Here is a 57,671-nt window from a genome sequence, read left to right as displayed (position 1 = left end):
GGCATTCGGGCAGGGCATCTATTCGGTGACCAAGGCCGGCATCGTCAATATGACCGAAGCCTTCGCCAAGGAACTGGCGAGCGCCGGCATCCGTGTCAATGCGGTGCTGCCCGGCCTGACCGAAACAAAATTCGCATCCGCCGTCACCGGTAACCCGAAACTCATGGCAATGATGACGCAGCTGATTCCGCTCGGCCGCGCCGCGCAGCCCGACGAAATCGCGCCGGCGGTGTTGTTCCTCGCCAGCCCGGCCGCGAGTTACGTCACCGGCACGACGCTGACCGTCGATGGCGGCTACCTCGCGTGATGCGCAAAACCGTAGGAGCGGCTTCAGCCGCGACTCGCCATTGCCGACAGAAATTTCGCGGCTGAAGCCGCTCCTGCAAAAACCGCGATTTCCGCAAGCAAATTGGTTCAACAAAAAGCCGCGATTTCCGCAAGCTGATCGCTTCGACGGTCACTGCGATTTCCGCAAGCTGGTAAGCGTCGAGATAGCCACCGCTGAGGTTAGACATGATCACTCTCCACTACTGGCCCACGCCCAACGGTCACAAGATCACGCTCTTCCTCGAAGAAACCGGCATGCCGTATCGCATCGCGCCGGTCGACATCGGTGTTGGCGAGCAATTCAAGCCCGACTATCTCGCGATCGCGCCGAACGGCCGCATGCCGGCGATCGTCGATGACGCGCCTGCCGATGGCGGCGCACCGCTGTCGCTGTTCGAATCCGGCGCGATCCTGCTTTATCTCGCCGAGAAAACCGGCCAGCTGCTGCCTGCCGATCTGCGCGGGCGGAAGACGGTGCTGGAATGGTTGTTCTGGCAGATGGCCGGCTTCGGACCGATGCTCGGGCAGAACCATCATTTCACGCGTTATGCGCCGGAACAGATCCCGTATGCGATCGAACGCTACACGCGCGAGACCGCGCGTTTGTACGCGGTGCTCGACGCGCATCTGGCCGGTCGCGATTTCATTGCCGGCGCCGCGCTGAGCATCGCCGACCTTGCCTGTTATCCCTGGGCCGCAGCGCACGACTGGCATCACGTCGATCTCGCCGTGTATCCGAATGTGCTGCGCTGGTACGAGGCGATAAAGTTGCGCCCGGCAACGCAACGCGCCTATGCGCTGGGCGAACAATACAGGCGCAAGACTGAAATGACCGACGAGATGAAAAAAGTCCTGTTCGGCGCAGCGGCGGTTCCGACGAAACAGGATCAGCGCTGAGCTGCTGTACCGAATCAAAGTCTGGATGGATTTCGAGCATCGGCTTACCCCGTAGGAGCGATGGCAATCGCTACTGCGCGGCATGCGAGGGATATGTCGATGGCAGTGGCCTCATCCTGACGTTCACCTCGCCAGCCTTGGTTGCGATGACCGGCTTCGCCGTTGAAAACGCCATCGCTCCTACGGGGCAGCCGCAAACATGACCAATGCCCCATTTCGCCTTCCTGCAGCGCAGCGCAAGCTGCCTCACCTTCCCGAGGACATGCCGATGTCGACACGATTGATCCTGAGTCTGGGCCTGCTGGTCAGCGTGGCCGCGCAAGCGGCGCCACCGGTTGAAAAGCCCTGGGTTACGGCCAGCAACGCCAATACCCGTCTGTTGCTGGAAGCGCAGGCGCGGTTCGGGCCCGAGGATGCCTCGTCCAGCGGTCTGAGCGAATACGACGGCCTCGCCACCGATCTCGGTCCCAAGCTCAGCGAGCGCTACATCGCGGCGATGACCGCGACGCGCGACGAATTGCAGCAGCGTCTCGCTGGTGAGAAAGATGCCAACGTCCGCCAGGACCTGCAGATCCTGATCGGCTCGATCAACGACGAGATCGTCGGCACCCGCCTCGGCGACAAGTACAACCTCGACTGGAACGACGTGCCGCAGATGGAGTTCGGCGGATTGCAGGGCCTGCTCGACAAACAGTTGCCGGCGAGTCGGCGGGCGAAATCGTTGGAGTTGTTGCAACGCTACACCGGCCTGTTTCCCGGCAGCACGCCGATGGTCGACCTGGCCAAGGCGCGCTTCAACGAAAGCCGCGCGAAGTCCGGCCTGATCGGGCCGTTCAAGGCGCGCGTCGAGCAATCGATCGCGAACGTGCCGACCTATCTCAAGGGCATCCACGACCTGTTCGCCGAATTCAAGATCGAGGGCGCTGGGCCGGCACTCGCGGCGCTGGACAAACAGCTAAGCGACTACGCGGCCTGGGAAAAGGCGCAGGTCTTGCCGCTGGCGCGCAGCGATTTCCGCCTGCCGCCGGAGCTGTACGCGTATCGCCTCAAGCGCGTCGGCATCGACATCGATCCGCGTGTACTGATCGAGCGCGCGCAGCTCGAATTCATGGAGACGCGTGCGAACATGCAGGCACTGGCGCCGCTGGTCGCTGCGCAGAAGAACATCAAGGCCAGCGACTATCGCGAAGTGATCCGCGCGCTCAAGCGCGACACCATCGCCAACGACAAGCTCGAAGCGCATTACCACGACGTCAACCAAGCGCTGGAAACGGCGATCAAGCGTGAGCGCGTCGCCGATCTGCCGGCGCGTCCGATGATCATGCGTCTGGCCTCGGCAGCGGAATCGGCCGCGCAGCCGGCGCCGCACATGCAGCCGCCGCCGCTGATCGGCAACACCGGTGAGCAGGGCCAGTTTGTGTTGCCGGTCGGCAACCCCGGCGCCACCGGCAAGGACGATGCCTACGACGATTTCAACAATCCGTCGGCGGGCTGGACGTTGAGCGCGCACGAAGGCCGCCCCGGCCACGAGTTGCAGTTCAGCGCGATGATCGAACGCGGCGTGTCGCAGGCGCGCAGCCTGTACGCGTTCAACAGCGTCAATGTCGAAGGCTGGGCGCTGTATGCCGAAGCCGAGATGCTGCCCAGCGAGCCGCTGGATGGCCAGATGATCGCGCTGCAGTTTCGTCTGCTGCGTGCCGCACGCGCGATGCTCGATCCGATGTTGAACCTCGGCCTGATTTCTCGCGAGGACGCCGGCAAGGTGCTGACCGAAGACGTGATGCTGTCGCCAGCGATGGCCCGTCAGGAACTCGACCGCTACACCTTCCGCTCGCCCGGCCAGGCCGGCAGCTATTACTACGGCTACGCACGGATCATGCAGTTGCGCGCGGAAACCGAACTCGCGCTGGGCGACAAGTTCGATCGCCTCACCTTCAACAACTTCCTGCTCGACCAGGGCCTGCTGCCGCCAGACTTGCTGGCGAAAGCCGTGCGCGAAGAGTTCGTGCCGGCGCAGCGCGCGAAGAAATAAGCGATTGGTTTTTGCGGCGGCGAAAAACCCGGCCTCGCGCCGGGTTTTTTGTGCGGCTATTGGTAGGAGCGACGCAAGTCGCGACTATTCGGTGTGCGGCCGTTCCGACAACGCCAGCAGCCCGCTAGAACGCTCACCTTGCCAGCCTTGGTCGCGACTTGCGTCGCTCCTACAGCGTCCTTGTCTGTCCGCCATCGACATCCAGGATCGCGCCCTGGCAGTAGCCGGCCTGCGGCGACAACAGAAAGGCGACGGCATTGGCGATTTCCTCCGGCCGGCCGAAACGGGCGACGCGGAACTCCTGCGCGAGGCGCTGCCCGGCGCTCGCGGCATCGATGCCGTGCTCGCTCGCGAAAGCGACGACGCGCGCCTGCAAACGCTCGCTGGCGATCGAACCGGGATTGATCGCGTTCACGCGCACGCCATCGCGCACGCCGCGATCGGCCAGCGCCTTGGTCAGGTTCAACACCGCGGCATTGACCGCGCCGCCGATAGTGAATTCGGCGCTGCCAGTGCGGCCGCCGACGCCGCTGATGTTGACGATCGCACCGGTGCTGGCTTGCAGCGCCGGCCACGCCGCGCGACACAGGCGCATCGCACCGAAGAATTTCAGCGCGAAGCCGTCGTCCCAGTCGGTATCGGGAAGCGCAAGAAAATCGCCGCGTTTGGTTGCACCGGCGTTGTTGACCAAGGCATCAAGTCGACCAAAGCGCGCGACTGCCGCCGCGATCAGAGCCGCTGGCGTGTCGGCGTCACGCAGGTCGGTGACGACGATCAGGCTTTCGCCAGGCAGAGAAGCTGCGGTCTGCTCCAGCCCATCGCGCGAACGCGCCGCCAGCACTACGCGCATGCCTTCAGCGGAAAGCATCTGCGCAATCGCGCGGCCGATGCCGCGGCTGGCGCCGGTGACGATGGCGACTTTGTCTTGCAGTTGCAGGTCCATGCGATGTTCCGTGTTGTAGGAGCGACGCGAGTCGCGACTTGCGTCGCTCCTACGGGTGTCGTTATTTCAACGTGCGTTCGAACAACTGGTCGATGCGACGATATTCGTCGAACCAGCTTTCCGGCTGCACGAAGCCATGGCGTTCCATCGGGTAGGGCGCGAGCTGCCAGTGGTCCTTGCGCAGTTCGATCAGGCGCTGCGACAGACGCACCGAATCCTGGAAGAACACGTTGTCGTCGATCATCCCGTGCGCGATCAGCAGGTCGCCGCGCAGGCCTTCGGCGAATTCGATCGGCGAGGAAACCTTGTAGGCCTCGGGATCGACATCGGGCGTGTTGAGGATGTTCGAGGTGTATTCGTGGTTGTAGGTGCTCCAGTCGCTGACCGGGCGCAGCGCGGCGCCGGAACGGAACACGTCGGGTGCCCGAAACAGCGCCATGAAGGTCATGAAGCCGCCGTAGCTGCCGCCGTAGATGCCGACCTTGGTGGCATCGCCCTGCTGGTTGGCGACCAGCCAATGCACGCCGTCGATGTAATCGTCGAGTTCCGGATGCCCCATCTGCCGGTAAATCGCCGTGCGCCAGCTGCGGCCGTAACCTTCCGAAGCGCGGTAGTCCATGTCGAGCACGATGTAGCCCTGCTGCACCAGCAGGTTGTTGAACATCTGTTCGCGGAAATACGCCGGATAACGCGCGGAAACATTCTGCAGATAGCCGGCGCCATGCACGAACATCACCAGCGGATATTTTTTTCCGGCTTCGAGTTGCGCCGGGCGGTAGAGCTTGGCCCAGATCATGCCGGCGCCGTGCGTGGACGGCACCTGCACGTACTGCGGTTCGATCCAGCTGCGCGCCTTGAAGTCGGCCGTGCGCGTGTCGGTGAGTTTGGTCGCCGCGCCGCCGCTGCTGGCGACAATCGCGAGCTGGCTGGGCAGGTAGCTGGCCGAGTACTGCACCAGCAGCTTGCTGCCATCGGGCGAGAGCGTGAAACCTTCGACGCCATCGAGTGCGGTCACTTCCCGCACGGCGCCGCCGCTGCGCGAAACCGCGCAGACTTCGTAGTCACCCGGCCACTTCTGGTTGCAGACAAAATACGCGGTGGCGGCATCGGGCGACCATTGCACCGACGAGGTTTCGAAATTGCCGCCGGTCAGTGCAGTCGCTTTTCCGCCCGGAGCGAGCGTGTACAGATGCGAGTAGCCGCTCTCTTCCGACAGGTACCAGAGCGTGCGGCCGTCGGGCAGCCAGCCGAAATCGTTGAAGTTCCAGTTGATCCAGGCCGGATCGGTCAGGCGATGCACGGGCTTGAGCTTCGCGCCCGGCAGATCGACGGTGACGATCCAGCGATCCTTGTTGTCGATCGCACGCAGCATGACCGCGACGTTGTTGCCGTCCGCGGACCAGTGGATGGTGGCGCCGGCGCCGTTGTCGCCTTCGTTGATCACGCGCACGTCGCGTTCGCCCTTGAGCGCATCGAGCTTCTGCGCCTGGCGCATCGCCGCCAGCGGGTCGGTGCTGATGCCGGGCAGGGAGGCATAGGAAAGATCGTGCACGCTGCCGTTGGCGAGATCGACCAGCTTGAGGTTCTGCGCGATCGGCAGGTTGTGGCCGACGCGCGTGTGCACGTCCTCGACTTCCTCGTAACCCGACTCGGTGACGTACTTGGGCATCTTGCCGACGCGGCCGGTGTCGGCACCTTTTGCTGAGGTCACGACCAGCAGCCAGCGCCGGTTCGGCGACAGTGCAGTCGCGTCGATCTGGATGTCCGCACCCAGATACACCGGCGCCACGGCGCGCGACAGGTCGCCCCTGCGCAGCGTTTCGGATTGCTGGCGCAGTGCGTCGCGATCGTCCTTCTGGCGCTTGAGCGTGGCGATCAGCCGCAGCTGCATGTCGCGTTGCGCGTCCTTGGCCGGCGCGGCGGCCGGGTCCTTTTCCGCGCGCGGCAAGGCCACCGGACTGATCAGGCGATCATCGGAATTCCAGGCGAACCAGTCGGTGCCGATGCGAAACAGCACGGCGCGGCCATCGGACGAAAACTGCGGATCTTCTTCGTCGTCGGCACTGCGGGTGACCTGCACGAAACCGCCGGTATGCAGCTGGCGCTGGAAGATGTCGCCGTTGCGGACGAACACCGCGCCGGAGTGATCAAGGTTGAACACCGGCGCTTCGGCATCGAGACGCTCGCGTTCCGACTCGCCGACGCGTTCCGGCGCAGAGCCATTGCTGCCCTGCTGGTAGGTGTCGCGGATCGGCGAACCTTCGCGCTTGCGCGTGTACAGCACGTGCTCGCCATCCCAGGCCCACCAGGCCGATTCCACCGGCGGACCGATCCAGTCCGGATGCGCCATCGCCTGGTCCAGCGTGATGGGGGTCTGCGCCAGCGCCGGAGCGGAAACCAGCAGGGCGAGGGCGATCAGGCGAAAGCGCATGGACGGCTCCGTGTTCAGGAAAACGCCAAGACTAGCAAACGCCGCTGCGGCCTTCCCGTGCGCAAAGTCCCTTGCCGGATGCGCCTGAAAGGGGTCGCGGCGCTTTCCCGGGCCGGTGTTTGCGGCGACAATTCGCCACCTCCTGCGCCCGGGCACCATGCAAGCCTTCGTCTACAAATCCCTGCGCAAACCCGATGCCTACCTCTATCTGCGCGAGAAGGACGCTTTCGCGCTCGTTCCGGACGCGGTGCGGCTGCCGCTGGGAGCGCTGGAATTCGTGCTCGTTGTCGAGCTGATCGAAGGTCGCAAACTCGCGCGCGCCGACGTCGCGGTGGTGCGTAGCAATCTGATCGAGCGCGGCTTTTATCTGCAGGCACCGCAGACCGTGCTCGACCCCCTCGTGGAAGGCGGCGTCGGCGATGGCTGAGTCGCGCTCGCGCTGGCGGCCCTGGGCCGTGTTGCTGCTCGGCCTCGCCCTGGCCTGGTCGGCGCTGCTGCTGGCTATGCCGGTGCTGATCGCGTTGCTGTTGCTGCTTGCGCAACCGCTGCTGGTGTTCGGCTGGAGTCTGCTGCGCGAAAGCCGCGATCTGGCGCGGCCGAAATTTCCCCTGTTCGCCGATCTCGCCAGCATCGCGCTGTTGTGGCTGCTCGCGGGCGGCCTGCTCGCGGCAGTCGCGGCCTGGCCGCTGGAAAGTCTGCGCGAGAGCGGCGAGTTGATGCCGGCGCTGGGCTTGAGTCTGTCGGCTGGCTGCGTGTTGCTGGTGCTGTGGCGGATGTGGCCGTCGTTCGTGCAGGCGGCGCGCCAGCCGCAGTCGTTCGCTGCGTTGCTGTCGGCTTCGGGTCGCGGCGGTGAAGGCGAATCCACGCGCGGCCTCGGCATCGCACTGGCGGTTTTCGCGCTGCTCGCACTAGGCCTGTGCCTGGCCTGGCCCGGGGTGGTGCCGGTGATCGCGCGCCTGCCGCTGCTGATCGCTTACCCCTTGTTGTCGCTGGCCGTGCATGCGTTCGTGCATCGTCCGGTGGCGCTGGCGCCCTTGCCGTCGCGTCTGCCGATCAAGGAAGACAGCGTCGTGCGCGCGACCGAAAACAAGTCCGCGCCCGATCCCGCCGACGCGGATCTGCCCGTCGATGCGCGTCTTTACGCTGCCTTGCGCGCCGGTCGCGCCGATGCTGCGCTCGCTGCACTTTCCGAAGGTGGCAATGCGCATGCGCTGCCCGGCGAAGGCGATCGCGACCAGCGCAGCCTGCCGATGCTCGCGGCCTTGCAGGGCGATTTGAAACTGCTGCGCGAATTGATCAAGCGCGGCGTCGATCTCAACCTCGCCCACGGCGGCCTCACGCCGTTGCTCGCGGCTACGCGCGACAGCTGGCATGGTCGTCCGGAGGCGGTGATGACCTTGCTCGCGAACGGTGCCGATCCGCGCGCGGCCGATCACGAAGGCAACACGCCGCTGCATCACGCGGCGCGCAGCACCGATCCCGCGGTCGCGGCCCTGTTGCTCGATGCCGGCGCGCAGGTCGACACGCTCAATGGCGAAGGTTTCAGCGCGCTGGGCATCGCCTGCAACGCCGGCAACTGGCGGCTCGCGCGCTATCTGATCGAACACGGCGCGAAGCCCGAACCGGCCGGCGGCCAGCCTGCGTTGCTCGCGGCGGTGTCGGGTGAGGACGATCCCGCCGGCGTGCAACTGCTGCTGCGGCACAAGGCGCGCGTCGATGCGCGCGGGCTCGAGCAGCGCACCGCGCTGATGCAGGCCTGCGCCTGCGGCAATGCCGACATCGTCGGCGTGCTGCTCGATGCCGGCGCCGACCGCAATGCGCACGACGCGCAGGGCTTGACGCCCTTGCTGGAGGCGGCGCGACACGGACAACTCGAGGCCGTGCAGCGGCTCGCGCAGGCGCGGCCCGACGCGCAGGCGCGCGATGCGCAGCAACGCAACGCGCTGGTGTTGGCGAGCATCGCTGGCGCCGCACCGGATGTGCTGCGGCAGTTGCTCGCGCTGGGCGTGGATCCGTTGCAGGTCGATGCCGATGGTCGCCGCGCGATGGACTATGCGATCGAAGGCGGACGCTGGCCGCAGGTATCGGTGCTCGATCCCGATTATGCGTTGCCGGCGAATGTCGCCGAAGGCCTGGCCGAGGGTCATTTCGACAAGACACCGCGTGAACTGCTGCGCGAGGCGCTGCGCGCGCAACGTTTCGAATCGGCCGAGGCGATGCTGCGTCTCGGTGCGGGCCCGTCGCCGGAAGCGTTGTCGGCGCTGCTGCTGGAATTTTCCGAAGACGAAGGCCTCGCCTGTTTCGATTGGCTGTGCCGGCATGGCGCCTCCGCCGATCTGGCCTCGGACGAACACGACAGCGTGTTGTTTCATCTGCTCGATCGCGGCGGTCCGGCGCAGGCGGCGCTCTGGCGTCTGCTCGAACGCGGCCAGCCGGTCGGCGGCCTCGGTGGTCTCGCGCGTTTTCTCGATGCCTGCCTCACCGGCGAATATGTTTCGCGCGGCAACGAACAATTGGCGACCGCCTTGCTCGAACGCGGCGCCGATGCGTTCGGCGCGCGCGCCACGCTCGATCCGCCGCTGATCGCGGCGGTGCGTCTGGGCTGGTCGCGGCTCGCGGAATTGCTGCTGCTCACGGGCGTCGATCCCAACGTCCGCGATGCCCGCGGCCAGACCGCGATGCATGTCGCGGCGGCGCTGGGCCGCGAAAACGCGCTGCGCCTGCTACTGCGTTTCGGCGGCCTGCCACAAGCGCGCACACCCGGCGGGCAGACCGCGCTCGGCATCGCGCTCGCGGCCGGCCGCAGCGATCTGAGTCATTGGCTGGAATGGCGTGGCTGGGTGTTGCCGGGTCGCGCGCTGCAGCCGCAGGATTTGCCGGCAGCGGCGATCGGCGGCGATGTCGATGCCGTCGCGCGCCTGCTCGATCTCGGCCTATCGGTCGATGCCGTCGATCACCAGGGTTGCACCGCGCTGCTGCGCGCGGCTGGCGGTGGTCATGAAAGCATTGTGCAGGTGCTGATCGAACGCGGTGCCAATGCCGGCGTCAGCGCACGCACCGGCGCCACGCCGTTGTCGGCGGCGATCAGCATGCGGCATCTGGCCGTCGTCGATCGCCTGCTGCAGGCCGGCGCCGACACCAATCAACCTTTACCCGGCGGTGTTACGCCGCTGATGTTGTCGGCGGCGCTGGGTTTGCCGGAAATCGCCGGGCGCCTGCTCGCGCGCGGCGCCGATGTCGATGCGATCGACGACCAAGGCTTGAGCGCGCTGCATTGCGCGGCGCTGCATGCGTTCACCGCACGCGAACGCCAGCGCGTGCTCGCCTTGTTCGATCTGTTGCTGATGGCCGACCTGCCGCCGGACCGCGCCAACGCCGCCGGCCAGACGCCGCTGCTGTTGCTGCTCGGCGCACGCGCCGAAGCGGGTGCGGCCTGCGATGAAGACGTGCTGCTGACCGTGCTCGATCGTCTGCTCGGCGAAGACGTATCGCTGGACCAGCAGGACAATCGCGGGCTGACCGCATTGCACATGGCGGCGATGCACGGCCTGTCGCGCGTGGTCCAGCGCCTGCTGCGCGAAGGCGCCGACCGCCAGCGCCGCGACGCCCTCGGCCGCACCGCGCACGACCTCGCGCTGCTGCGCGGCTACATCGACATCGCCGCGGAATTCGAACCGGCGCGCGGCGCACCGTCACTGGCGAGGTTTTTGCGCGAGCCGCGGTAGTGGCACCGGATGCGCGATGTGTTGCACGCGCCCGGAGCACGCCACTTGCGAAAAATATCCCAGAAGAACGTCATTCCCGCGAAGGCGGGAATCCAGCGTCTTCGCTTTTCTCTAACCCAGGCGACAAGGAAAGTCGCTGGATTCCCGCCTTCGCGGGAATGACGAGAAAGAATGGCACCGTCCGCTGCGTGCGCGGAGCAAGCATTCCGTACATGCCATCGCACCCATGCGAACGCGGTTCACGCGGCAAAAAAAAGACCGCCGCAAATGCGGCGGTCTTCATTGCTGCATCGGAATCGCTGCCTCAGAACTTCTTCTCGACATTCAGCTGCACGGCCTGGCTCTGGTCGTTGCTGCTTTGCTGATGGCGGTATTCGACGCGGAAGTTCCAGTCGTTCGCCAGTTCGAACAGGCCGGCGAGGCCGAGTTCGAGGCGGTTTTTGTCGGAGTCGAGCAGGCTGGCGCGGTACACCGGTCCGGCGATCGAATCGGCATAGGTCAGCAGGGCGTCGCCGTTGCTGTTCAGGTCGTGCTGGTACTCGACGCGGAACTGCGGCGAGAACGCGCCCCAGTTCGTCAGGTGGCGCCAGTCCATGCGCAGACCGAGATTCAAGGTCGACGTGTTGATGTGCTGCTCGTTGAAATGCAGGGTCCAGACCGGATCGCCGAGCTCGGTGTAGGCATCGAGATTGGCGCGGGCATAGTCCCAGCGCGCGTACGGCGTGAGGTGCAGGCCGCCGTGCTGGAATTCGCCGCCCGCGGACAGCGAGACGAACCACTGATTGCCATCGCGCTTGCCGATCGCCTGGCCGCCGGTGCTGGTGATGAAGCGCTTCAGGTCATACGACAGCCATTGGTAGGCGATCAGGCTGTCGAGATAGAAGTGCGAGGCCGGATGGAAGCTGCTGTACAGCGCGGCGGTGTAGGCATTGCCGTCGACGCGGCTGCCGTTGTGGCCGACATCGGTGTTGTCGTGGCCGACACCGATGCCTGCGCCCATCACGAAGGACGAGTCGACGCGATAGTCGGCACCGAGGCTCACGCCGTCGCTCTCGAAATCGAAACCGCTGCGACCGATGCGGTCGTCACGGTCACCGGTGCGGATCACGCCGCCGGCCCAGAGATTGAACAGCGTGTCGTTGTTCGCTTTCGGCGCGCTGCCGCCATCGTCGGCGCGCATCGTCGTGTCGTTCAGGCGCGGCGATGGGCAGTCGATGACGTTGTGTGTCAGCGTCGGCTGCAGGCATTGGCTGTTCGTGCCATAAGCCGTGTTGGCATTGCTGAAACTCAGGTTGCTGGCGATGCCGCCAGCGGAGCTGCCGCCGTCATGCAGGCTTTCCAGATGTGAGCGGAAATTGCCGATCTGCGCTTCCGCAAAACGCCTGGTCGAGGCGACCTGCGCATCGAGCATGCCGAGAACTTCCGCATCCTTCGACGGATCCGGACGCAGCGCGATCAGCACGGTGTAGCTCTGCGTGATCGTTGCCGGCGTGCCGCCGGTGCTGTCGGTGGCGGTGATCGCGAACGTGTAGCTGCCGTTCGCGTTCGGCGCGCCGCTGAGCACGCCGCTGCTCGCGTTGAGCGCAAGCCCGGGCGGCAGACTGCCCGACGTCACTGCATAGCTGTACGGCGCGATGCCGCCGCTGGCGGTGAAGGTCTGGCTGTAGGCGACGTGCTCGACGCCCGTAGCGAGGCTGGCCGGGATCAGCGTCAACGTTGGCGCGGCGATCACCAGGGCATAGCTGCTGGTCGTCGTCGCGGCGGTGCCGCCGGTGCTGTCGGTGACGGTGATAGCGAAATTGAAGGTGCCCGACGATGTCGCCGTGCCGCTCAACACACCGGCGCTGCTGAAGCTGATTCCCGGCGGCAGAGCGCCGCTGCTCAGCGAGTAGGTGTAAGGCGCGATGCCGCCGCTGGTCGAGAAGGTCTGGCTGTAGGCAGTGTTCGCGGTGCCGCCGGGAACCGTCGCCGGTGTCAGCGTCAGCACCGGCACTGCGACCACCACGGTGTAGGCGATGCTGCCGGTCTGGCTGTTGGCATCGGTCGCGGTGACCGTGAAGTTGAAGCTGCCCGCGCTGGTCGGCGTGCCGGACACGGCGCCCGCCGAGCTCAGCGATATGCCGGGCGGCAGGCTGCCTGCGCTCAAGGCGTAACTGTATGGCGCGACCGCACCGCTCGCCGACAGAGTCTGCGAATAGGCGGTGCCGGCAGTGACGCCCGGCAGCGTTGCTGGCGTGATCACGATGGTCGGGGCGGTGACTGCCAGCGTGTAGTTGCTGGTCACCGCGAACGGCGCGCCCAGGCCGCTGGAGCCGGTGTCGGTAGCGGTGATGGCGATCGAGTAATTGCCCGGTGCGGTCGGCGTGCCGCTCAACAGGCCGGCGCTGGTGAAGCTGACGCCTGCCGGCAGCGCGCCCGAGGTCAGCGCGTAGCTGTAGGGACCGATGCCGCCGCTGGCGGTGAATGCCTGCGAATACGGCGCGGCATACGGCGTCGTGAACGTCGTGCTTGCTGGCGCCAGCACCAGGGTCGGCGCGGCGACACTGAGCGTGAACGGCTGGCCGACGGTGAATGGACCGGTGCCGGTACTGCTGTCGGTGGCCGTGGCAGTCAACGCGAACGAACCCGCTGCCGTCGGCGTGCCGGAAACAGTGACGCTGTTGCTGCTGCTGCCGGTGATCGCAACGCCGGCCGGCAATCCGCTGACCACATACGTACCGTAAGGCGCGGTGCCGCCGGCCCAGGTGAAGGTCTGCGAATACGCGATGCCCACGGTCGCGGCGAAACCACCGCTGGGCGTGACGGTGATGGTCGGGCTGCTCACCGTGATCGTCACCGTGGCCGGCGCCGATGTGCCGCCGCTGTTGGTGGCGGTGTAGGTGAAGCTGTCGCTGCCGGCGTAACCCGCGCTCGGCTGATACGTGATGCTGGTGCCGCTCGCGTTCGCCGTGCCGTGCGCAGGCGCGGTGCCGATCGCTACCGAGACGGCCGTGCCGCCGCTGAGGCTGAGCGTGATCGGATTGGCGCCGCTGTTGAAGGCGACGGTGGCGCTGACTGCACCGGCGATCGGCGGGTTGTCGATGACGACGATGCTGTAGCTCTGGCTCGCGGTGTACGGCCCGGCGCCGCCAGTGCTGTCGGTGGCAGTCACAGTGAAATTGAACGTGCCGAGCGCCGTCGGCGTGCCGCCGAGCACGCCCGCGCTGCTCAGAGTCACACCGCCCGGCAGGGCGCCGCCGGTGCGTGCATACGAGTAGGGCGCCGTGCCGCCGGTGGCCGGATTGAGCGCTGCCGAATACACGGAACCGAGCGTGCCGCCGGCGAGCGCGGTTGCCGGCAAGACGAGCGCCGCGGGCGGATTGACGGTGAGCGTGTAGGCCTGGGTGCCGCTATACGGACCGGGTGCGCCGCTGCTGTCGGTGGCCTTGATGGTGAAGTTGAACGTGCCGCTCGCGGTCGGTGTGCCGCTGAGTACGCCGGCCGATGACAGCGTCAAGCCTGCCGGCATGCTGCCAGCCGTGATCGTGAAGACATAGGGGCCGTTGTTGCCGCCGGCACCGGTCACCGTCTGGCTGTAGGCGCTGGCGACAAAGGCAGCCGGCAGGCTGCCGGGATTGACCGTCACTGGCGTGTCGTCGTTGGTGATCGTGCCGACGCCGGTGCCGGTGCCGATCGTCGCGTTCGACGGCGATGACAAGACGACGTTGAAGGTTTCGTTCGCTTCCGGCGTGTTGTCGCCATTGACCGTGACGTTGACCGGCTGCGTGGTCACGCCGGGATTGAAGGTCAGGGTGCCGCTGGTGGCGGTGTAGTCGCTGCCGGCCGTCGCGCTGACATTGGCGGTCGCGTAGTTGATGGTGGTCGTCAGTCCGCTGGCGGCGCTCAGGCCCACCGTGAATGCCGCGGTCACCGTGCCGGAATTACCTTCCGTCACGCTGGCATTGTTGATCGACACGGTAGGCGCGGTGTCGTCATTGTTGATCGTGCCCAGACCTTGGCCGTCGACCACGATGGCGCCGGCGACATTGTTGACGTTGACGAAAAAGCTTTCGTTGTTTTCGAACAGCGGGTCGCCATCGACCACCACGGCGAAGGAATACGTCGTGCTACCCGCGGGAATCGTCTGGCCGCTCAGGGCCCTGCCGACATAGTCGATGCCGCCGGTGGCGGTGTTGTCGGCGGTGGCGATGTTGAAGGTCACGCCGCCAGCCGGCGCCGGTGCGCTCAGGCTGATGGTGAAGGTCGCGTTGCTGGTGCCGACATTGCCCTCGTTGATCGCGACGTCGTTGATCGACAGGTTCGGCGTGTCGTCGTCGACGATCGTACCGGTCGCGCTCGGTGCGGCGCCGACGGTATAGCCGGTGCCGGCAGCGATAGTCAGGGTGACGGTTTCATTCGGCTCGACGACGGTGTCCGCGGTCGGGTTGATGGTGATGGTGCCGGTGGTGCCGCCGTTCGGGATGGTCACCGACGCGACACCGCCGGTGTAGTCGGTGCCCGAGATCGCCGAGCCGCCGGTGGTGATATTGACCGTGGTCGCGGCGGTCGCCGCCTGGCTCAGGGTAACGGTGTAGACGAGATTGCTGGCGCCGTCTTCAAGCACCGTACCCGGTGACAGCGACATCGAGGCCGAGGGCGTGGTCGCCACCACGAGGGGCACGACCTGCTGGTTGCTGATGTTGCCGCTGCGCGGAATGTTGTTCGGGTCGAGGGCAGTGAACATGCCGAACTCGGTGATATCGAAACTGTTGGCGGCGGTCGTGGTGTAGGTGAAGGTGCAGGTCGTGCTGCCGTTCGGCGCCAGCGGCAGTCCCGCGCAGGACAGGGCCGAGCCCGGGTAGTTCATGTTGTTGAGCGAGATCGACTGCGTGATCGCGTTGGACTGGTTGAAGGTCAGCGAAAACGTGATGACCTGGCCGGGGCCGGTGAAGGTCGAAGGCGAGGCGCCGGTGAAGTTCATCACCTGCGCCTGCGCCGAGGCGACGAGTCCGAAGGTCAGCAGCAGCGCCGCGACGAAGCGGGTCGAAGTGCGTTGCACGAAAAGTCCGCGGCCTTTGCAAGCGGCGGCGATGGCGCTGAGCGAGATGATCATTTCGTGCCCCTGGAAAACTGTCTGGATGGAATCAACGCTGCCCGATCACTCGGGCAGTGCAGTGCAAGTACTTGAGAATCGTCAGCGGCCCGATCCGGCGCGGCTGTGGTCGCGGTGCGCACGATCAACGTGGTCGTGGCGTCGTGGCGAGGGGAAAAAAGCGCAGGCGAAAAATCGCCACACGCGGCCTATGGCGAATACGCCCGGATCGTTGCTCTGCATTCCCCAGCCCCCTGAGTTCGGCGCGATGTTGCTGCGCCTGGATGCGGCAGGACAAGCAGTCCCGCGCTGCGGCGCATTGTGCTGGCAATTGCCGGCGCTGTCGAATGAAGGTTTTCCTGTCCGGATTATTCGGAAGTTGACGTTGCCGGGCCTGCGAAACCTCCTGCGCTCAGGCTTTTCCCTGCTCCGGCCTTTCGTCCGCTTCGAACAGACTTTCGAGATCCTTCAACGCCTGCTGCGAATTGGCGATCAGCGCCGCCTCGTCATCGTAGATCAGGTGCTGCTCGCGCATCATGCGTTCGTCGTGCATGCGGAAACGCTCGCGGCGGTCGCTGGCGACGTCGGGGGGGACGCCCAGCGCTTCCATCACCTGCTGGCTCAGTTCCAGGCTGGAGTGGAAAGTTTCGCGGATCACTTCCACGCCCAGATCCATCAGCTTGAAGGCGTGCTGACGATTGCGCGCGCGCGCAAATACTTTCAGGTTCGGATACAGCCGGCGCAGCATGCGCGCGGTGCGCACAGTCACTTCCGGATCGTCGGTGGTCAGCACGAAAACTTCCGCGCGCTCGGCGTGCGCGGCGCGCAACAGGTCGGCTTTGGATGGATCGCCAAAATAGATCATGGTGCCGAAGCGGCGCGACAGCGCGACCTGTTCGGTGTTGTGCTCGAGCGCGATGAACGGGATTTTCTGCGCGCGCAGAATGCGTCCGACGATCTGGCCCATGCGTCCGAAGCCGGCAATGATCACCCGCGGCGCTTCCTGATCGATCACGTCGGCAGGGCGTTCCTCTTTCGGCTCCGGATGCTCGCGCAGGAAGCGCGACATCGCGATCACCAGCAGCGGCGTCACCGCCATCGACAGGCCGACGATCGCGACCAGGCGATCGCGCAATGCTGCCTCGATCAAACCGACCTTCGCCGCTTCGCCGAAGACCACGAAGGCGAATTCGCCACCGAGCGCCAACACCGCACCCAGCATCAGCGCCTGACGGATTGGCAGGCTGCCGGGGCGCCAGCCGATCAGGATCAACACCAGCATCTTCACCAGCACCAATGCGAGCACACCAGCGGCGATCAGGCCGGGCTCGGCCATCACCCGTTGCAAGTCGATGCTCATGCCAACCGAGATGAAGAACAGGCCGAGCAGCAAACCCTTGAACGGTTCGATCTGCGCTTCGAGCTCGTGACGGAATTCCGAATCGGCGAGCAGCACGCCGGCGAGGAACGCGCCCAGACCCATCGACAATCCACCGAGCTGCATCAGCCAGGCCGTGCCGACCACGACCAGTAGCGAGGTCGCGGTGAACACCTCGCCCATCTGCGTCCAGGCGACGGCACGGAACAATTGTTTCAACAACAGGCGGCCGCCGATCACCACCAGCGCGATCATGCCGACCGCCTTCATCACGGCATAACCCGGTGATGCGGCGTGTGCGGCGGTCTGTACTTCGCCCAGCAGCGGAATCAGCGCCAGCAACGGGATCGCGACCAGGTCCTGCGACAGCAGAATCGCGAACGCGAGCCGGCCGTAACCCGTGGTCAGTTCCTTGCGCTCGGCGAGCAGTTGCAGACCGACGGCGGTGGACGACAACGCGAGGCCGAGACCGATCACGATGTTGGCGCGCCAGCCAAGACCGAACAGCGCGCAGGCCAAACCAATGGCGAGCGCACTGATCGCCACCTGCAGACCGCCGATGCCGAACACCTGTCGGCGCATCACCCACAGTCGCGCCGGCGACAACTCCAGGCCGATCACGAACAGCAGCATCACCACGCCGAGCTCGGAAAACGCCAGCGTGCTCGCGGGGTCCTTCACCAGCTTGAAACCGAACGGCCCCATCACCGCGCCCGCGACCAGATAACCAAGCACCGCGCCGAGACCAAGCCGACGGAACAGCGGCACCGCCAGCACGGCGGCGACGAGAAAAATCAGGAACAGCTCGAGATTGCCCTGGCCGTGCATGTCCACCTCGCGTCGATGCGGGGATTATGCACGGGCTCCGCGCGAACACGCAGTTGGACCCGAGGGAGTCCTCGGATACCCTTGCCGCCTGCTCAATTGTTTTCGAGGTGCCGTGATGCGTCGTTTGGCTTTCCTGCTGTTGTTTTGCGTGGGTGGAGTCGCTCTGACCAGCGGGGCCGGCGCGAATACACCTCCTCCGGACTATCACTCCATCGTGCCGGTCGAGGGCCTGGAATCGGTGTTGACCATGCAGGTCGACAGCGTGGTTTCGATCGATACGAATGGCGGCCTGACCGATTTCCGGATGGAAACGCCGGTGCCTGACAGCCTGCGCAACAATCTCGATCGGATCGTGCGGCAGTGGCGTTTCATCCGGACGCCGAGCGCAGGCCCGGTGATGCCGATCAATACGCGCATGCGCATCACGCTGTCTGCTACAAAACTCGGCGAGAAGTACCAGATCAGGGTCGACAACGTGATTTTCACGGGCGATGAAAAAGATCCGGGCAAGCCTGCCGCAGCGCTCGCCAGCATTGCCGCGAAGCGATTGGTGCCACCGCAGTATCCCATCGGCCTCGAGCGACTCAACATTGGCGGTCTCGTACTGCTCGGTCTGAAAGTGGGCAACGATGGTCGCGTCGAGGACGTGGTTGCGGTGCAGACGATCCTGCGCGACGTGAGTGGTGCGCCCAAAGTTCTGGGCCAAGCCGTCGCGACGTTGGAGCAGTCCGCCCTGCGGGCCGCGAGGACCTGGCGATTCGAGGTGCCTGCGGGTTTCGCGAAGGAAGATGCGGGACACCACACGATCACCGTGCCGATCGTTTTTCTGCCAAGCGGGAGTTCCGAGGAGAGCGTGCCCGGCCAGTGGCGCACCGAAGTGCGGGGTCAACGCCGTGAGATGGACTGGCTCAAACCCAATCCGGAGCTGCAGCGCATCGGCGCATCGGACACGGTCAACGGCGAGGTGCTGCCGCTGGCCAGCAGCATCCGGCTGGAAACCGACGTCGTCGGCACGGTGATCATGTAGGCGCATTTCGCCGGAGACATCGATGAAATGAAAAACGCCGGCTTACGCCGGCGTTTTTTTGATCGACACAGCGAGAAATCAGCTGCGTTTCATGCTCTGGAAGAACTCGTCGTTGGACTTGCTGGTCTTCATCTTGTCGAGCAGGAATTCCATCGCCGACAGCTCGTCCATCGGGTGCAGGAGTTTGCGCAGGATCCAGATCTTCTGCAGCATGTCCGGCTCGATCAGCAACTCTTCGCGGCGCGTGCCGGAGCGGTTGATGTTGATCGCCGGGTAGACGCGTTTTTCGGCGATGCGGCGGTCCAGGTGCACTTCGCTGTTGCCGGTGCCCTTGAACTCTTCGTAGATCACCTCGTCCATCTTCGAGCCGGTGTCGACCAGCGCCGTCGCAATAATCGTCAGCGAACCGCCTTCCTCGACATTGCGCGCCGCGCCGAAGAAACGCTTCGGACGATGCAGCGCGTTGGCGTCGACGCCGCCGGACAGGACCTTGCCCGAACTCGGCACGACCATGTTGTAGGCGCGGGCGAGGCGGGTGATCGAGTCGAGCATGATCACCACGTCTTTCTTGTGCTCGACCAGGCGTTTGGCGCGCTCGATCACCATTTCGGCGACCTGCACGTGGCGCGCAGCCGGTTCGTCGAACGTCGACGAAATGACTTCGCCGCGCACGGTGCGCTGCATTTCCGTCACTTCTTCCGGGCGCTCGTCGATCAGCAGCACGATCAGGTGCGTCTCGGGATGGTTGTGGATGATTGCCTGGGCGACGTTCTGCATGAGCATCGTCTTGCCGGCTTTCGGCGGCGAGACGATCAGCGCGCGCTGGCCTTTGCCCTGCGGCGCCATCAAATCCATGATGCGGCCGGTGATGTCTTCCGACGAGCCATTGCCGCGCTCAAGCGTGAAGCGCTTGCGCGGGAACAGCGGCGTCAGGTTTTCGAACAGCACCTTGCCTTTCGACGCTTCCGGCGGCTCGCCGTTGATCGTGTCGACGATGTTGAGCGCGACGTAACGCTCGCCGTCTTTCGGGCTGCGGATGCGGCCGGAGATTTCATCGCCGGTGCGCAGGTTGAAACGGCGGATCTGGCTGGGCGAGATGTACACGTCATCCGGGCCGGCGAGATAGCTGGCATCGGCGCTGCGCAGGAAGCCGTAGCCATCGGGCAGGATTTCCAGCACGCCGTCGCCGGCGACACCGTTTGGATGGCGGGTCAGCACCTTCAACAGCGCGAACGTGACGTCCTGCTTGCGCATGCGCGCCACGCCTTCGTGCAGGTTCAGCGTTTCCGCCATCTCCAGCAATTTGTGCGCAGGCATGCGCTTGAGATCGGTCAGCGTGTAGCTGGGGAAATCCGGCGGCAACTGCGGCGGTTGATAGCCCTGCTGCGGACGATCGGGGCGATCGCCGCGGTCGTTGTTGCCGGCGTTGCTGTCGCCGCCTTCCTCGCCGGCGGGGCGATTGCGATCGCGATCCTTGAAGCGGTCGCGGAAGCGGTCGCGGCGATTGCGGTTACGGTTCTGGAAACCGCCTTCCTCGCTGCCGCCCTGGCCTGCATTCTGGCCGCCCTCGCGGGGCTCCTGCGGCTGGCCCGCGTTCTGGTTCTGACCCTGGCTTTCGCCCTGGGCCGCACCGCCGTACTGGCTACCCTGCGGGCGCGGTTGCTGGCCGGCGTCGGCGTTCGCTTCCTGCTGTCGCGGCGCGACCGGCGCAGCCGGGACGTAAGCCTCGGCGACAGGCGCGGGAGCGGCCGCAGGAGCGGCGGCGTCATCGGCAGTGCGTGGTTTGTTGGGTCCGCGCGGTTTGCGCGGGGCTTTCACGGCAGGACTGCCGGTATCGGTCTCGTTGTCGGACACAGAGTTCCTCGCGAATGCGAGTCAGGGGGAAGAAAGGAGATGGTGCAGAAGGAGCAGTGCCGTGGGCACCTTGCTGGGACTTACGCTAACACCGGCTGCGGGCAGACCACAAGCCGGCGCTGAATCACGGGTTCATCGCGCCGACCCCGCAGGGCCGGTCGCGAAGGTGAATCATCCGGGCTCAGAGGCCGGATTCGATCAGCTTGACCAGACGCTGCTTGATGTCGCCGGGCGCGCCGATCTGGGTGCCGAAAGGCTTGCCGTCCTTGAACAGGATCAGGGTCGGGATGCCACGCACCGCGTAGTTGCGCGGGCTGGTCTGGTTGTCGTCGATATTGAGCTTGACCACCTTGACCTTGCCGGCATAGCTGCCGGCGAGTTCGTCGACCAGCGGGCCGATCATCTTGCAGGGGCCGCACCACGGGGCCCAGAAATCCACCAGCACCGGGGTATCGGACTTCAGGACCTGGGCCTCGAAATCGCTGTCGCCAACCTGCTGTACCTGGTCACTCACGGGGAAACTCCTGATTCTTATCGAAGAAGACGATCGGGTCTGACCGTCGATTGAGCTAAACTGGGGGTTCCACAGCCGAAAACCAAGCCGGCGACCCCGTCCGAAGCATCGTCGCAGTTTGCGACCCCAGCGCGACACGCGCAAGCGCGGCAAGACCGCGCGAATGAGACCAAATGACTGATAAGCCACTGACCGACATCGCTTTTTCCAGCTTCGACCTGCAACCGCAACTGCTCGCCGGCCTCGATGCCGCCGGCTTCACCCGCTGCACCCCGATCCAGGCGATGACCCTGCCGATCTCGCTCGCCGGCCGCGACGTCGCCGGCCAGGCCCAGACCGGTACCGGCAAGACCCTCGCCTTCCTGGTCACCCTGGTCAACCGCCTGATGACCAAACCCGCCCTCGCCAACCGTGGCCCCGCCGATCCGCGCGCGATGATCCTGGCGCCGACCCGCGAGCTGGCCATCCAGATCCACAAGGACGCGGAAAAATTCTGCGGCGGCCTCGGCCTCAAGTTCGCCTTGATCTACGGTGGCGTCGACTACGACAAGCAGCGCGCCCAGCTCACCTCCGGCTGCGACGTGATCATCGCCACGCCGGGCCGCCTGATCGATTACGTCCGCCAGGGCGTCGTGCACCTGCATGCCTGCGAGGTCTGCATCCTCGACGAGGCCGACCGCATGTTCGACCTCGGCTTCATCAAGGACCTGCGCTTCCTGCTGCGCAAGCTGCCGCGCCGCGAGGAGCGCCAGACCCTGATGTTCTCGGCCACGCTCAGCCATCGCGTGCTCGAGCTCGCCTACGAGCACATGAACGAGCCGGAAAAACTCATCGTCGAGGCCGAGTTCGTCACGGCGTCGCGCGTTCGCCAGCGGATTTATTTCCCCGCCAACGAAGAGAAGCTGCCGCTGCTGATCGGCCTGCTCTCGCGCACCGACGCCAACCGCACCATGGTTTTCGTCAACACCAAGGCCTGGGTCGAGAAAGTCGGCCGCGCGCTGGAGCGCGCCGGTTATCGCGTCGGTGTGCTGTCGGGCGACGTGCCGCAGAAAAAGCGCCAAACGCTGCTGGCGAAATTCCAGCGCGCCGAACTCGAGATCCTGGTCGCCACCGACGTCGCCGCGCGCGGCCTGCATATCGACGGCGTCTCGCACGTGTACAACTTCGACCTGCCGTTCGAGGCCGAGGACTACGTGCACCGCATCGGCCGCACCGCCCGCCTGGGTGCCGAGGGCGACGCGATCAGCTTCGCCTGCGAAATCTATGCGCAGGGACTGCCGGCGATCGAGGCCTATATCGAGCAGAAGATTCCGGTCGAATCGGTGACCAGCGAACTGCTCACCGCGATCCCGCGCCCGGCGCGTGCGCCGGTACTTGGTGCCGACGGCGAGCCGGTCGAAAGCATCGCAGACATCTTCCGCGAAGCCCGCGCCGAGCTCGAGGCCAGCGGCCGTGGCCCGAAGAAGGGTGGCAGCGGTGGTCGCGGCGGCCCGGGCTCCGGCCCGCGTCGCGACGGCGCCGGTTCCTCGTCGCGTGGTCCGCGTCGCGAGGGTTCGTCGTCGGGTGCGGCGCGTCCGCCGCGCGATCCGAACGCCGCGCCGCGTCCACCGCGTGATCCGAACGCGCCGCACAGGGACGTGCAAGTGTCGCGGGCGCAGGATGCGCAGGAGCGATCGCCACCGCGCGAGTACGGCGAAAATGATTCCCGCCGCCGTCGCGGCCCGCGTCCGCCCGGTTCGGAAAACATCGCCGCCAAGACCACGGGCCCGGCCCCGGTCGTACCGGCGCCCGCGTCGCCGACGGTTTCGAAGGAATCGTTCTTCAAGCGTTTCGCGCGCAAGGTGACGTCGCTGGTGAAGCCGGGCTGATGCCTGCGCAGGAGCGCTCTGGTCGCGAAGGCTTTTGAAAGAGCATTCGCGCTCATGAGCGCTCCCACGGAAGAAACAAGCGGCTAGACTGCTGATCACCGATGGCAACCGGACGGCCCATGACCCTGCTGCGCTTCGATGGCGTCACCAAGAGTTATCCCGGCGGCCACACCGCGCTGACCGAGCTCAGTTTCTCGGTCGATGAAGGTGAGATGCTTTTCGTCACCGGTCATTCCGGCGCCGGCAAAAGCACCTTGCTCAAGCTCATCCATCTCAGCGAGCGCCCGACCCGCGGCGCCGTGCTGGTCGATGATCGCAATCTCGCAAAAGTGCGCGGCCGGCAGGTGCCACTGCATCGCCGCCGCGTCGGCGTGGTCTATCAGGATCACCGCCTGCTGATGGATCGCAGCGTGTTCGACAACGTCGCGCTGCCGTTGCTGATCGCCGGTACGCCATCGGCGGAAGTCGGCAAGCGCGTACGCGTGACGCTGGAAAAAGTCGGGCTCGGCGCACGCGAGAAATCCCGCCCCGGCGAATTGTCTACCGGCGAACAGCAACGCGTCGGCATCGCCCGTGCGATCGCCGCGCAACCACGGCTTCTGGTTGCCGACGAACCCACCGGAAATCTCGACCCCACGCTTGCCGCAGAAATCATGCAGCATTTCGCCGCGCTGCCGGCGCTGGGCACCACCGTGCTGATCGCCAGTCACGATCTCGCCCTGGTCAAGCGCATGCGCAAGCGCGTGCTCGTGCTCAGTCACGGCAAACTCGGCGACGATATTTCCCCCGAGGATCTCGCCTCGTGAGCGCCGCGAAAGCCGAACCGCAAAAAAAAGATGTCCGCAATAAACCCAGGGCCGCGCGCCTGAGCGAAGGCGGCATCGGCAAGCGTTTTCGCGCCTGGCGACAGCAGCATGCGTATTCGCTGGTGTCGAGTCTCGGCCGTTTTTTCCAGCGCCCGTTCGCGACCTTGCTCACCGTCGGCGTGATGGCGGTGGCGATCGCGCTACCGCTCGGGTTGGGGTTGGGGCTGGCGAACATCGAACGTTTCTCCGGCAGTGTGCGCGAGTCGCGCGAGATCGGTGTGTTTCTCAACATGGAAGTCGATGCCGCACAGGCCGCGCGCATCGCCGACGAATTGCGCGCACGCCCCGACGTCGCCGCCGTCACTGTGAAGACGCCCGAGCAAGGCCTGGCGGAATTCCGGCAGATGAGCGATCTCGCCGGCGCGCTCGACACGTTGGGCGAGAATCCGTTGCCGACCGTGCTGATCGTGCAGCCGCGCGACGATGGCGCCGCGTTGGCGGAGGCGCTGAAGCAGCGCCCGGAAATAGCAACGGTGCAGCACGATGCAGTCTGGCGGCAGCGGCTGTCGGCGTGGTTGGCGTTCGGCGAACGCCTGATGTGGGTGATCGCGGCGCTGCTTGGTCTCGGCGTGTTGCTGGTGGTCGGCAACACCGTGCGTCTGGATATCGGTGCGCGTCGCGAGGAAATCGGCATCCTGCAGCAGCTCGGCGCCACCGATGGCTTCGTGCGTCGGCCCTTCATCTATCTCGGCGCCTGGTATGGACTGGCTTCGGGCGCCTTGGCCCTGGGCCTGCTGGCGATCGCCGGAGTTGTGATGCAGCCGAAGCTTTCCGCGCTGATTGCCAGTTACGGTAGCCACTTCCAGCTCGATGGCCCGGGTTTGCCGGGGATCGGGCTGGTGCTCGCTGGCGCCACGGCGATCGGCTGGTTCGGCGCGTGGCTCGCCACCGGCCATCATCTGAGGCAGACTCGACCTACCGAGATATGAGGTTCCCTTGAGCCAGTCCCGATGAGCAGCCCCGGCTTCCGACTCGCCGACACCACGTCGCCCCGCATCATGGTGGTCGACGGTTCGAAGGTTGTCCGCAAGATGATCGAGGGCGTGCTGCGCCAGCAGTTGCCGGACATGGAATTCGTCGGCTGCGAAACCGGCGGCGAAGCCAAGGCCGCGTTGCAGACCGGCAGCATCAGCCTGGTCACCACCGCGCTGCGCCTGTCGGACATCGACGGCTTGGAACTCGCCAAGCACATCCGCGACCACACGCCGCAGGCCTACATCCCGATCATTGTGGTCTCCGGCGACGTGCAGGAACGTCTGGAGACGCGCAGCATCAGCGACGATGTCACCGATTATTTCGACAAGTCGCTGGGCTTCAACGCGCTCGCCGCGTTCATCAAGGGCTACGTCGCGCCGGAATCGGAAAAAGGCGGCGAAGTGTTGTACGTCGAGGACAGCCGCGTCGTCGCCGTCGCGACCCGGCGCATGCTGGAAAAGCATGGCCTGACGGTGATCCATTCCACCGGCGTCGAGGATGCGATCGCGCATCTGGAAACGATGAAGGCACAGGGCAAGATTCCCGGCCCCGATGTCGTGCTCACCGACGTCTATCTGAAAGGCGAACTCACCGGCAAGGATCTGGTGCATTCGATCCGCCGCGATTTCGGTTACCCCAAGGGCCTGCTACCCGTGCTGGTGATGACCGGCGATGCCAATCCCGCCAACCAGACCGACCTGCTGCGCGCCGGTGCCAACGACCTCGTGCAAAAGCCCATCGAGGAGCGCCTGCTGGTCACCAAGCTGCTGTTCCAGTTGCGCGTAGGGCGGTTGCTGCGGCAGAAGCTGGCCAAGCAGGACGCAGCGCAGTAAAAAACTTTCGTCCTTGCCGAACGTCATTCCGAATTCCTTCGAGTGATGGCCGGATTATTCGCGCGTGATGCATCGCATGGCCACCGACACCATCAAGCTCGAACCCTCCTGGAAATCCCGCGTCGGCGATTATCTGTTGCGACCGGAAATGCGCGCGCTGGCGGAATTTCTGCGCAGCGAAAAAGCGCAGGGCAAACGCATCTATCCACCCGGGCCGCAGATTTTCGCGGCGCTGGACGCCACGCCGTTCGATGCGACCAACGTGGTGATCCTCGGCCAGGATCCGTATCACGGGCCGGGACAGGCGCATGGCCTGTGTTTTTCCGTCGCGCCGGGCGTGGACGTGCCGCCGTCGCTGCTCAACATCTTCAAGGAAATCGAACGCGACCTCGGCCTGCCGCGTCCGAAGCATGGTTATCTGATGCCCTGGGCGCAGCAGGGCGTGCTGCTGCTCAACGCCGTGCTCACCGTCGAAGCCGGTCGCGCCGGCGCGCATCAGGGCAAAGGTTGGGAAGGTTTCACCGACCACATCGTCGAAACCTTGGATCGCGAACGCGAAGGCCTGGTGTTCATGCTCTGGGGCAGCTACGCGCAGGCCAAGGGCAAGATCATCGACACGCGCCGGCATTGCGTGTTGCGTGCGCCGCACCCGTCGCCGTTGTCCGCGCATCGCGGCTTCATCGGCTGCGGCCATTTCTCCGCTGCCAATCGCTGGCTGCAAGGTCGCCAACGCGCGCTGATCGATTGGTCGTTGCCGGCGTGATCTTGTAGGAGCGGCGTAAGCCGCGACGTTGTCGCGATCAACCCGCAATTTTTTTGTAGGAGCGATGGCAATCGCGACCGGTGTGCGGCGGAGTCGCGATTGCCATCGCTCCTACAGGGCTTTCTGGGCCACGATCTCGGCAAGCTGCTGCGGCGTGTGCTGCAAGGTATCGAGCACCAGCTCGGCATGCTCGGGCGGTTCGTAGGGCGAGTCGATGCCGGTGAAGTTGGGGATCTGGCCAGCGCGGGCCTTGGCGTAGAGGCCTTTGACATCGCGGCGCTCGCAGTCTGCGAGAGGGGTATCGACGAAGACCTCGATGAACTCGCCTTCCTTGAACAGGTTGCGCGCCATGCGGCGCTCGTCCTTGAACGGCGAGATGAAGCTGACGATCACGATCAGGCCGGCATCGACCATGAGCCTGGCCACTTCGGCCACGCGTCGGATGTTCTCGACGCGATCCTCGTCGCGGAAACCCAGGTCGCGGTTGAGGCCGTGGCGCAGGTTGTCGCCATCGAGCAGATACGTGTGCTGGCCGGCGGCTAGCAGGCGCTTTTCCACCAGATTGGCGATCGTCGATTTGCCCGAACCCGACAGGCCGGTGAACCACAGGCAGCGCGGCGTCTGCTGCTTGATCTTCGCGCGCGCCGCCTGATCGACCGCCAGCGCCTGCCAGTGCACGTTGGCGGAGCGGCGCAGCGCGAAATCGATGGTGCCACCGGCAACGGTGGCCAGCGTCTGCTTGTCGATCAGGATGAAACTGCCCAGCGTTCTGTTGTCGGCAAAGGACTCGAACGCGATCGCCTGGTCGAGGCTGAGGTTGCAGTACGCGATCTCGTTGAGCTCCAGTCGCGTCGCAGCCAGATGCTCCTGCGTGTTCACATCGATCTTGTGCTTGATCTCGGTGACCTGGGCGTTGACGGTGCGCGCGCCGAGCTTGAGCGCATAGCGGCGCCCGGGCAGCAACGGCGCATCGTGCAGCCAAAGCAGGTGCACGGCGAACTGATCGGCGACGGCGGGTGGATCAGCAACGGCGGCGATGACATCGCCGCGGCTGACATCGATCTCGGCATCCAGGCACAGCAGGATCGATTGCCCGGCCTGCGCGCGCTCGATGATTTGTTCGCCTACCTGCAGGCGGGTGACGTTGGCGGTCTTGCCCGCCGGCAACACGACGACGGCGTCGCCGACCGCGACCGTGCCTGCGGCGACCTGCCCAGTGAAACCACGAAAATCCTGATCGGGGCGGCAGACCCATTGCACCGGCAGGCGGAAGGGCGTGTCTTGTAGGAGCGGCTTCAGCCGCGACCGTGCTCCTTCGTCCTCTTGCTTCGCGTAGGCGGGATCGCGGCTAAAGCCGCTCCTGCGCGGGGCATCAAGATCGACGCTCTCCAGATGCGCAAGCAGGCTCGGGCCGCCGTACCAGGGCGTGTTCGCCGAAGCGGCGATGACGTTGTCGCCGACCAGGCCGGAGACGGGAAGCGCGGTGATGTGATCAATGCCCAGCGTCGTGGCGAGTTGTTGGTACTCGGCGACGATGCGATCGAATACCTCCTGCGAATATCCGACCTGATCCATCTTGTTCACCGCCAGCACGATCTGGCGGATGCCGAAAAGATGCACCAGATAACTGTGCCGGCGCGTCTGCGGGAGCAGGCCTTTGCGGGCATCAACCAGCACGACGGCCAGGTCGGCGGTGGAGGCGCCGGTGGCCATGTTGCGCGTGTACTGCTCGTGGCCGGGGCAGTCGGCGACGATGAAGCTGCGCCGCGCGGTGTGGAAGTAGCGATATGCGACATCGATGGTGATGCCCTGCTCGCGCTCGGCGGCGAGGCCGTCGAGCAGCAGCGCGTAGTCGATGTTCGCGCCCTGCGTGCCATGGCGACGGCTGTCGGCGGCGAGCGCGGTGAGCTGATCATCGAACAGCGCGCCCGTCTCGTAGAGCAGACGCCCGATCAGCGTGCTCTTGCCATCATCGACGCTGCCGCAGGTGATGAAGCGCAGGCGCGGGATCGTGTCGGTGGCGGCAGTCATGGCGCTACCCCGCAGGGGCGACGCAAGTCGCGATTCTCCGCCATGCCACGAAGGTCGCGATTTCCATCGCTCCTACGAAAACCGCGCGTTGTAGGAGCGATGTAAATCGCGACCCGGGAAGACGCAGAAGCCATCAGAAATATCCCTCCTGCTTCTTCTTCTCCATCGATGCACTGGGGTCGTGGTCGATCAGCCGGCCCTGGCGCTCGGAGCTGCGCGCGTGCTGCATCTCGTCGATGATCGCTTCGAGCGTATCGGCGTGCGACTCGATCGCGCCCGTGAGCGGGTAGCAGCCCAGCGTGCGGAAACGTACGGATTTGAGCGTCGGCACTTCGCCCGGACGCAGCGGCAGGCGCTCGTCATCGACCAGAATCAGGCCGCCGTCGCGCTCCACCACAGGGCGCTGCGCGGCGAAATACAGCGGTACCACCGGGATGTTTTCGCGGGCGATGTAACGCCAGATATCGAGCTCGGTCCAGTTCGACAGCGGAAACACCCGCACGCTCTCACCAGCATGCACCTGCGTGTTGTACAGCTGCCACAATTCGGGACGCTGCGCTTTTGGATCCCAGCGGTGCTGCGCGGAACGGAACGAGAACACGCGTTCCTTGGCGCGGGATTTTTCCTCGTCGCGGCGCGCCCCGCCGATCGCGGCATCGTAGCGGCCGGCATCCAGCGCCTGCTTGAGCGCCTGCGTCTTCATCACGTCGGTGTGCACCGCCGCGCCGTGCGTGAACGGGCCGATGCCGTCGCGAACACCGTCGGGGTTGATGTGTACACGCAGATCCAGCCCGTACTGCGCCACCAGCGCATCGCGGAACGCGATCATCTCCTTGAACTTCCACGTCGTATCGACATGCAGCAAGGGCATCGGTGGCCGCGCCGGCGCAAATGCCTTGCGCAGCAGGTGCAGCAGCACCGACGAATCCTTGCCGATCGAATACAGCACCACCGGTCGCTGGAACGATGCCGCCACCTCGCGAAGGATATGCAGGCTCTCGGCCTCGAGGTGGTCGAGATTGGAAAGCGGGGGAAGAGAGGATTGCACCGGTGCCGCAGACATCATGGGTCGCCTTGTGAAAAACAATTTCCTGTCGGCTCGCGCCGGCAGCCCTCTGTTTGCGGAGTTTGACCTGTATTCGCGCCCGGGCAAAATGGATGCCAGGGCAACACCGCATCCGTCATCCCGGAAAAGCCGGAGCCCATTGTGGTTTTTCAGCGGGATCAGCATGGATCCCGGCCTGCGCCGGGATGACGATCTGAGACTCACGCCGCGAGTGACCCCGCTTCGAATTCCGCCAGCCAGGTGTCATCGGAACCTTCATTGATGCCCTCGAACAGGAAGGTGCTCAGGTAGCGCTCGCCGGTGTCGGGCAGCATTGCCAGCAGCACCGAGCCCGACGCCGCGGATTCGGCGACGCGCAGCGCGGCAGCCACGGTCGCGCCGGCGGAGATACCGACGAATACGCCTTCTTCTGCGGCGAGCCGTCGAGCTGTATCGCGGGCGCTGAGGTCATCGATGGGGTGGATTTCGTCGGCGACCGCACGATTGAGCACGGACGGAATGAAGTCCGGCGTCCAGCCCTGGATCTTGTGCGGCGCCCAGTCCTTGCCGGCGAGCAGCGAGGCGCCGGCGGGTTCGGTGGTGATGATGCGCACGTCGGAGCGCGCGAGCTTCAGCATTTCGCCGACACCGGTCAGGGTGCCGCCGGTGCCCCAGCCACTGACGAAATAATCCAGGCGCTTGCCGGCGAAATCGCGCAGGATTTCCGCCGCAGTGGTGCTGCGGTGATAGGCGGGATTGGCGGGGTTGTCGAATTGTTGCGCGAGAAACCAGCCGTGCTTGCGCGACAACTCCTCGGCGCGACGCACCATGCCGCTGCCGCGTTCGGCCGCGGGCGTCAGGATCACCTTGCCACCGTAGGCGCGAATCAATTTGCGCCGTTCGATCGAAAAGGTTTCCGTCATCACCGCGACGAACGGATAGCCGCGTGCCGCGCAGACCATCGCCAGTGCAATGCCGGTATTGCCGGACGTCGCCTCGATCACGGTCTGGCCAGGCGCGAGCGCGCCGCGCTGTTCGGCATCGAGAATGATCGCGAGTGCGAGCCGATCCTTCACCGATCCGCCGGGATTGAAAGACTCGACTTTCGCGTACAGCGAAACATGCGCCGGCGCGATCCGCTGCAGGCGAACGATAGGCGTCGCGCCGATGGTGTCGAGGATGCTGGTGTGGATCATGGGATTCTCGGGAGACGGGAGACGGGAGACGGGAGGCGGGAGATGGGAGACGGGAGATGGGAGATGGGAGATGGCGAGTGGTGCGTTGAAATTTTTGTTCGTCACCCCCGCGAAGGCGGGGGTCCAGTGTCTTTGGTGGGCTTGCGCGGATCACCCAAAGAAAACCCCCGTCGTCGCTTCGGATCACGCCAGCCTTTCAATGCCGGTTTCGTGGCGGCCGTTTTGACGTCGTCGCTGGCAGCGTCGGCGAGCGATGCATCTTCGTTTCGTTCACGCATGTCAGTCCTCACGCCGCCGTGCGCAATGCGGCGGAAAGGGTTGCTTCGGAGGCAACGGTCGCAGTGACAGGCGCCGCGCCGAACCAATGCAGACTTTCCGCGAGTGCAGCCACCTCGCCGACAATCAGCAGGGCCGGCGATACGACGTCGTGAGTGCGTGCGCGTTCGCTCAGCTCCGCGAGCGTGCCGGTGATCACGCGCTGCTCCGGTCGCGAGCCGTTCTCGATCAAGGCGAACGGCGTTGTCGCGCTGCGGCCATGAGCGAGCAGTTGCGCCTGTAGATGCGGCAATCCAGCGACGCCCATGTAGATCGCGAGCGTCTGCCGGTCCGCGGCGAGGCCGGTCCAATCCAGGCGATCCTCGGAATCGCGGCAGTGCGCGGTGACCAGGCGCAGCGATTGCGCGTGTTCGCGATGCGTCAGCGGAATGCCGGCGTAGGCGGCGCAGGCGAGCGCGGCGGTGATGCCGGGGACAACTTCATAGGCGATGCCGTGCGCGCGCAACACCTCCAGTTCTTCACCGCCGCGACCGAACACGAACGGATCGCCGCCCTTGAGTCGCACCACACGCCGCCCGGCTTGCGCATGCTCGAGCATCAGCGCGTGGATGCCGTCCTGCGTGATGTGATGATTGCCGGCCTGCTTGCCGACTTCGATGCGCTCGGCATCGCGGCGGGCGAGCGCGAGAACCTCGGCGCTGACCAGGCGATCGTGCAGGATCACGTCGGCTTCGTTGAGCAGACGCAGTGCGCGCAAGGTCAGCAGTCCGGCATCGCCGGGGCCGGCGCCGACCAGCGCGACCGAACCAACGGATCTTGCCTCGCGGTTTCCACGCAGCGCGGTCAGCAGCGCGCGTTCTGCTTTCAGTGGCTGCCTCTGCCGCAACAGGCGCGGTACTGCGCCGGCGAGCAGACGTTCGAACCAGCGCCGACGCGCAACCAGATCCGGAAGTCCGGCACGGATCCTGCGGCGATGCTTGCCCAGCAATGCCGTCAACGCGCCCAGTGATTCGTCGAACTGCGCTTCCAGCGTCTCGCGCAGATGCCGCGCGAGCATCGGCGCCGCGCCGCGCGTGGAAATCGCGATCTGCAACGCGCCGCGCTCGATCACCGACGGCAACTGGAAACTCGACAGCTCGGCATCGTCGACGACATTGACCAGCAATCGTCGCGCGCTGCCTGCCGCAACGACCGCGCGATTGACTTCGCGATCGTCCGTCGCGGCGACGGCGAGCCAGACATCGTCGAGCCAGGCCGGAATGAATTCGCCGCGCAGATGTTCGATCGCGCCGGCTTCAGCCAGCGCTTGCAGGCCGGGTTCAAGCCGCGGCGCTCCGACGCGCACCCGCGCGCCGGCCGCCAACAGGGCAGCGATCTTGCGTGCGGCCACCGCGCCGCCACCGACCACGAGCACGGCACGGTTTTGCAGGTCGGCGAACAGCGGAAACAGCGGCGTGGTCATGAGGGGATTCCTGCGAACAGGCCTCGAAACTACCGGGCGTCGAATCGCGGCGGAAATGACCGTCGGCTCTGCCGACATGCCCGGCCGGCATATGCCGCTTCCCGTCTGGACAGGGGCTGGATCGCCGGCTAGGATTGAAATATCCCTTTATAAAGATGGAGCGATATATGAATCACACTGCCTGTCGGATGTCCGCCCGCGCCGCCGCCCGCCGACCCGAACCGCCGCCTTCCAGATCGATCCCGACATGACCCTGACCCAGCTCCGCTATCTCGTCGCCATCGCCGATTCCGGCCTCAACATCACGCTCGCCGCCGCCAAGGTCCACGCGACCCAGCCCGGTCTGTCCAAGCAGCTCAAGCAACTCGAAGACGAGCTCGGCTTCATCCTGTTCACGCGCCGCGCGCGCAGCCTCGAGGCGATCACGCCCGCCGGCGAACAAGTGATCGTGCACGCGCGCAACCTGCTTGCCGAAGCCACCAATATCCGCGCGCTCGCCGCCAACCTGCGCCGCGACACGCAGGGCGAATTGCATATCGCCACCACGCATACGCAGGCGCGCTACGCGCTGCCGATCGCGCTGGCGGCTCTGAACCGGAACTTTCCGCAGGTCGCCGTGCACCTCACGCCCGGCGGCGACAGCGAATCGCTGGCGCGGCTGGCACGCGGCGAAGCCGAAATCGCCATCGTCAGCAGCGCTGGCGCCGCACCCGCCGCCGATCTCGCGCTGCCGATCTATCGCTGGGAGCGCGTCGTGCTGGTGCCGCGCGGACATGCGCTGGCAACGCTCGGACGCCGGCTTACGCTCGCCGATCTCGCGCAGCATCCGCTGGTCAGCTACGAGTCGAGTCGAGAGCCGGAGTCATCGCTGCGCCGTGCGTTCGTCGCCAACGGTTTGGAGCCCAGTCTTGCGGTCACCGCGCGCGATGCAGATCTGATCAAGACGTATGTGCGCGCCGGTTTCGGCGTCGGCATCCTCGCCGAGATGGCGATCACGCCCGACGATGTCGACCTGATCTTGTTGCCCGCCGAAGGGCTGTTGCCGACCTGCACGACCTGGTTGCTGCTGCGTCGCGACCGCGTGCTGCGCGATTACACGCAGGCGCTGATCACCACCTTGCTACCGCAGTTGGACGCGCGCGATCTGCGTCGCGCGATCGAGGACGGCGAGCCGTTGAGTTTGACGCCCGCGCATTGGCCGCGTTGGCGGTTTCCGGAGAGCGTGGCGGGTTGATCCGCGCGGCAGGTGCCGCGCGCACGCCACGCAGGTGGAGGAATCGATCAGGTGTGGATGCCGCACTCGCGCAACAGGCCGGCGAAGCGCGTGTCTTCTTCGCGCATGCCCGGCTGCCAGCGCCGCGTGCTGTGGGTGTCGCCGATCGAGACGTAGCCTTCGTGCCATAGCGGGTTGTAGGGCAGGTCGTGCTTTTGCAGGTAATTCCAGACATCGCGATCGCTCCAATCGGCGAGCGGATGCAGTTTCCAGCGGCCATCGCGCAGTTCGAGGAAGTCGGTGCTGGCGCGGCTTTCCGATTGCTTGCGACGCAGGCCGGCGAACCAGGTGCGAATGCCGAGTTCCTTCAGCGCGCGCTGCATCGGCTCGACTTTGCGCAACTGGTTGTAACGGGTGATGCCTTCGACGCCTTGCTCCCAGAGCTGGCCGTAACGCGCTTCCATCCAGGCGCGACTGATGCGTGGGCGATACACCTGCAGGTTCAGCGACAGGCGCTCGCTCATCTCGTCGACGAAGCGATAGGTCTCTTCGAACATGTAGCCGGTATCGATCAGGATCACCGGGATATCCGGCTTCTGCGCGGTGAGCAGATGCAGCGACACCGCTGCCTGCGCGCCGAAACTCGACGACAGCGCGTGGCCGCCGGACAGCGCGGCGAGTGCCCATTCGACGCGCTGCTCGGCGCTGCGTCCGGCCAGCCAGTTGTTGAGATCGGCCAGCGCGCGGCCGTCTTCCGCGGCAGCGACGGGATCGGGCAAGGTCATGACAACAGCTCCGTGGTGATGACGATCGGCGTGGGCAAAAGGCGCTGACGCAACAGAAAGTCGCCGAAGCGTTCCTGCGCGTCGCGCTCGCCGGCGTAGCGCGCGAGCAGCGGCTCAAGCGCGGCGACAATGCCAGCCTCGTCGAGGTTTTCGCGATACAGGCGATTGAGCCGGCGGCCTTCGAAATCCGCGCCCAGATGCAGGTTGTAGCGGCCCGGCCCTTTGCCGATCAAGGCGATCTCGCCCAGATGCGGACGCGAGCAACCATTCGGGCAGCCGGACAGGCGCAACAGGATCGGCGCGTCGCTCAGCGAATATTTTTCCAGCAGGGGTTCGAGACGCGAAAGAAAATCGGGCAGGTAGCGTTCGGCTTCCGCCATTGCCAGCGTGCAGGTCGGCAGCGCGACGCAGGCGAGGGCGAAGCGGCGCAATGCGCTGCCACGCTGGTAACCGTCGAGTCCGTGACTGGCGACGAGCGCATCGATACGCGCGCGATCGTCACCGCCGACGTTGGCGATGATCAGGTTCTGGTTCGGTGTCAGGCGGAAGTCGCCGCCATGCAGCGCCGCGATGTCGCGCAGGCCATCGAGCGCGGCATCCTTCACGCGGCCGCTTTCGATGCGCAGGGTCAGGTGCCAGCGACCGTCGAAGCCCTCGATCCAGCCGAAGCGATCGCCGCTGTGTTCGAAACGGAATTCACGCGAAAGTGCGAGCGCGGCACCGAAACGACGCTCGACCTCGTCGCGAAACCAAGGCAAACCGTGCTTGTCGATCGTGTACTTGAGCCGCGACAGCTTGCGGTCGCTGCGATTGCCGAAATCGCGCTGCGTGGTCAGCACGGCTTCGGCGACCGCGAGCACTTGTTCGGGTGCGACGAAGCCGAGTAGGTCGCCGAGGCGCGGGTAGGTGCGGGCGTCGCCATGCGTGCTGCCCATGCCGCCGCCGACAACGACGTTGAAGCCGAGCAATTTGTCGTCATCGAGAATCGCGATGAAGCCGAGGTCCTGGCTGAAGACATCGACATCGTTGACCGGCGGCACCGCGATGCCGATCTTGAACTTGCGCGGCAGATACGTCGGCCCGTACACCGGTTCGGATTCGTCGGCGCCGACGATCTGCTGCTGGTCCAGCCAGATCTCGTGATAGGCGCGCGACTGCGGTAGCAGGTGTTCGGACAGTGCGACCGCGATCGCATGTACGGCGGCGTGCGCGCGCGACGCGACCGGATTGGCGCTGGTCATGACATTGCGGTTGACGTCGCCGCAGGCGGCGACGGTGTCGACCAGGCTCTGGTTGATCGCGGCAATGGTCGACTTGAGATCGCGCTTGATGATGCCGTGCACCTGGAAAGCTTGGCGCGTAGTCAAACGCAGCGACCGGTTGCCGTAGCGACGCGCGATCGCATCGAGAGCCAGCCATTGCGCCGGCGTGGCGACGCCGCCGGGCAGGCGCGTGCGGATCATGAAGCTGTAGGCGGGTTCGAGTTTCTGGCGGCGGCGCTCATCGCGCAGATCGCGGTCGTCCTGCTGGTAGCTGCCGTGGAATTTCAAAAGCTGCGCGTCGCCTTCGCGCAGCGCACCGGTGACCGGATCGGCGAGGCTGTCGACCAATGTGCCGCGCAGGCCGCGGCTGTTGGCCTTGAGGGTTTCGATGGGGGATAGGGTGGCGGTCATTTTTTCGGATGTCCCGGATTTTCTTGTTCGTCGTCCCCGCGAAGGCGGGGGCCCAGCGTCTTTTGGTGGTCGGTCAACAGAGAGTCGAGCCTCGAATGCCCGGCATTGTTTCTGTATGCAGAAAAAGACACTGGATCCCCGCCTGCGCGGGGATGACGGAAGTTACTTTTCGGGGTAGGAAGGATTTGTTGACGCGCATCAATACACGTCGCGGGCGTAACGCCCGTCTTTCTGCAGCTGCGCGAGAAAATCCGCCGCGTCTTCCGGCGACAGCGCGCCATGTTCGGCAACGATTTCCACCAGCGTCGCGTGCACGTCCTTGCCCATGGCGATCGCGCCGCAGACGTAGAGATGCGCGCCGTTGACGATCCAGTCGTGGACCGCGCGACCGTTTTCGCGCAAGCGTTGCTGCACGTGGATGCGTTCGGACTGGTCGCGCGAAAAGGCGAGGTCGAGCCGGTGCAGGCTGCCGTTCTTCAGCGCCTCCTGCCATTCGAGCTGGTAGAGAAATTGCGAACGTGCATGGCGGGCGCCGAACAGCAACCAGTTGCGACCGCTGGCACCGGTCGCGACGCGCTCCTGCACGAAGCCGCGGAACGGTGCGACACCAGTGCCGGGGCCGATCATCAGGATGTCGCGGCTGCTGTCGATGGGAATGCGGAAGCGTTCGTTGCGCTCGATGAACACCGACGCGCGTGCACCTGCTTCACTGTCGGCGAGGAAGCCCGAGGCGCTGCCGCGACGGCGCGCGTTGCCTTGCAGGTAGTCGACGACGGCGACCGCGAGATGCGCTTCGTCCCCGACCACCTTGCGACTCGATGCGATCGAGTACAGGCGCGGCGTGAGTGGACGCAACGCGGCGACGAGCTCCTCGCCACTCCAAGCGGCGGGATGACTGGCGAGAAGATCCGGCAACTGCTGCGTCGACAGCAGCTGCGACAGCGCGAGTTTGTTTTCCGGAGCGAGCAGGCGATTGAGCGCGGCATCGCCGGCAATCGCCGCGTGGCTGGCGAGGAAGGGCCTGCTCAGGCGCGTGAGTTCGCGACGGCTGCGCAGCCATTCGCGCAGCGGCAGTGTTTCGTCGCCATGGCGGATCGCGCTTTCGCCATCGAGCGATAGCGTGGCGAGTACCGAATCGATCAACGCCGGGTCATTGCGCGGCCACACGCCAAGTGCATCACCGGGTTCGTAATGCAGGCCGGCGTCGGCGAGCGAGAACTCCAGGTGACGCACGTCCTGCTCGCTGTCGCGGGCGGTGATGCGCTGGTTGGCGAGCAGTTCGGCGGTGAAAGGTTGTTCGCGCGTCCAGACTGTTGCCGCCGCGGCCGGGCGCAGCGCCGTGACGGTTGCGCCCGCATTCGTCGTCTTCAGCGTTTCGCGCGCCTGCGTCAACGCCTGCTGGCGCCAGGGAGCGGCGACGCTTTCGACATCGACGTCGGCTTCGCCGAGTGCAAGCAGGCGCTGTGCGCCGAGCTCGGTCAGACGCGCGTCGAGCCTGCGCGCGATCGCATTGAATTGCGGATAGCTCGAATCGCCGAGGCCAAGCACGGCGTAGCGCAATTCCTTCAGCGCCGGCGCGCGCCGGCCGCTGAGAAATTCGACGAAGGCGAGCGCATCGTCGGGCGGGTCGCCATCGCCCTGCGTGCTGATCACGACATATAGAAAGCGCTCGTTGGCGAGTTCGCGTAGCGGATAGGCATCGGCGCGCAACAAGCGCACCGACAGACCGCCGGCTTCGGCGTCCTGCGCGAGGCGTTCGGCTTCGCGGCGGGCATTGCCGGTCTGACTGCCGAAGATGATGGTAAGTCGTTCGTCCGTCGTTGCTTCGCTGATCGGCACCGATTGCAGTGGTCGTGTACTGCGATTCGCCTGCGTCGCCAGGCCAGCGGCGTAGCCCGAGAGCCAATGCAGCGCGGGCGCGTCCAGGCCTTCGGTGAGGCGGGCGAGCAGGGCGCTGCGCTCTTCCGGAAATGGCGTGATGATCGGGGTGGTGACGGCGGCGGTCATGGCGGTGGCGGCAGGAATGGGACTTCATCCTCGGCCGGCCTCGTCGTCCCAGGAAAGGACGGTTCGTTATGCGCATATGCCCGATTCGCATAAATATCCCTTCATCGCGATGAAAGTGTTGACACGTTGGCTGGCGGCCATTACAGTCGCCCCTGAAATCCATCAAGACCGGCAGAGGGATAGGCCCGATGACGCCGGGGCAACCACCAGGGACGCAAGTCCGTGGCACGGTGCCAACTCCTACGGGGACGTCAGTCCGCCGGAAGATGGATCGCAGGCCTCGGACCGTGCGTCCGTCGTGGCGATTCTGTTTCTCCGGCATTCCGCAGAAGTTCGATGGGCCCACGCCTGATCCTGCGGAGTCCGCCATGAGCCTCACCGATACCCAAGCCTTCGCCGCGCCGGCGAGCTGTTACGCACCTTGCGAGACAGCGGCGACCGACGCGGGCCGCGGCGTTTTGCTGCAGCGCCTGACCTTGCGTCATGCCGGTCTGCGCGAGCTGCGCATCGCCTACGAATGGCAGGGCCCCGCCGATGCGCCGGTGATCATCGTCGCCGGTGGTATCTCTGCGCATCGGCATATCGCCGCCAGCGCCGCGTATCCGGAAGCGGGTTGGTGGGACGCGCAGGCCGGTGCCGATCGCGCGCTCGACAGCACGCGCTTCCGTCTGCTCGCGATCGATTGGCTGGGCAGCGATGGCGGTCTCGATGTCGCGATCGACAGCGCCGACCAGGCCGATGCGGTCGCCGCGGTGCTCGATCATCTCGATGTGCGGCGCGCGTTCGCTTTCGTCGGTTGCTCTTACGGCGCGATGGTCGGCCTGCAGTTCGCCGCGCGGCACGGTGCCCGGCTCGGTCGCCTGGTCGCGATCAGTGGCGCGGATCGTCCGCATCCATATGCGAGCGCGTGGCGGTCGCTGCAGCGCGGTATCGTCGCGCTCGGCTGCAGCGAAAGCGGCCGGCGCGAGGCGTTGTCGCTGGCGCGCCAGCTGGCGATGCTCAGCTACCGCACGCCCGAGGAATTCGCCGCGCGTTTCGACGCACCGGTGCAGCTTGTCGACGGCGTGGCGCGCTGCGCCTCCGCCGACTATCTGGAATCGTGCGGTACGCGATATGTCGCGCGCACCGCGCCGACGGCATTTCTGCGCCTGTCCGAATCGATCGACCTGCACGCGGTCGCTGCCGAAACGATCGCCGTGCCCTGCGTCGTCGTCGCGATCGACGAAGACCGCCTGGTGCCGCTGCACACCCTGGAAGCGTTGGCCGGAAAACTCGGCGCGCGATGTCGGCTCGAGCGTTTCAGCTCGCCCTTCGGCCACGACGCCTTCCTCACCGAACCTGCGCGCATCGCCGCGATTCTCACTGACGCACTTTGTGGAGGTGCGGCATGAGTGCTCTCTCCCCGGCAACCGTGGCGGTGCGCGCAGGCATCGATACCGATACGGCGTTCGGCGCAGTGGTGCCGCCGATCGTGTTGTCGAGCAATTTCAGTTTCGCCGGCTTCGAGGACAAACGAAAATACGACTACACGCGCAGCGGCAATCCGACCCGCGACCTGTTGGCCGAAGCGCTGGCGGAGCTTGAAGGCGGCGCGGGTGCGGTGGTCACGGCGACGGGAATGGCCGCGGTCACGCTGGTGTTGGCATTGCTCGAGCCGGGTGATCGGCTGCTGGTTCCGCATGATTGCTATGGCGGCAGCTGGCGGCTGTTTAACGCGCTGGCGAAGAAAAACCATTTCGAGTTGATCACCGTCGATCTCACCGACCCGCGTGCGCTGTCTGCGGCGCTGGCGCGGACGCCGAAGATCGTCTGGATCGAAACGCCGTCCAATCCGCTGCTGCGCATCACCGACATACGTTTCGTCGCCGAGGCCGCGCATCGCATCGGCGCGCTGGTAGTGGCCGACAACACCTTCCTGTCGCCAGCGTTGCAGACGCCGATCGCACTCGGCGCCGATCTGGTTGTGCACTCGACGACGAAATACATCAATGGCCACAGCGATGTCGTGGGCGGCGCGGTGATCGCCAACGGCATCGAACTGCAACAGCAGTTGACCTGGTGGGCGAATGCGCTGGGCCTGACCGGCAGCCCGTTCGACAGCTTTCTGACTCTGCGCGGCCTGCGTACGCTCGCTGCGCGTCTGCGCGTGCATCAGGAAAATGCGACGGCACTGGCCGAGTTGCTGTTTGCGCACCCTGCGGTTTCAGCTGTGCACTATCCGGGCCTGCCGTCGCATCCGGGCCATGCGCTAGCCGCGCGGCAGCAGAAAGGTTTCGGCGCGATGCTCAGCGTCGAGCTCGCCGGCGGCGTGCCGGCGGTGCGTGCTTTCCTCGATGGCCTGCGCTGCTTCACGCTGGCCGAATCGCTGGGCGGCGTCGAAAGCCTGGTCGCGCATCCAGCGACGATGACGCATGCGGCGATGAGCGCGGAAGCGCGCGCCGCCGCCGGTATCGGCGATGGTCTGCTGCGCTTGTCGGTCGGCATCGAAGCGGTCGGCGACCTGGTCGCCGATCTGATCGATGCGCTGGCGCGAGCCGAAGTGGCGACGCCGGCGAAAATTGAAGGCACGCACGCGTGAGTGTGCTGCGATTTGCCGAGAATGTGCAGTCGCCTTCTGCGGCGACTACTGGCAAAAGTTTGGCGTTGCTCGGCACGGGTTTGGTCGGCAGCGCGTTTCTGGCGCGGCTATCGCGGCTGCATGCGGACGGTGCGGCGAAGAACCTGCGGCTGGTGCATGCGGCGAATTCGCGTCGCTGCATCAGCGACCGTGCCGGGTTGGCGCCGGCGAATGCCCGCACCCGCCTCGACGATGGCGAGTGTCAGCAGATCGAAGCAGTTGGTACGGCGTTGCCGGCGTCCGGGATCATCGTCGACGCGACCGCCAGCGAGGATGTCGCTGCCTGGCATCCACGCTGGTTGGCGGCGGGATTTTCCGTGGTCACTGCAAACAAGGCAGGAACCGGAGGCGAGCTCGCACGCTATCGCGCGATCCAGGCGCATGCCTCGCGCTACGGCGATGCCGCTACTGTCGGCGCTGGTCTGCCGCTGCTGCGCTCGCTGCGTGAATTGCGCGCCGGCGGCGATCGCATTCTCGGGCTGGCTGGTGTGCTGTCGGGTTCGTTGGCCTGGCTCTTCAATCACTACGACGGCATGCGGCCGTTCTCGGTGCTGGTACGCGAGGCGCGGCAACGCGGTTACACCGAGCCCGACCCGCGCCTGGATCTCTCCGGCCAGGACGTGAAGCGCAAATTGCTGATCCTGGCGCGCAATGCCGGGCATTCGCTGGATGCCGAGGCGGTGACGGTGGAGTCGTTGCTGCCTGAGGCTTTGGTCCGGGCCGCTGCGGATGAGGTCGATGCCGCGTTGGCCGCGTTGGACGAGCCGCTGCGAGAGCGGTTTCGGGAAGCGCACCGGATTGGCCGCTGCCCGCGTTTCGTCGCCCGGCTCGACCGAGAGGGTCGCGCCCGGATCGGGTTGGAGTCCTTGCTGCCGGAGGATCCACTGGCGAGCGGATCGGGCTGCGACAACCGTCTGGCGATCTGGAGCGACAGATATAGTGACGGCCCGCTGGTGATCCAGGGGCCGGGGGCCGGGGCGGAAGTGACCGCCGCAGCCTTGCTCGATGACGTTTTCCGGCTGGCAAAAACCGCAGACTGAAGCGGTTTCCGGTGTTTTTGTCGGTCCTCCGTCGATCGATCCTGGCCCGGGACTTGAAATCGCCAGGACCGCCGTCAGTTAGGAGGCAAGGGGCTAGTGACGCTGGTCTCGAACCGACGTCACCCGGGTCAGCGTTCCATGAACGCAACACTGCGGGAACTTGGCCTTGCCTTAGCACTCAAACAGACCGAGTGCTAAACTCCAACCCATGAACAAGACCGCCACCATGACCACTGCGATGATCTCCAACAGCCTGCCGATTCCGAGTGCGCTCGGCTCGCTTGATGCTTACATCAGTGCCGTCAACCAAGTACCGGTACTGACCGTCGAAGACGAACAGGCGCTTGCGCGCGCGTTCCGCGACGAAGACAACCTCGACGCCGCCAAGCACCTGGTGATGTCGCACCTGCGTTTCGTGGTGCATGTCGCGCGTGGTTATCAGGGTTACGGCCTGGGCATGGGCGACCTGATCCAGGAAGGCAACATCGGTCTGATGAAGGCGGTCAAGCGCTTCGACCCCGATCAGGGCGTGCGTCTGGTGTCCTTCGCCGTGCACTGGGTGCGCGCCGAGATGCACGAATTCATCCTGCGCAACTGGCGCATCGTCAAGGTCGCCACGACCAAGGCGCAGCGCAAGCTGTTTTTCAACCTGCGCAAGTCTAAGAAGCGCTTGGGTTGGATGAGCGCCGCCGAACGCAGCGCCGTCGCCAAGGACCTGAACGTGTCCGAGCGCGAAGTGCTGGAAATGGAATCGCGCCTGTCCGGCCGTGATGTTGGTTTCGACGCCCCCGCCGATCAGGACGACGATCACGCGCCGCCGTCGCCGGCCGCCTACCTGATCGACCACAACGACGATCCGGCGCTGACCTACGAACGCGGCAACCACGAAGACAACCAGCTCGAGCTGCTGCGCGAAGGCATGGCCGATCTCGACGCGCGTTCCCGCGACATCCTCAAGCGCCGCTTCCTCGGCGAGCCGAAGGCGACCTTGCAGGAACTCGCCGACGAATACGGCGTCTCCGCCGAACGCGTCCGCCAGATCGAGGCGAATGCCCTCAAGAAAATGCGGACGTTGTTCGCAGCCTGAGAGCTCGTTCCGCAAGTATCAAAAAAATAGCCCCGGAATCGGGGCTTTTTTTTTGCCCTGCCATCGCCGCCGGAAGTGCGGGTGATCACGGCTATGATCGGAAACGTCTTCGCATGGTCGGGCGACCCGATTGGGATGGCACCGGAGCAGGTCTAACGCCGGCGCTCGTCGCCGCCGATGATTCGTGCGTTGCGCTGATACGTCCAGTACGACCACGCCCAGTCGACGAACACGACGAGGCGGTTGCGGAAGCCGATCAGGAAAAACAGGTGCGCCGTCAGCCAGAACCACCAGGCGAACACGCCGGAGAATTTCAGCCGGCCGAAATCGACGACGGCGGCCATGCGCCCGATCGTCGCAAGATTTCCATAGTCGCGGTAACGAAACGGCGTGCGCATCTTGCCCGCAAGTTGTGCGCGGATCGTGGCCGCTATATGCGCGCCCATCTGTTTTGCCGCCGGTGCGACGCCAGGCACGGGTCTGCCATCGGCACGCAAAACGTTGGCGAGATCGCCGGCCACGAAAATTTCCGGATGCGCAGGCACCGATAGATCTGCCGCGACTTTCACCCGGCCCGCACGATCGATTTCGCCGCCAAGCTGCTGCCCCAGCGGTGACGCAGCGACGCCCGCCGCCCAGAGCACGGTGCGGCTGTCGATACGCGCTGCGCCAAGAGCGATGCCGCGCGCATCGATATCGGTCACGGCTTCGCCCAGATGCACGGTGACGCCGAGATGTTCGAGTTGCCGGCGGGCGGCGTGGGAAAGTTTTTCCGGCATCGCCGCGAGCACGCGTGGACCGGCTTCGACCAGATGGATCTGTGCGCTCGCCGGATCGCAGCGACGAAACTCCCGCGGCAACGTGTGGCGGGCGATTTCCGCGAGCGTGCCAGCGAGTTCGACGCCGGTCGGACCGGCGCCGATCACCACGAAATTGAGCCAAGCCGCACGCGCGGCCGGATCGTCCTCGCGCTCGGCGGCTTCGAATGCGGCGAGGATGCGCCTCCGGATCGCGAAGGCATCCTCCAGTGTCTTCAAGCCCGGGGCGTGTTCGCTCCAGGCGTCATTGCCGAAGTACGCATGGGTCGCGCCGGTGGCGACGATCAGGAAATCGTAGGCGAGCTTGCCATGTTCGAGCGTCACCGATTTCGCTGCCGGATCGATCGTCTGCACCTCGTCCTGGAATACGGTGACGTTGTCCTGGCCGCGCAGGATATGCCGCAGCGGCGCGGCGATATCCGGCGCCGACAAACCCGCGGTCGCAACCTGATACAGCAGTGGCTGGAACAGATGGTGGTTGCTGCGATCGACCAGGGTGATGCGCACCGCTGCCGATGCCAGCGCCCGCGTTGCCCAGAGGCCGCCGAAGCCGCCGCCGAGGATGAGCACGTGTGGAGATTGGTCGGAACTCATGGCAGGCGATGGTCGCGCGCTTGCGAGGATGTATGCGGCATCATGATTGTTCGCATTTTTCGCGCCATTCAATAGAGATCGATCGGATCCACGTCCAGCGACCAGCGTACCTTGCGCGCGGATTTGAGCTGATGGAGACGCGGCACCCATTCTTTCAGCGCGGCCTGCAGCGCGGGGCGCAGCGGTGCCGAAAGCAGTAGTTGGCCACGTGCACGGCCGGCACGGCGTGCCATCGGTGCAGGCATCGGGCCGTTGACGGCGATAGTCGGCGCGAAGTTTTTTTCGTCGCGCGTCGCGGCTTTTGCTTCGCGCAGGAATGTCTGCACGGCCTCTTCGGTCGGCGCTTCGGCGCGCAACAGGACGAGGTGTTCGTAGGGCGGAAAACCTGCGGCCTCGCGTTCGGCGAGTGCGAGTGCGGCGACGGCCGGATAACCGCCGCCGAGCAGGGTCAGCAGCAGCGGATGTTCGGGGTGATGGGTTTGCAGGATCACCTCGCCGGGCAGATCGGCGCGGCCAGCGCGGCCAGCGACCTGGATCAGTAGTTGCGCGAGGCGTTCGCCGGCGCGGAAATCGGCCGAATGCAAACCTTCATCGATACCGACCACGGCGACCAGGGTGAGCCGCGGCAGGTCGTGGCCTTTCGCCAGCATCTGCGTGCCGACCAGGATGCCGGGACCGTCGCCCAGCGTGGCCAGGTGCTTTTCGATCGCATCGCGATGGCGTGTGGTTTCGCGATCGACGCGGATCAGCTTCGCATCCGGAAAGCGCGCAGCCAGGGCTTCTTCCAATCGCTCGGTGCCGAAGCCCTGCGGTTGCAGCGCGAGGCTGGCGCAGTCGGGGCAGGCCGGCGGTCGTGCGCCGCGCGCGCCGCAGTGATGGCAGATCAACGTGCGGCCGCCGGCATGCAGCGTCATCGGCGTGTCGCAGCGTTTGCACTTCGCGCTCCAGCCGCAGTCATGGCAGATCAGCACGGGTGCGTAGCCGCGGCGGTTCTTGAACACCAGCGCCTGTTCGCCGCGGGCGAGACAGGCGGCGATGGCATCGAACAGATCCTGCGACAGGCCGTGCGTCAGCAGGCGCTTGCGCACATCGACCACGCGCACGCGCGGCGGTTTGGCGCCACCGGCGCGCAGGCGCAGGCGCAGATGGGTGTAGCGGCCGGCGAGCACGTTGTGCAGCGATTCCAGTGCCGGCGTGGCGCTACCAAGCAACACGGGAATGCCCAGTGCCCGCGCCCGCACGATCGCCAGATCACGCGCGTGGTAGCGGATGCCGTCCTGCTGTTTGTAGCTGCCGTCGTGTTCCTCGTCGATGACGATCAGGCCGGCGTCCGGCATCGGCGTGAAAATCGCCGAGCGCGTGCCGACCAGTACGCGCGCCTCGCCACGCGCCATCGCCGTCCAGGCGCGCGCACGCTCGCCGTCGGACAGGCCCGAATGCATCGCATGCACGGGCACGCCGAGGCGGGCGCGGAATCGCAGCAGCGTCTGCGGCGTCAGGCCGATCTCGGGCACCAGCACCAGCGCCTGCTTGCCGGCCTGCAGGCAGTCGCGGATCGCCTGCAGGTAGACCTCGGTCTTGCCGCTGCCGGTGACGCCATCGAGCAGCAGCGCGCGGAAGCCGTCGCCGGCGCGGATCGTGGCGAGGGCGACGCGTTGTTCGTCGTTGAGCGTGGGCGCGGCGACATCGGCTTCGATCCGATCCGCCGATGGCAGCGGCACGCGTTCGATCAGCCCGCGTTTGAGCAGCGCCCGCGCCGTCGCGCGCCAATCCTCGAAATCCATCTCGAGACGATCCTCGCTGACGCCGGCGCTGGCGAGACGGTCGGCCAGGCGCCGGGTCTTGCTGCCGGCACGCAGCGAGGTAAGTGTGGTGCGACCAGCTTCGGTAAGCTGCCAGCCGTAGGCGCAGGTTTCGGGCAGCGCCTGTCCGGCGCGCAGTACGCCTGGCAATGCCGTGGCGATCACCTCGCCCAGCGGCGCCTGTGTGTAGCGCGCCAACCAGCGCAGCGAATCGAACAGCTCCCCGTGCAGCAACGGTGCGTCGTCGAGCAGGGCGAGCGCGGTCTTGAGCTCGGGGGCATCGGCGGCGGGTGGACCCAGGCCGACGATCAGGCCGACCTGTTCGCCGCGGCCGAACGGCACGCGCAGGCGACGGCCGATCCAATCGGAGCCGGGCGGCGTGGTGTCCGGTGGCGGCAGATAGTCGAATTCGCGTGGCAGCGGCACCGGCAGGGCGACGCGCAGGGCGATTCCGGGGGAGTCAGGCATGCGGCAAGTTTAGCGGTTGCCGGCCTCTGGACGGCCTGTGGATTAACTTGCGGCACAGTGCTGCCAGAAGTCGCAGGAAGTTGGTGTAAGTACTTGTGGGTGAAAAGGAAAGATCCTTATCCACATGATCTGTGGATAAGTCTGTGGACGGGGGCCGGAACAGGTCTGCGCACGCCCTGTGAAGTAGGGTCCGGCTCTAGGTTGGCGATTTTTTAACCACGCCGTCATATCCCATAAAAAACAATCACTTGTCAGCGTCACGAAGTTGTCAAAGCCGGCTTTGTGACTGTTCCGCGTTGGCGACCCGGACATTTTCGATGCTGTGCACAACGTTCCACGCGCAAAGCCGCGCCAGACTTGGATCGTGCGTAGATTTCCGCCCTGTCAAGCGCCTGCTCCACGCCCGCTCATGACTAGAATGAGCGGTGCCCGAAGCCCTGCCGTCCCTCCCTCCTGCCCCTTCCGCGTCGCGTTCGCCGGCCCTGCTCGCTTTCCTGCGCGGGATCGAGCGCCGTGCTTGGGTATTCGCACAGGCGCACTGCGGCGACGACGCCCTGGCAACGCGCGCAGTGGCCGCGGCCTTGCGGGAATTCGTCGTCGACGCGGATCGTGCTGCGCTGCCGCGTTGGCCGATGCTGTTCTGGACACGGCTGTCGCAGCAGCCGGCGCTTCTCGAAGCCACGGAGACGACGAGCGAGTTGTCGGCACTGACGCCAGGACCGCGCGCAGCATTGCTGCTGCGTCTGGTCGGCGGCTTGGACTTCGCGCATGCCGCCGACGTCTTGGGCGTCGGCGAGCCCGCCTACCGCTTCGCGTTGACGCGTGCAGTGACGAGCTGGAGTCAGGCGCATCCCGATCCCGAGGCGTTGCGCCGCCTGCGCGACGATCTGCAGCAGCGCGTGCGGCAGCTGTCTGCCGAACAATGCGAGCGACTGGCGGATCTGCGCGATCGAGCGATGCAGGGCGTGACGTCATCACCCACATCGCCACTGCCAGCAGAAGGCGCGCCACGTCTGCGACTGCGGGCATGGCACTGGGGCGCGCTGGCCTCGCTGGTGCTGGCGTTCATCGCGACCTTCGTCTGGCCGCATCGGCCTTCCGCGCAAAGCGGTGCGCTGCCGCCGGTGGCCGCAGGAGTGGCACCGGTGCTGGACGATCCGGCTGTGGTGATCCATCCCGATTACCCGCTGCTCGCCGCTGCGCAGGACGAAGCGGCAATCCGCGATCTTGCCCTGCTCAGCTGGATCGGCGCCGGCAGTCCGGGTGTGCTGGCAACGCCGGCGACGACGAATCTGCCGGAGCCCGCCGCAGACGCGAGTCCGGTCGCTGCCGATGGCGATGTGGAGAACGCGCCATGAAGCGCTGGCTGTGGTTGCCGGCTTGTCTGCTGCTCAGCGGGTTCGTCCTGGTTGGCGACGATTTCCGCGACCTGCCCGCGGATGAGCAGGTGTTGCTGGCGTCCGCGCAGGAGCATTGGTCGCAACTCGATGCCGACACGCGCGGAAAATTGCACGACAACGCCCATGACTGGCTGGCGCGTCCGCCGTCAGCGCGTGCGGTCTTGCGTGCGCGCATGCAGGCCTGGGATGCGTTGCCACCCACGGAGCGTGCGCGCCGGCGTGCGCCCTTCGCAGCGTGGCTGCGCCTGGACGAGAGCGAACGTGTGCAAGTGCGTCGGTTGGCGGCGGAATTCGCTGCGCTGCCGGCCGACCAGCAGCAACTGCTGCGCGACAGCTTTGCCAAGCAATCTTTCGACAGCCAGCGCGCCTGGTCGCTGGGTCCGACGCTGGGCGCGCAGACGGCGCCGCTGGTGTCGTTGTTCGCGTTCGTGCCCGAGCCCGATCGTCCGGGCCTGGCGAGCTTGCTACGCGAGCTCGAACCGCAGGCGCGCATCGATCTCGCAACGCTGGCCGCGCGCCTGGACAACGCCCAGCGCGAACGCCTGCGCCGCGACCTGCTGGCAACGCCCGCCGCTGCGCGCACGGCCCTGATCCGGCAACGCCTGGCGCAGTAATCGCGCAGCGCAGATCGCGCCTGTAGCGGATCAGTAGTTCGCCAGCGTGCGCAGTACGCGCCGTTCGGCGCGGAAATTCTCGCCGAAGCGCGCCAGGCCATCGGCACGCATCGCCGTGGCGTGCTGGCGAAAATAGTCGTCCAGCGCCGCCGCATCGCGCAGGCGGTACTGCGAGCAAAGCACGACTTCGCCTTCTGTCGCCGCCGGATCGTCGCGTTCCATCACCTCGGCGCCGGTGAAGCCGGGCAGAGCGAGCATTTCGCGCACATGCTGATCGAGCCAGGCGCGGAACTCGGCCTCGATCCCGCGGCGCACGAACAGGTTGACCTCGTAGACGATCACATCAGCACCAGACTGATCAGCAGCGCGGCGAGGGCGCCGATGCAAAGCATGATCCAGTAGGCCATGCCGAGCACAAAAAATTTCAGCAAGGTCATCGACCAACCTTGCCGATACACGCGCTTTTGCATGATCAGCAGATATACCGGCATCCAGATCAGCAGACCGACCTCGAGAAAAGCGATCACGCTGCCGGCAAAAGCCGAATGCGGCGTCAGCCAGCCGCCAACGATCGATAGCACACTCAGAAAGCCCAGCGTCAGGCACAGGAAGGCATGGCTGTGCAACGCGACGATCAGATGCTCCATGTAGAGCCGGCGCTTGAACACGTAAAACAACTTGAGCAGCAGCGCAAACAAGGGCAGTAGCACGAACAGCGTCTGCGGCGCCGCGCTCATGAATGCCTTCCAGAGCAACTGCGGATCCTTGCTGCCGCGCTTGAGGTTTTCCGCCGCGCGGGCGATCAGTTCGTTGAGTTTGGCGTTGCCGACATCGGGCAGCCAGGAGATCACCAGCGGATTGCTCTTGGCATCCCAGGGCTTGTCGTTGAAGGTGATGTCCGCCGAGTTGTCGTCGGACAGCGGTTTGCCACTCTTGATCTGCTCGATGCGCCGGTCCGCGGCCTTGTCGATCTGTGTTTTCGCGATGTCGAGTCCGATCTGCGCCGCCGGAACATCGATGTTTTTCTTCTCGGCCTGGGCGACGGCAGCGCGGGCCTCGTCACGCAGATGTTCGACCTCGACGACGGTGGTCGCGTGCTCGATGCCGCCGGTGCTGCCGTTGTTTCCGGTGCCGATATGCACGCCGGGCTGGCCGTCGCTTCGTACGTGCACGCTCCATTGCGCGAGCACGAACGCGGCCACACTCAGGAAAACAAACAGTCGCACCGGGCTGACGAAACGCACGCGATGGCCTTCGAAATACTGCAGGCTCAGATAGCCGGGGCGGGCGAACAGCGGGCCGATCGTGCGGATGATGCGCGCGTCGATGTTGAGCAGCGTGTCGAAGAAGTCGCCAAGAATCGTGCTGAACTCGCGCACCAGGCCCTTGGTCGGCTGCCCGCAGGAATAGCAGTGTTCGCCGAGCAGCGGCTGCCCGCAGTTTTCGCAGACGCGTGGCGGCGCTGCACTTGCTGCTGCGGTCGTGATATCGGGCATGGCAGAGCTCCGGGGCGAGTGCCGGTACTATAGCGACAGAATCTTCGAACGCCCCCAGCCATGAGTCATACCGAAACCTTCTTCGCGCGCGGCCTGCGCGAGATGCGCGTGAGCTTTTTCCTCGCGCTGCCGCTGGCCGCGGGGCAGTTGGCGGCGATGGCGATGAGTCTGGTCGATTCGTTGCTGGCGGGGCGTCATGGTTCGGTGACGCTGGCGGCAGTCGCGGTCGGCAGTGCTCTGTGGACGATCGCGCTGCTGCTGTGCATCGGCGTGCTGATGGCGGTGCCGCCGCTGGTGTCGCAGCTCAATGGCGGCGGCCGCCGGCACGAAATCGGACCGTTGTGGCGACAGGCCGTGTGGCTGGCGCTGGCGATGGGGGTCGTGCTCGGCGCGCTGGTCTATGTATCGCCGCTGCTGCTCGATGCTTTCGGCATCGCTGCGGAAGTGCGGCCACAAGCCGCAGACTTTCTGCACGCGATTGCGATCGGTGCGCCGGCGCTGGCGTTGTATTTCTGTTTTCGCTATCTCAGCGAAGGCATCGCCTGGACGCTGCCGACGATGTTGTTCGGCATCGGCGGATTGCTGTTGCTGATTCCGCTGGGCTACGCGCTGATGTTCGGCTTCGGACCCGTGCCGGAGCTAGGCGCAGCCGGCCTGGGTTATGCGACTGCGCTGGTGCTGTGGCTGCAGGCAGCGGGGTTTTTCCTCTATCTGCGCCTGTCGCCGCGTTTTGCCGAGCTCGCATTGTTCGCGCGCTTCGATCGCCCGCGCTGGCCGGCGATCCGCGACCTGCTCGCGCTCGGCCTGCCGATGGGCGTGTCGGTGTTCATGGAGGGCAGCCTGTTCGTCATGACCGCGCTGTTGATCGGTCGCCTCGGTGCGATCGACGTTGCCGCGCATCAGATCGCGCTGAACGTGGCGAGCATGTGCTTCATGTTGCCGTTGGGCCTGGCGATGGCGACGACGGTGCGCGTCGGCCATGCCGCCGGCGCCGATGATCGCGCGGCGGTGCGCTGGGCGGCGGGTGCGGGCTACGCACTGGTGCTGGTGACGCAGACGGCGGCGGCTTTGCTGCTGATCTTTGCCGGCCGCTGGATCACCGGTTTCTATACCGACGATCCGCGCGTGGCGACGCTCGCGGTGACGCTGATGTTCTATGCCGCGGTGTTCCAGTATCCGGATGGCATCCAGGCCTTGTCCGCCGGCGCGCTGCGCGGCCTCAAGGACACGCGCGTGCCGATGATCATCACCATCCTCGCCTACTGGGGGATCGGCCTGAGCCTGGGCGCCTGGTTCGGCCTGCACCAGGGTGGTCGCGCGCCGGGTCTGTGGCTAGGCCTGATCGTTGGCCTGAGTGCAGCGGCCGGGCTGCTTGGTCTGCGCTTCTGGCGGATTGCACGGCGCGGCTGAGCCCGGCGGCACATCGTCAGGGTGACCAAAGGCGCATGCCCCGGCGGACCTGGCCGGGTATCCTGTGGACTGTGATTTGAGGAGTGTTTAGATGGCCGAGTCCCGTTCCAATCCGCTCTGGAATTTCCTGGTCGGTGTCTGGCGTTTCATCCGCTTCACCAACCACCTGGTTTTCTTCATCGGCCTGTTGTTCGTGCTGGTGTTTTTCTTCCTGGCGCTCACGCTGGGCGTTTCGGCCAGCAACGGCGTCAAGGGCGCCGGCAGCTTGCAGGAAAAAACCGCGCTCGTGCTCGACCTCAAGGGCAACCTCGTCGAGCAATACACCAGCGCTCCGATCCAGCGCGCTTTCGCCCAGGCGACCGGCAACACCGATCGCGAGTTCCAGCTGCGCGATCTGCTCAGCGCGATCGCTGCCGCCAAGAAAGATCCGAAGATCGATCGCATCGTGTTGCTGACCGACGGGTTCAACGTCGCCGGCTTCGCGGCGTTGCACGAACTCGGCGCGGCGCTGCGCGATTTCCGCGCGGGCGGCAAGCAGATCGTCGCTTACGGCGCCGGCATGGAGCAGAAGCAGTACTACCTCGCCGCGCAGGCCAACGAGGTCTACCTCGACCCCGATGGCGCCGTGCTGCTCGAAGGCCTGGGTCGCTATCGCCTGTATTACCGCGAAGCGCTGCAGGACAAGCTCGGCGTGGACGTGCATCTGTTCCGCGTCGGCGAATACAAATCTGCCGCTGAGCCCTACATCCTCGACGCCGCCTCGCCGGCCTCGCGCGAAGCGGACTTGTTTTGGATGAACGATCTGTGGAATCGCTATCTGGGCGACATCGCCAGTGCGCGCAAGCTCAAGGTCGAGGATCTCACCGCGCTGGTCATGGCGATGCCGACGCGCGTCGAAGCCGTGCAGGGCGATCTGGCCAAGCTTGCGCTCGACGCCAAGCTGGTCGACGCGCTGAAGACGCCGCACGAAGTGGAAACCATGCTCGCCGAGCGCGGCGCCTACGACGACGAATCCGACAGCTTCCGCCAGATCGGTCTCGACGCGTATCTCGCGCAGCAGCTCACGGCCTCGTCGCTGTTCAGCGGCAAGGCGCAGGTCGCGGTGGTCGTCGCCGAGGGCGAAATCACTGACGGCAAGCAGAGCCCGGGCACGGTCGGTGGCGACTCCACCTCCGAGCTGATCCGCGAGGCGCGCGAGGACGACAACGTCAAGGCGCTGGTGCTGCGGGTGAATTCGCCGGGCGGCAGCGTGTTCCCATCCGAGCAGATCCGCCGCGAAATCGCCCTCACCAAGGAAGCCGGCAAGCCGGTGGTGGTGTCGATGGGCAACGTCGCAGCGTCCGGTGGTTACTGGATTTCGATGAACGCCGATCGCATCTACGCCGACCCGTCGACGATCACCGGCTCGATCGGCATCTTCGGCCTGTGGATGAGCGCCCCGCGCGCGCTGGAGAAAATCGGCGTGCACAGCGACGGCATCGGCACGACGCCGCTGGCCGGCGCCTTCGACGTAACGCGTCCGCTCGATCCCGCGGCCGGCGGCCTGATCCAGTCGGTGATCGATCACGGCTACCAGCAGTTCATCGGCAAGGTCGCGCAGGCGCGCGGCAGCGTGCCCGAGAAGATCGACACGATCGCCCGCGGTCGCGTCTGGAGCGGTGCGCAGGCCAAGGAACGCGGCCTGGTCGACGAGTTCGGCGGCGTCCGCGAAGCACAGCTCGCGGCGGCGAAACTGGCCAAGCTCGCGCCCGACAGCTACGAGGTGCATTACGTCGAGCCGCAGGTGTCGGCGATCGACCAGATTTTTCTCGACATGAGCCGCAATGCGCGTTACGCCGGCCTGCTGCGCACCTTCGGCCCGGTGCCGGCGCTGCTCGGCCGCGAAACCACCGAGCGCGTGCAGAGCGAATTGAGCTGGCTCGATCGCAAGGGCGGCAGCCCGATCCGCGCCGTCGCCCACTGCTTCTGCAGCCTGTAATTTCTTGTGGGAGCGGACACGTCCGCGATGACCACGCGATAGAAAAGAAAAACGCCGGGCGAAAGCCTGGCGTTTTTTCTTGCGCGATCCGGGCTCGCTAGCGCCGGGAAATCAGGCGCCCGCCGCCTCCATCGCCTTGCGCTGCTCCTCGTCGGCTTTCTTCTGGATGTCGTCGGCGCTCTTGGCCTTGTCGATCGGCTTCTGGATGCTGTCGCGCAGCTGCGTGTTCTCGGCAGGCTTGGGCGCGGCATCGGCGCTGGGCGCGGGTGTCGGCGTCGCGCTGCAGGCGGCGAGGGCGAGCAACGGGACCAGGATGATCAGGCGCATGATCGGATTCCTCGGGTGGGTGCTGCGGGCTATCCTACGCCCGCGACGACGAAGTTTTCCGGGGCCGCGTGCACCGATCGCGCAGACAGACATCACGAGGTGGCGATGAGCACGAACCGCTGGCGGCTTGAGGGACAGGTGGCGCTGGTGACCGGCGCCAGTGCTGGCATTGGCCGCGCAATCTCCGCGGAATTGCTCGGGCTGGGCGCGGACCTGCTGATCGTCGCGCGCGACGAGGCGCAACTGGCCGCGACGGCGGGTGAGCTGGCCGACGAATTTCCTTCGCGGGAAGTCCGGCATTTCGCCGCCGACGTCGCCGACGAGGAACAGCGCCGCGAGATTTTCGACTGGGTCGAGGACCTCGGTATAGGTCTCAACATCCTGGTCAACAATGCCGGCAGCAATCAGCGCAAGGCGACGATGGATTACAGCGAGGGCGAATGGCGCGCGCTGTTCGAGACCAATGTTTTTGCCGCGTTTGAGCTGTCGCGCTTCGCCTATCCGCTGCTCACGCGGCACGCGATGTCGAGCATCGTCAATGTTGGCAGCGTGTCCGGCCTGACCCACGTGCGCACCGGCGCACCTTACGGCATGACCAAGGCCGCACTGCATCAGCTCACGAAAAATCTTGCCTGCGAATGGGCCGAGGATGGTGTGCGCGTGAATGCGGTCGCGCCTTGGTATATCCGCACGCGGCGCACGTCCGACGCGTTGGCGCAGCCGGAGTATTACGAGGAAGTGATCGAGCGCACGCCGATGGGTCGCGTCGGCGAACCCGAGGAAGTGGCGGCGGCGGTGGCGTTTCTGTGCCTGCCGGCGGCGAGCTATGTCACCGGCGAATGCATCGCGGTGGACGGCGGCTTCCTGCGCTACGGGTTTTGATTTTTCGCGGATTTGCGGGAGCGTGCACAGTCACGGACAGCTTTCGTCGATGATCTGGGTCAAGCGCTCGAGTTCGGACTTGCGATAGGCGGCGGTATCGCTGAAGGCATGCATCGCGGCGGACGCGGCTTCGCGCTTTTTCTTCTTCAGCAGATCGCAGGCGGCGTCGTCGGACAGGCGCACGCAGCTGTCCTGCACCCAGCGACAGGAGCCGGCCTGCGCGGGCGTGAGTGATTGTGGCTCGGGGTAGTACAGGGCCAGCGGCTCGCAGCGCGGATTCGGATCGTAGACCTCGCTGTCGCGCACGATGCCGTCGTAGCTGGTGCAACGGAACATCGGCGGCGGCGGGAAAAATTGCTGTGGCGGCGGCTCCGGTTCCAGCATCGGCGCTGGCGCCGGTTTGGCTGCCGCCGTCTTCTTGTTCGCTGCTGGGCGCGGCGGCGGATCGATCGGGCGCTGCATCTGTCGTGTGACCTGCTGCGACCCCTTCGGACAAGGGTCGCCCTGCAGGCTCACCCGGCCCTTGATGTCGACGCAGCGATACACCGTGACCTCGCTGCTCGCCAGCGCCGCCGGTACGTCGCCGCCGCGTGCGCCAGCCGCGATCAGCAGCAGGATTGTCGCCAGGCCAAGGAGCGGATATCGGATCATGTCGGCATTGTGCGACTGCGGGCGCGGCCTCGCCAGCGGGATTGTTCATCTTCGCCTCGTAGGAACGATGGCAATCGCGACTCCACGCTACGTAGCGCGATGTCGCGATTGCCATCGCTCCTACAGGGGCATTATTTCGTCGTTTTCTTGGCGGGCGCCTTTTTTGCTGCTTTCTTGGTCACGGCTTTCTTCGCCGTTTTTTTCGTCGCCTTCTTCGCGGCTTTCTTGGCAGCTTTCTTCACCGGTGCTTTCTTCGCTGCGCCTTCCGCATGTGTCGCTTTCTTGGCGGCAGCTTTCTTCGCCGGAGCTTTTTTCGCCGTGGCTTTCTTGCCGAAACGGCCGCCCTTGCGCACCGGCTTGCCTTCGAGCAGCAGGGCTTCGCATTCGGCCTGGGTCAGCGAGGCGGGGTCGCGGTCCTTGGGGATCTTGCCGTTCTTCTCGCCATCGGTGATGTACGGGCCGAAGCGGCCGTTGAGCACCTGGATGTTGGTGCCTTCGAACACCTTGATCGTGCGGTTGGCGACGAGCTCGGCGCGCGCGCGGATCAGTTCGACGGCTTCGTCGAAAGTGATCGTGTACGGATCCTGCTCCTTGCCCAGCGAAGCATAGGTGTCGCCTAGCTTGGCGAACGGGCCAAAGCGTCCGACCGCGACGCTGACTTCCTTGCCTTCATGCAGGCCGAGTTTGCGCGGCAGGCCGAACAGCTTCAGCGCTTCCTCCAGCGAGATCGTGTGCATGCTCTGGCCGGCGCGCAACGACGCGAAAGTCGGCTTCTCCTCGTCTTCGGCGGTACCGATCTGCGCGAATGGTCCGTAGCGGCCGAGGCGCACGTTCACCGGTTTGCCGGATTTCGGATCGACGCCGAGCAGGCGCGCGCCGGTGGCTTCGCCGCGGTCGACCGATTCGGTTTTTTCGTCGATGGTTTTCTTGAACGGCTTCCAGAATTTTTCCAGCAGCGGAATCCAGTCTTTTTCGCCGCGCGAGACTTCATCGAGCTCGTCCTCGAGCTTGGCAGTGAAGTCGTAGTCGACGTATTGCATGAAGTGGCCGGTGAGAAACTTGCTCACCGCGCGGCCGACGTCGGTGGGCCGGAAACGCTTGGCGTCGAGCATCACGTATTCGCGGTACAGCAGCACCTGGATGATGCTGGCGTAGGTCGACGGGCGACCGATGCCGTATTCCTCGAGCGTCTTCACCAGCGAGGCTTCCGAGAAGCGCGGTGGCGGCTCGGTGAAATGCTGGTCGGTGTGGATGCTGGTGAGCGGCACGTTCTGGCCGAGTTTCATCGGCGGCAGCTTGCGGCCTTCGTCTTCGTCTTCGCTGGTCTTGCTGTCCTTGCCTTCCTCGTAGACGGCGAGGAAGCCGGGATCGATCACGGTGGTGCCGCTGGCGCGGAACGAATGCTGGTTGCCGGCGGCGAGTTCGACCGAGACGGTGTTCATCGTCGCGGGGATCATCTGCGAGGCGACCGCGCGTTTCCACACGAGTTCGTACAAACGGCGTTCGTCGTCGCCGAGATATTTGGCGACGCTGGCTGGTGTGCGCAGGGCGGACGTCGGACGGATCGCCTCGTGCGCTTCCTGGGCATTCTTGGATTTGGTCTTGTAGACGTTGGGTTTGTCCGGCACCGCCTGCGTGCCGAAATCGCGGGCGATCACATCGCGCAATTCCGCCAGCGCCTCTTCGGAAATATGCGTGGAGTCGGTACGCATGTAGCTGATCAGGCCGACCGTGCCTTCTTCGCCGAGGGCAAAACCTTCATAGAGTTTCTGCGCCACGCGCATGGTGCGGCTGGTGGTGAAACCAAGTTTGCGCGCGGCTTCCTGCTGCAGCGTGGACGTGATGAACGGCGGCGAGGGCCGACGCTTGCGTTCCTTGCTGGTGACGTCGGTGACGTGCAGGGCATCGCCGGCGGCCTGGATCACTCGCGCGCGCGCCGCTTCCGCGGTCTTGCCATCGGTGACGGTGAACTGTTCGAACTTGTGCCCGTCGAGTTTCACCAAGCGCGCAGTGAAGGCCTGCTGCGGATGGCTGAGCTCCGCTTCCATCGACCAGTATTCGCGCGGCACGAAGGCTTCGATTTCTTCCTCGCGCTCGCAGATCATGCGCAGCGCCGGTGATTGCACGCGCCCCGCGGACAGCCCGCGCTGCACTTTTTTCCACAGCACCGGTGACAGGTTGAAGCCGACCAGGTAGTCGAGCGCGCGTCGCGCCTGCTGTGCATCGACCAGCGGGCCGGCGATCTTGCGCGGATGGTCGACGGCCTCGCGGATCGCGCGCGGCGTGATTTCGGTGAACACGACCCGGTGCAGGGCCTTGTCCTTGAGCAGGCCGCGCTCCTTGAGGATTTCGGCGATATGCCAGGAAATCGCCTCGCCTTCGCGATCCGGGTCAGTCGCCAGATAGATGGTGTCGGCGATCTTGGCGGCCTTGGACAGCGCCTCGACGTGCTTCTCGTTCTTTTCGA

Annotated in this window: 41 protein-coding genes and 1 riboswitch (1 of these 42 running past the window's edge); of the genes, 21 read left to right on the top strand and 20 right to left on the bottom strand. The window is 65.6% G+C overall.

Annotated elements, in window-relative coordinates; all coding sequences use genetic code 11:
• The 3 genes from VKM35_RS03550 to VKM35_RS03540 form a co-directional block, all read left to right on the top strand.
• Window positions 1-307: the end of a glucose 1-dehydrogenase gene (locus VKM35_RS03550; RefSeq protein ID WP_324318419.1), read on the top strand. 458 nt of this gene lie to the left of the window's left edge; 307 of the gene's 765 nt are visible here — the last part of the coding sequence; the start codon falls outside the window, past its left edge; the stop codon is at window positions 305-307.
• Between the two features lie 206 nt (window positions 308-513).
• On the top strand, window positions 514-1,224 hold the full coding sequence (locus VKM35_RS03545; RefSeq protein WP_324318417.1) for a glutathione S-transferase N-terminal domain-containing protein: 711 nt from the start codon (window positions 514-516) through the stop codon (window positions 1,222-1,224).
• A 262-nt stretch (window positions 1,225-1,486) separates the two neighbouring features.
• A complete protein-coding gene (locus VKM35_RS03540) occupies window positions 1,487-3,256 on the top strand; it encodes a DUF885 domain-containing protein (RefSeq protein ID WP_414636543.1) in 1,770 nt (589 codons plus the stop codon).
• 169 nt (window positions 3,257-3,425) lie between these two features.
• Here VKM35_RS03540 and VKM35_RS03535 read toward each other — a convergent pair whose 3' ends face one another.
• Together VKM35_RS03535 and VKM35_RS03530 are read right to left on the bottom strand one after the other, a co-directional pair.
• Window positions 3,426-4,199, bottom strand: coding sequence for an SDR family oxidoreductase (locus VKM35_RS03535; protein WP_324318413.1), 774 nt, complete (start codon window positions 4,197-4,199; stop codon window positions 3,426-3,428).
• Between the two features lie 61 nt (window positions 4,200-4,260).
• Window positions 4,261-6,630, bottom strand: a complete 2,370-nt coding sequence (locus tag VKM35_RS03530) for a S9 family peptidase (protein WP_324318411.1) — start codon at window positions 6,628-6,630, stop codon at window positions 4,261-4,263.
• 157 nt (window positions 6,631-6,787) lie between these two features.
• Here VKM35_RS03530 and VKM35_RS03525 point away from each other — a divergent pair, with 157 nt between their 5' ends.
• On the top strand, window positions 6,788-7,057 hold the full coding sequence (locus tag VKM35_RS03525) for a YcgL domain-containing protein (protein ID WP_324318409.1): 270 nt from the start codon (window positions 6,788-6,790) through the stop codon (window positions 7,055-7,057).
• On the top strand, window positions 7,050-10,355 hold the full coding sequence (locus VKM35_RS03520) for an ankyrin repeat domain-containing protein (RefSeq protein WP_324318407.1): 3,306 nt from the start codon (window positions 7,050-7,052) through the stop codon (window positions 10,353-10,355). Before VKM35_RS03525 ends, VKM35_RS03520 begins: the two co-directional genes overlap by 8 nt.
• A 304-nt stretch (window positions 10,356-10,659) precedes the next feature.
• Here VKM35_RS03520 and VKM35_RS03515 read toward each other — a convergent pair whose 3' ends face one another.
• Together VKM35_RS03515 and VKM35_RS03510 are read right to left on the bottom strand one after the other, a co-directional pair.
• The gene (locus VKM35_RS03515; RefSeq protein WP_324318405.1) at window positions 10,660-15,447 is read right to left on the bottom strand and encodes a putative Ig domain-containing protein; all 4,788 of its coding nucleotides are present in this window, start codon (window positions 15,445-15,447) and stop codon (window positions 10,660-10,662) included.
• 391 nt (window positions 15,448-15,838) lie between these two features.
• Complete coding sequence (locus VKM35_RS03510) at window positions 15,839-17,632, bottom strand: monovalent cation:proton antiporter-2 (CPA2) family protein (protein ID WP_324318403.1); 1,794 nt, start codon at window positions 17,630-17,632, stop codon at window positions 15,839-15,841.
• Between the two features lie 115 nt (window positions 17,633-17,747).
• On the opposite strand from VKM35_RS03510, the gene VKM35_RS03505 reads away from it, so the two are divergent.
• Window positions 17,748-18,659, top strand: a complete 912-nt coding sequence (locus VKM35_RS03505; RefSeq protein WP_324318401.1) for a hypothetical protein — start codon at window positions 17,748-17,750, stop codon at window positions 18,657-18,659.
• A 78-nt stretch (window positions 18,660-18,737) separates the two neighbouring features.
• On the opposite strand, the gene rho is transcribed toward VKM35_RS03505, so the two are convergent.
• Together rho and trxA are read right to left on the bottom strand one after the other, a co-directional pair.
• Complete coding sequence (gene rho, locus VKM35_RS03500; protein WP_324318399.1) at window positions 18,738-20,513, bottom strand: transcription termination factor Rho; 1,776 nt, start codon at window positions 20,511-20,513, stop codon at window positions 18,738-18,740.
• A 181-nt stretch (window positions 20,514-20,694) separates the two neighbouring features.
• The gene (trxA, locus tag VKM35_RS03495) at window positions 20,695-21,027 is read right to left on the bottom strand and encodes a thioredoxin (RefSeq protein WP_324318397.1); all 333 of its coding nucleotides are present in this window, start codon (window positions 21,025-21,027) and stop codon (window positions 20,695-20,697) included.
• Between the two features lie 173 nt (window positions 21,028-21,200).
• Here trxA and rhlB point away from each other — a divergent pair, with 173 nt between their 5' ends.
• From rhlB to ung, 5 genes are all read left to right on the top strand, one after another.
• A complete protein-coding gene (gene rhlB, locus VKM35_RS03490) occupies window positions 21,201-22,895 on the top strand; it encodes an ATP-dependent RNA helicase RhlB (RefSeq protein WP_324318395.1) in 1,695 nt (564 codons plus the stop codon).
• A gap of 119 nt (window positions 22,896-23,014) precedes the next feature.
• Window positions 23,015-23,701 (top strand): cell division ATP-binding protein FtsE, encoded by a 687-nt coding sequence (ftsE, locus tag VKM35_RS03485; RefSeq protein WP_324318392.1) that lies wholly within the window; start codon window positions 23,015-23,017, stop codon window positions 23,699-23,701.
• A gap of 59 nt (window positions 23,702-23,760) precedes the next feature.
• The gene (gene ftsX / locus VKM35_RS03480; protein ID WP_324318504.1) at window positions 23,761-24,690 is read left to right on the top strand and encodes a permease-like cell division protein FtsX; all 930 of its coding nucleotides are present in this window, start codon (window positions 23,761-23,763) and stop codon (window positions 24,688-24,690) included.
• 21 nt (window positions 24,691-24,711) lie between these two features.
• Window positions 24,712-25,569, top strand: coding sequence for a response regulator (locus VKM35_RS03475; protein WP_324318390.1), 858 nt, complete (start codon window positions 24,712-24,714; stop codon window positions 25,567-25,569).
• Between the two features lie 76 nt (window positions 25,570-25,645).
• Entirely contained in the window at window positions 25,646-26,332 is a 687-nt protein-coding gene (gene ung, locus VKM35_RS03470) for a uracil-DNA glycosylase (RefSeq protein WP_324318388.1), read from the top strand.
• A gap of 111 nt (window positions 26,333-26,443) precedes the next feature.
• On the opposite strand, the gene cysC is transcribed toward ung, so the two are convergent.
• The 4 genes from cysC to cysG all read right to left on the bottom strand — a co-directional run bounded on the left by cysC (window position 26,444) and on the right by cysG (window position 32,342).
• A complete protein-coding gene (gene cysC, locus VKM35_RS03465; protein ID WP_324318386.1) occupies window positions 26,444-28,363 on the bottom strand; it encodes an adenylyl-sulfate kinase in 1,920 nt (639 codons plus the stop codon).
• Between the two features lie 133 nt (window positions 28,364-28,496).
• On the bottom strand, window positions 28,497-29,426 hold the full coding sequence (cysD, locus tag VKM35_RS03460; RefSeq protein WP_324318501.1) for a sulfate adenylyltransferase subunit CysD: 930 nt from the start codon (window positions 29,424-29,426) through the stop codon (window positions 28,497-28,499).
• A 203-nt stretch (window positions 29,427-29,629) separates the two neighbouring features.
• Window positions 29,630-30,604, bottom strand: a complete 975-nt coding sequence (gene cysK, locus VKM35_RS03455) for a cysteine synthase A (RefSeq protein WP_324318384.1) — start codon at window positions 30,602-30,604, stop codon at window positions 29,630-29,632.
• A gap of 286 nt (window positions 30,605-30,890) precedes the next feature.
• Window positions 30,891-32,342 carry a siroheme synthase CysG gene (cysG, locus tag VKM35_RS03450; protein WP_324318382.1) on the bottom strand — a complete coding sequence of 484 codons (1,452 nt, stop codon included), beginning with the start codon at window positions 32,340-32,342 and terminating at the stop codon, window positions 30,891-30,893.
• 247 nt (window positions 32,343-32,589) lie between these two features.
• Here cysG and VKM35_RS03445 point away from each other — a divergent pair, with 247 nt between their 5' ends.
• A complete protein-coding gene (locus VKM35_RS03445) occupies window positions 32,590-33,576 on the top strand; it encodes a LysR substrate-binding domain-containing protein (protein WP_324318380.1) in 987 nt (328 codons plus the stop codon).
• A gap of 47 nt (window positions 33,577-33,623) precedes the next feature.
• Here VKM35_RS03445 and VKM35_RS03440 read toward each other — a convergent pair whose 3' ends face one another.
• The 3 genes from VKM35_RS03440 to VKM35_RS03430 all read right to left on the bottom strand — a co-directional run bounded on the left by VKM35_RS03440 (window position 33,624) and on the right by VKM35_RS03430 (window position 38,020).
• Window positions 33,624-34,340, bottom strand: a complete 717-nt coding sequence (locus VKM35_RS03440) for a phosphoadenylyl-sulfate reductase (protein WP_324318378.1) — start codon at window positions 34,338-34,340, stop codon at window positions 33,624-33,626.
• A complete protein-coding gene (gene cysI / locus VKM35_RS03435; RefSeq protein ID WP_324318376.1) occupies window positions 34,337-36,013 on the bottom strand; it encodes an assimilatory sulfite reductase (NADPH) hemoprotein subunit in 1,677 nt (558 codons plus the stop codon). Before cysI ends, VKM35_RS03440 begins: the two co-directional genes overlap by 4 nt.
• Window positions 36,014-36,211: 198 nt before the next feature.
• A complete protein-coding gene (locus VKM35_RS03430) occupies window positions 36,212-38,020 on the bottom strand; it encodes an assimilatory sulfite reductase (NADPH) flavoprotein subunit (protein ID WP_324318374.1) in 1,809 nt (602 codons plus the stop codon).
• A 156-nt stretch (window positions 38,021-38,176) separates the two neighbouring features.
• Window positions 38,177-38,293: riboswitch (SAM riboswitch) on the top strand.
• Window positions 38,294-38,388: 95 nt separating this feature from the next.
• On the opposite strand from VKM35_RS03430, the gene metX reads away from it, so the two are divergent.
• From metX to rpoH, 4 genes are all read left to right on the top strand, one after another.
• Entirely contained in the window at window positions 38,389-39,411 is a 1,023-nt protein-coding gene (metX, locus tag VKM35_RS03425; RefSeq protein WP_324318372.1) for a homoserine O-succinyltransferase MetX, read from the top strand.
• Window positions 39,408-40,598, top strand: coding sequence for a cystathionine gamma-synthase (gene metB, locus VKM35_RS03420; RefSeq protein ID WP_324318370.1), 1,191 nt, complete (start codon window positions 39,408-39,410; stop codon window positions 40,596-40,598). Before metX ends, metB begins: the two co-directional genes overlap by 4 nt.
• Before the next feature lie 2 nt (window positions 40,599-40,600).
• A complete protein-coding gene (locus VKM35_RS03415) occupies window positions 40,601-41,677 on the top strand; it encodes a homoserine dehydrogenase (protein ID WP_324318499.1) in 1,077 nt (358 codons plus the stop codon).
• A 226-nt stretch (window positions 41,678-41,903) separates the two neighbouring features.
• Entirely contained in the window at window positions 41,904-42,764 is an 861-nt protein-coding gene (gene rpoH, locus VKM35_RS03410; protein ID WP_414636545.1) for an RNA polymerase sigma factor RpoH, read from the top strand.
• Between the two features lie 152 nt (window positions 42,765-42,916).
• Here the strand turns inward: rpoH and VKM35_RS03405 are convergent, their stop codons facing one another.
• Window positions 42,917-44,176, bottom strand: a complete 1,260-nt coding sequence (locus tag VKM35_RS03405; RefSeq protein WP_324318367.1) for an NAD(P)/FAD-dependent oxidoreductase — start codon at window positions 44,174-44,176, stop codon at window positions 42,917-42,919.
• Between the two features lie 68 nt (window positions 44,177-44,244).
• Window positions 44,245-46,446 (bottom strand): primosomal protein N', encoded by a 2,202-nt coding sequence (locus tag VKM35_RS03400; RefSeq protein ID WP_324318365.1) that lies wholly within the window; start codon window positions 46,444-46,446, stop codon window positions 44,245-44,247.
• A 425-nt stretch (window positions 46,447-46,871) separates the two neighbouring features.
• On the opposite strand from VKM35_RS03400, the gene VKM35_RS03395 reads away from it, so the two are divergent.
• Entirely contained in the window at window positions 46,872-47,804 is a 933-nt protein-coding gene (locus tag VKM35_RS03395; protein ID WP_324318363.1) for a hypothetical protein, read from the top strand.
• Window positions 47,801-48,460 carry a DUF3106 domain-containing protein gene (locus tag VKM35_RS03390; RefSeq protein ID WP_324318361.1) on the top strand — a complete coding sequence of 220 codons (660 nt, stop codon included), beginning with the start codon at window positions 47,801-47,803 and terminating at the stop codon, window positions 48,458-48,460. Before VKM35_RS03395 ends, VKM35_RS03390 begins: the two co-directional genes overlap by 4 nt.
• Window positions 48,461-48,490: 30 nt before the next feature.
• Here the strand turns inward: VKM35_RS03390 and VKM35_RS03385 are convergent, their stop codons facing one another.
• Both VKM35_RS03385 and VKM35_RS03380 read right to left on the bottom strand, forming a co-directional pair.
• Window positions 48,491-48,802 carry a DUF4286 family protein gene (locus tag VKM35_RS03385; RefSeq protein WP_324318359.1) on the bottom strand — a complete coding sequence of 104 codons (312 nt, stop codon included), beginning with the start codon at window positions 48,800-48,802 and terminating at the stop codon, window positions 48,491-48,493.
• Window positions 48,799-49,956 carry a DUF3667 domain-containing protein gene (locus tag VKM35_RS03380; protein ID WP_324318357.1) on the bottom strand — a complete coding sequence of 386 codons (1,158 nt, stop codon included), beginning with the start codon at window positions 49,954-49,956 and terminating at the stop codon, window positions 48,799-48,801. The genes VKM35_RS03385 and VKM35_RS03380 overlap by 4 nt, the downstream gene beginning before the upstream one ends.
• A 60-nt stretch (window positions 49,957-50,016) precedes the next feature.
• Here VKM35_RS03380 and VKM35_RS03375 point away from each other — a divergent pair, with 60 nt between their 5' ends.
• Both VKM35_RS03375 and sppA read left to right on the top strand, forming a co-directional pair.
• Window positions 50,017-51,366, top strand: coding sequence for an MATE family efflux transporter (locus VKM35_RS03375; RefSeq protein WP_324318355.1), 1,350 nt, complete (start codon window positions 50,017-50,019; stop codon window positions 51,364-51,366).
• 91 nt (window positions 51,367-51,457) lie between these two features.
• Window positions 51,458-53,344: a signal peptide peptidase SppA gene (sppA, locus tag VKM35_RS03370; protein ID WP_324318353.1), complete on the top strand. Its 1,887-nt coding sequence runs from the start codon at window positions 51,458-51,460 to the stop codon at window positions 53,342-53,344.
• A 111-nt stretch (window positions 53,345-53,455) separates the two neighbouring features.
• Here the strand turns inward: sppA and VKM35_RS03365 are convergent, their stop codons facing one another.
• Window positions 53,456-53,671, bottom strand: a complete 216-nt coding sequence (locus VKM35_RS03365) for a hypothetical protein (RefSeq protein ID WP_324318351.1) — start codon at window positions 53,669-53,671, stop codon at window positions 53,456-53,458.
• 105 nt (window positions 53,672-53,776) lie between these two features.
• Between VKM35_RS03365 and VKM35_RS03360 the strand changes: the two genes are divergently transcribed.
• The gene (locus VKM35_RS03360; protein WP_324318349.1) at window positions 53,777-54,553 is read left to right on the top strand and encodes an SDR family oxidoreductase; all 777 of its coding nucleotides are present in this window, start codon (window positions 53,777-53,779) and stop codon (window positions 54,551-54,553) included.
• Window positions 54,554-54,583: 30 nt separating this feature from the next.
• Here the strand turns inward: VKM35_RS03360 and VKM35_RS03355 are convergent, their stop codons facing one another.
• On the bottom strand, window positions 54,584-55,204 hold the full coding sequence (locus tag VKM35_RS03355) for a DUF4124 domain-containing protein (RefSeq protein WP_324318347.1): 621 nt from the start codon (window positions 55,202-55,204) through the stop codon (window positions 54,584-54,586).
• Window positions 55,205-55,335: 131 nt separating this feature from the next.
• Window positions 55,336-57,671 (bottom strand): DNA topoisomerase I (locus tag VKM35_RS03350; protein ID WP_324318345.1); only part of this gene is annotated, 2,336 nt, incomplete at its 5' end.

The organism is Arenimonas sp., from assembly GCF_035312645.1.
Lineage (GTDB): Bacteria > Pseudomonadota > Gammaproteobacteria > Xanthomonadales > Xanthomonadaceae > Arenimonas.
Note: the sequence above shows the minus strand (reverse complement) of the source record. Positions and strands in the feature narration are given on the sequence as shown.

Bases quoted from the DNA above. Each gene is read 5' to 3' on its own strand.
- VKM35_RS03545 (WP_324318417.1), top strand. From the start codon at position 514: ATGATCACTCTCCACTACTGGCCCACGCCCAACGGTCACAAGATCACG.
- VKM35_RS03540 (WP_414636543.1), top strand. From the start codon at position 1,487: ATGCCGATGTCGACACGATTGATCCTGAGTCTGGGCCTGCTGGTCAGC.
- VKM35_RS03535 (WP_324318413.1), bottom strand. From the start codon at position 4,199: ATGGACCTGCAACTGCAAGACAAAGTCGCCATCGTCACCGGCGCCAGC.
- VKM35_RS03530 (WP_324318411.1), bottom strand. From the start codon at position 6,630: ATGCGCTTTCGCCTGATCGCCCTCGCCCTGCTGGTTTCCGCTCCGGCG.
- VKM35_RS03525 (WP_324318409.1), top strand. From the start codon at position 6,788: ATGCAAGCCTTCGTCTACAAATCCCTGCGCAAACCCGATGCCTACCTC.
- VKM35_RS03520 (WP_324318407.1), top strand. From the start codon at position 7,050: ATGGCTGAGTCGCGCTCGCGCTGGCGGCCCTGGGCCGTGTTGCTGCTC.
- VKM35_RS03515 (WP_324318405.1), bottom strand. From the start codon at position 15,447: ATGATCATCTCGCTCAGCGCCATCGCCGCCGCTTGCAAAGGCCGCGGA.
- VKM35_RS03510 (WP_324318403.1), bottom strand. From the start codon at position 17,632: ATGCACGGCCAGGGCAATCTCGAGCTGTTCCTGATTTTTCTCGTCGCC.
- VKM35_RS03505 (WP_324318401.1), top strand. From the start codon at position 17,748: ATGCGTCGTTTGGCTTTCCTGCTGTTGTTTTGCGTGGGTGGAGTCGCT.
- rhlB (WP_324318395.1), top strand. From the start codon at position 21,201: ATGACTGATAAGCCACTGACCGACATCGCTTTTTCCAGCTTCGACCTG.
- ftsE (WP_324318392.1), top strand. From the start codon at position 23,015: ATGACCCTGCTGCGCTTCGATGGCGTCACCAAGAGTTATCCCGGCGGC.
- VKM35_RS03475 (WP_324318390.1), top strand. From the start codon at position 24,712: ATGAGCAGCCCCGGCTTCCGACTCGCCGACACCACGTCGCCCCGCATC.
- ung (WP_324318388.1), top strand. From the start codon at position 25,646: ATGGCCACCGACACCATCAAGCTCGAACCCTCCTGGAAATCCCGCGTC.
- cysC (WP_324318386.1), bottom strand. From the start codon at position 28,363: ATGACTGCCGCCACCGACACGATCCCGCGCCTGCGCTTCATCACCTGC.
- cysD (WP_324318501.1), bottom strand. From the start codon at position 29,426: ATGTCTGCGGCACCGGTGCAATCCTCTCTTCCCCCGCTTTCCAATCTC.
- cysK (WP_324318384.1), bottom strand. From the start codon at position 30,604: ATGATCCACACCAGCATCCTCGACACCATCGGCGCGACGCCTATCGTT.
- cysG (WP_324318382.1), bottom strand. From the start codon at position 32,342: ATGACCACGCCGCTGTTTCCGCTGTTCGCCGACCTGCAAAACCGTGCC.
- VKM35_RS03445 (WP_324318380.1), top strand. From the start codon at position 32,590: ATGACCCTGACCCAGCTCCGCTATCTCGTCGCCATCGCCGATTCCGGC.
- VKM35_RS03440 (WP_324318378.1), bottom strand. From the start codon at position 34,340: ATGACCTTGCCCGATCCCGTCGCTGCCGCGGAAGACGGCCGCGCGCTG.
- cysI (WP_324318376.1), bottom strand. From the start codon at position 36,013: ATGACCGCCACCCTATCCCCCATCGAAACCCTCAAGGCCAACAGCCGC.
- VKM35_RS03430 (WP_324318374.1), bottom strand. From the start codon at position 38,020: ATGACCGCCGCCGTCACCACCCCGATCATCACGCCATTTCCGGAAGAG.
- metX (WP_324318372.1), top strand. From the start codon at position 38,389: ATGAGCCTCACCGATACCCAAGCCTTCGCCGCGCCGGCGAGCTGTTAC.
- metB (WP_324318370.1), top strand. From the start codon at position 39,408: ATGAGTGCTCTCTCCCCGGCAACCGTGGCGGTGCGCGCAGGCATCGAT.
- rpoH (WP_414636545.1), top strand. From the start codon at position 41,904: ATGACCACTGCGATGATCTCCAACAGCCTGCCGATTCCGAGTGCGCTC.
- VKM35_RS03405 (WP_324318367.1), bottom strand. From the start codon at position 44,176: ATGAGTTCCGACCAATCTCCACACGTGCTCATCCTCGGCGGCGGCTTC.
- VKM35_RS03400 (WP_324318365.1), bottom strand. From the start codon at position 46,446: ATGCCTGACTCCCCCGGAATCGCCCTGCGCGTCGCCCTGCCGGTGCCG.
- VKM35_RS03390 (WP_324318361.1), top strand. From the start codon at position 47,801: ATGAAGCGCTGGCTGTGGTTGCCGGCTTGTCTGCTGCTCAGCGGGTTC.
- VKM35_RS03380 (WP_324318357.1), bottom strand. From the start codon at position 49,956: ATGCCCGATATCACGACCGCAGCAGCAAGTGCAGCGCCGCCACGCGTC.
- VKM35_RS03375 (WP_324318355.1), top strand. From the start codon at position 50,017: ATGAGTCATACCGAAACCTTCTTCGCGCGCGGCCTGCGCGAGATGCGC.
- sppA (WP_324318353.1), top strand. From the start codon at position 51,458: ATGGCCGAGTCCCGTTCCAATCCGCTCTGGAATTTCCTGGTCGGTGTC.
- VKM35_RS03365 (WP_324318351.1), bottom strand. From the start codon at position 53,671: ATGCGCCTGATCATCCTGGTCCCGTTGCTCGCCCTCGCCGCCTGCAGC.
- VKM35_RS03360 (WP_324318349.1), top strand. From the start codon at position 53,777: ATGAGCACGAACCGCTGGCGGCTTGAGGGACAGGTGGCGCTGGTGACC.
- VKM35_RS03355 (WP_324318347.1), bottom strand. From the start codon at position 55,204: ATGATCCGATATCCGCTCCTTGGCCTGGCGACAATCCTGCTGCTGATC.